The organism is Pseudomonas sp. 28 E 9, assembly GCF_900004785.1.
Classification (GTDB): Bacteria; Pseudomonadota; Gammaproteobacteria; order Pseudomonadales; family Pseudomonadaceae; genus Aquipseudomonas; species Aquipseudomonas orientalis_A.
In genome coordinates, this window is record NZ_CVTK01000050.1 from 1 (window position 1) to 55,974 (window position 55,974).

General features: G+C 62.4%; 52 protein-coding genes and 1 pseudogene (1 of these 53 only partly in view). 29 read left to right on the top strand and 24 right to left on the bottom strand.

The window, feature by feature from the left end; translation table 11 throughout:
* The 13 genes from tagH to BFQ00_RS16265 all read left to right on the top strand — a co-directional run.
* A partial coding sequence (tagH, locus tag BFQ00_RS16205; RefSeq protein ID WP_139114998.1) for a type VI secretion system-associated FHA domain protein TagH occupies positions 1-608 on the top strand: 608 nt, incomplete at its 5' end.
* Between the two features lie 56 nt (positions 609-664).
* Positions 665-1,174, top strand: coding sequence for a type VI secretion system lipoprotein TssJ (gene tssJ, locus BFQ00_RS16210; protein WP_065934110.1), 510 nt, complete (start codon positions 665-667; stop codon positions 1,172-1,174).
* An 18-nt stretch (positions 1,175-1,192) separates the two neighbouring features.
* Positions 1,193-2,527, top strand: a complete 1,335-nt coding sequence (gene tssK / locus BFQ00_RS16215) for a type VI secretion system baseplate subunit TssK (protein ID WP_065934111.1) — start codon at positions 1,193-1,195, stop codon at positions 2,525-2,527.
* 6 nt (positions 2,528-2,533) lie between these two features.
* Positions 2,534-3,823 (top strand): DotU family type VI secretion system protein, encoded by a 1,290-nt coding sequence (locus BFQ00_RS16220; protein WP_065886925.1) that lies wholly within the window; start codon positions 2,534-2,536, stop codon positions 3,821-3,823.
* Positions 3,820-7,320: a type VI secretion system membrane subunit TssM gene (gene tssM, locus BFQ00_RS16225; RefSeq protein ID WP_065934112.1), complete on the top strand. Its 3,501-nt coding sequence runs from the start codon at positions 3,820-3,822 to the stop codon at positions 7,318-7,320. Before BFQ00_RS16220 ends, tssM begins: the two co-directional genes overlap by 4 nt.
* Entirely contained in the window at positions 7,317-7,970 is a 654-nt protein-coding gene (gene tagF / locus BFQ00_RS16230; RefSeq protein ID WP_065934113.1) for a type VI secretion system-associated protein TagF, read from the top strand. The genes tssM and tagF overlap by 4 nt, the downstream gene beginning before the upstream one ends.
* A complete protein-coding gene (locus tag BFQ00_RS16235) occupies positions 7,971-8,690 on the top strand; it encodes a PP2C family protein-serine/threonine phosphatase (protein WP_065893985.1) in 720 nt (239 codons plus the stop codon). It abuts the gene before it with no gap.
* Positions 8,687-11,677 carry a serine/threonine-protein kinase gene (locus BFQ00_RS16240; protein ID WP_065934114.1) on the top strand — a complete coding sequence of 997 codons (2,991 nt, stop codon included), beginning with the start codon at positions 8,687-8,689 and terminating at the stop codon, positions 11,675-11,677. Before BFQ00_RS16235 ends, BFQ00_RS16240 begins: the two co-directional genes overlap by 4 nt.
* Entirely contained in the window at positions 11,677-12,381 is a 705-nt protein-coding gene (locus tag BFQ00_RS16245) for an ABC transporter ATP-binding protein (protein WP_065934115.1), read from the top strand. Before BFQ00_RS16240 ends, BFQ00_RS16245 begins: the two co-directional genes overlap by 1 nt.
* Complete coding sequence (locus BFQ00_RS16250) at positions 12,381-13,565, top strand: ABC transporter permease (protein WP_065934116.1); 1,185 nt, start codon at positions 12,381-12,383, stop codon at positions 13,563-13,565. Before BFQ00_RS16245 ends, BFQ00_RS16250 begins: the two co-directional genes overlap by 1 nt.
* Positions 13,558-15,270: a formylglycine-generating enzyme family protein gene (locus BFQ00_RS16255; RefSeq protein WP_065934117.1), complete on the top strand. Its 1,713-nt coding sequence runs from the start codon at positions 13,558-13,560 to the stop codon at positions 15,268-15,270. Before BFQ00_RS16250 ends, BFQ00_RS16255 begins: the two co-directional genes overlap by 8 nt.
* Before the next feature lie 84 nt (positions 15,271-15,354).
* Complete coding sequence (tagQ, locus tag BFQ00_RS16260) at positions 15,355-16,278, top strand: type VI secretion system-associated lipoprotein TagQ (protein ID WP_065934118.1); 924 nt, start codon at positions 15,355-15,357, stop codon at positions 16,276-16,278.
* Between the two features lie 124 nt (positions 16,279-16,402).
* Entirely contained in the window at positions 16,403-16,777 is a 375-nt protein-coding gene (locus BFQ00_RS16265; RefSeq protein ID WP_065934327.1) for a helicase, read from the top strand.
* 156 nt (positions 16,778-16,933) lie between these two features.
* Here the strand turns inward: BFQ00_RS16265 and BFQ00_RS16270 are convergent, their stop codons facing one another.
* From BFQ00_RS16270 to exbB, 7 genes are all read right to left on the bottom strand, one after another.
* The gene (locus BFQ00_RS16270) at positions 16,934-17,176 is read right to left on the bottom strand and encodes a DUF6124 family protein (RefSeq protein ID WP_065934119.1); all 243 of its coding nucleotides are present in this window, start codon (positions 17,174-17,176) and stop codon (positions 16,934-16,936) included.
* 490 nt (positions 17,177-17,666) lie between these two features.
* Positions 17,667-19,067 carry an aminoacyl-tRNA deacylase and HDOD domain-containing protein gene (locus tag BFQ00_RS16275; protein ID WP_065934120.1) on the bottom strand — a complete coding sequence of 467 codons (1,401 nt, stop codon included), beginning with the start codon at positions 19,065-19,067 and terminating at the stop codon, positions 17,667-17,669.
* Positions 19,068-19,273: 206 nt separating this feature from the next.
* A complete protein-coding gene (recG, locus tag BFQ00_RS16280; RefSeq protein ID WP_065934121.1) occupies positions 19,274-21,349 on the bottom strand; it encodes an ATP-dependent DNA helicase RecG in 2,076 nt (691 codons plus the stop codon).
* Between the two features lie 8 nt (positions 21,350-21,357).
* On the bottom strand, positions 21,358-22,278 hold the full coding sequence (locus BFQ00_RS16285; RefSeq protein ID WP_057723306.1) for a hydrogen peroxide-inducible genes activator: 921 nt from the start codon (positions 22,276-22,278) through the stop codon (positions 21,358-21,360).
* A 157-nt stretch (positions 22,279-22,435) separates the two neighbouring features.
* Entirely contained in the window at positions 22,436-23,182 is a 747-nt protein-coding gene (locus BFQ00_RS16290) for an energy transducer TonB family protein (RefSeq protein WP_065886937.1), read from the bottom strand.
* A complete protein-coding gene (gene exbD, locus BFQ00_RS16295) occupies positions 23,179-23,604 on the bottom strand; it encodes a TonB system transport protein ExbD (protein WP_003195519.1) in 426 nt (141 codons plus the stop codon). The genes BFQ00_RS16290 and exbD overlap by 4 nt, the downstream gene beginning before the upstream one ends.
* 6 nt (positions 23,605-23,610) lie before the next feature.
* A complete protein-coding gene (gene exbB, locus BFQ00_RS16300) occupies positions 23,611-24,582 on the bottom strand; it encodes a tonB-system energizer ExbB (RefSeq protein WP_065893977.1) in 972 nt (323 codons plus the stop codon).
* A gap of 190 nt (positions 24,583-24,772) precedes the next feature.
* Between exbB and BFQ00_RS16305 the strand changes: the two genes are divergently transcribed.
* On the top strand, positions 24,773-25,624 hold the full coding sequence (locus BFQ00_RS16305; protein WP_065934122.1) for an SDR family oxidoreductase: 852 nt from the start codon (positions 24,773-24,775) through the stop codon (positions 25,622-25,624).
* Between the two features lie 201 nt (positions 25,625-25,825).
* Here the strand turns inward: BFQ00_RS16305 and BFQ00_RS16310 are convergent, their stop codons facing one another.
* The 6 genes from BFQ00_RS16310 to BFQ00_RS16335 all read right to left on the bottom strand — a co-directional run bounded on the left by BFQ00_RS16310 (position 25,826) and on the right by BFQ00_RS16335 (position 31,134).
* Positions 25,826-26,566, bottom strand: coding sequence for a hypothetical protein (locus BFQ00_RS16310; protein WP_065886940.1), 741 nt, complete (start codon positions 26,564-26,566; stop codon positions 25,826-25,828).
* 56 nt (positions 26,567-26,622) lie between these two features.
* Entirely contained in the window at positions 26,623-27,003 is a 381-nt protein-coding gene (locus BFQ00_RS16315; protein ID WP_003176922.1) for a RidA family protein, read from the bottom strand.
* Between the two features lie 39 nt (positions 27,004-27,042).
* Positions 27,043-29,148: a bifunctional GTP diphosphokinase/guanosine-3',5'-bis pyrophosphate 3'-pyrophosphohydrolase gene (gene spoT / locus BFQ00_RS16320; RefSeq protein WP_058424246.1), complete on the bottom strand. Its 2,106-nt coding sequence runs from the start codon at positions 29,146-29,148 to the stop codon at positions 27,043-27,045.
* A gap of 60 nt (positions 29,149-29,208) precedes the next feature.
* Positions 29,209-29,472, bottom strand: a complete 264-nt coding sequence (gene rpoZ, locus BFQ00_RS16325) for a DNA-directed RNA polymerase subunit omega (RefSeq protein WP_003176920.1) — start codon at positions 29,470-29,472, stop codon at positions 29,209-29,211.
* A gap of 167 nt (positions 29,473-29,639) precedes the next feature.
* Entirely contained in the window at positions 29,640-30,260 is a 621-nt protein-coding gene (gmk, locus tag BFQ00_RS16330) for a guanylate kinase (RefSeq protein ID WP_065886941.1), read from the bottom strand.
* Positions 30,261-30,270: 10 nt separating this feature from the next.
* Positions 30,271-31,134 carry a YicC/YloC family endoribonuclease gene (locus tag BFQ00_RS16335; RefSeq protein WP_065886942.1) on the bottom strand — a complete coding sequence of 288 codons (864 nt, stop codon included), beginning with the start codon at positions 31,132-31,134 and terminating at the stop codon, positions 30,271-30,273.
* A 286-nt stretch (positions 31,135-31,420) separates the two neighbouring features.
* On the opposite strand from BFQ00_RS16335, the gene rph reads away from it, so the two are divergent.
* Both rph and BFQ00_RS16345 read left to right on the top strand, forming a co-directional pair.
* On the top strand, positions 31,421-32,143 hold the full coding sequence (gene rph / locus BFQ00_RS16340) for a ribonuclease PH (RefSeq protein ID WP_016975928.1): 723 nt from the start codon (positions 31,421-31,423) through the stop codon (positions 32,141-32,143).
* A 22-nt stretch (positions 32,144-32,165) separates the two neighbouring features.
* On the top strand, positions 32,166-32,534 hold the full coding sequence (locus tag BFQ00_RS16345; RefSeq protein ID WP_057723312.1) for a DUF4870 domain-containing protein: 369 nt from the start codon (positions 32,166-32,168) through the stop codon (positions 32,532-32,534).
* Between the two features lie 60 nt (positions 32,535-32,594).
* Here BFQ00_RS16345 and BFQ00_RS16350 read toward each other — a convergent pair whose 3' ends face one another.
* A complete protein-coding gene (locus BFQ00_RS16350; protein ID WP_003195493.1) occupies positions 32,595-33,374 on the bottom strand; it encodes an exodeoxyribonuclease III in 780 nt (259 codons plus the stop codon).
* An 82-nt stretch (positions 33,375-33,456) separates the two neighbouring features.
* Here BFQ00_RS16350 and pyrE point away from each other — a divergent pair, with 82 nt between their 5' ends.
* Positions 33,457-34,101 (top strand): orotate phosphoribosyltransferase, encoded by a 645-nt coding sequence (gene pyrE, locus BFQ00_RS16355; RefSeq protein WP_065934123.1) that lies wholly within the window; start codon positions 33,457-33,459, stop codon positions 34,099-34,101.
* A 196-nt stretch (positions 34,102-34,297) separates the two neighbouring features.
* Here pyrE and argB read toward each other — a convergent pair whose 3' ends face one another.
* The 4 genes and pseudogenes from argB to coaBC form a co-directional block, all read right to left on the bottom strand.
* Positions 34,298-35,203, bottom strand: a complete 906-nt coding sequence (argB, locus tag BFQ00_RS16360) for an acetylglutamate kinase (RefSeq protein WP_015886532.1) — start codon at positions 35,201-35,203, stop codon at positions 34,298-34,300.
* Between the two features lie 20 nt (positions 35,204-35,223).
* Positions 35,224-36,639: pseudogene (locus BFQ00_RS16365) on the bottom strand (phosphomannomutase/phosphoglucomutase); the annotation flags it as partial.
* A gap of 246 nt (positions 36,640-36,885) precedes the next feature.
* Positions 36,886-37,341 (bottom strand): dUTP diphosphatase, encoded by a 456-nt coding sequence (dut, locus tag BFQ00_RS16370; protein WP_065887079.1) that lies wholly within the window; start codon positions 37,339-37,341, stop codon positions 36,886-36,888.
* A 5-nt stretch (positions 37,342-37,346) separates the two neighbouring features.
* Complete coding sequence (gene coaBC / locus BFQ00_RS16375) at positions 37,347-38,555, bottom strand: bifunctional phosphopantothenoylcysteine decarboxylase/phosphopantothenate--cysteine ligase CoaBC (RefSeq protein ID WP_010207499.1); 1,209 nt, start codon at positions 38,553-38,555, stop codon at positions 37,347-37,349.
* Positions 38,556-38,709: 154 nt separating this feature from the next.
* Between coaBC and radC the strand changes: the two genes are divergently transcribed.
* Entirely contained in the window at positions 38,710-39,384 is a 675-nt protein-coding gene (gene radC / locus BFQ00_RS16380) for a RadC family protein (RefSeq protein ID WP_065934125.1), read from the top strand.
* Positions 39,385-39,431: 47 nt separating this feature from the next.
* Here the strand turns inward: radC and BFQ00_RS16385 are convergent, their stop codons facing one another.
* Positions 39,432-41,024: an ABC transporter substrate-binding protein gene (locus BFQ00_RS16385; protein WP_065934126.1), complete on the bottom strand. Its 1,593-nt coding sequence runs from the start codon at positions 41,022-41,024 to the stop codon at positions 39,432-39,434.
* A 458-nt stretch (positions 41,025-41,482) separates the two neighbouring features.
* Here BFQ00_RS16385 and rpmB point away from each other — a divergent pair, with 458 nt between their 5' ends.
* Together rpmB and rpmG are read left to right on the top strand one after the other, a co-directional pair.
* Complete coding sequence (gene rpmB, locus BFQ00_RS16390; RefSeq protein ID WP_003176907.1) at positions 41,483-41,716, top strand: 50S ribosomal protein L28; 234 nt, start codon at positions 41,483-41,485, stop codon at positions 41,714-41,716.
* Between the two features lie 11 nt (positions 41,717-41,727).
* Positions 41,728-41,883 (top strand): 50S ribosomal protein L33, encoded by a 156-nt coding sequence (rpmG, locus tag BFQ00_RS16395; protein ID WP_003176906.1) that lies wholly within the window; start codon positions 41,728-41,730, stop codon positions 41,881-41,883.
* Positions 41,884-41,954: 71 nt separating this feature from the next.
* Here rpmG and BFQ00_RS16400 read toward each other — a convergent pair whose 3' ends face one another.
* Positions 41,955-42,317: a cupin domain-containing protein gene (locus tag BFQ00_RS16400; protein WP_065886947.1), complete on the bottom strand. Its 363-nt coding sequence runs from the start codon at positions 42,315-42,317 to the stop codon at positions 41,955-41,957.
* A 230-nt stretch (positions 42,318-42,547) separates the two neighbouring features.
* Here BFQ00_RS16400 and BFQ00_RS16405 point away from each other — a divergent pair, with 230 nt between their 5' ends.
* Positions 42,548-44,041 carry an aldehyde dehydrogenase gene (locus tag BFQ00_RS16405; RefSeq protein WP_065934127.1) on the top strand — a complete coding sequence of 498 codons (1,494 nt, stop codon included), beginning with the start codon at positions 42,548-42,550 and terminating at the stop codon, positions 44,039-44,041.
* 379 nt (positions 44,042-44,420) lie between these two features.
* On the opposite strand, the gene BFQ00_RS16410 is transcribed toward BFQ00_RS16405, so the two are convergent.
* Both BFQ00_RS16410 and BFQ00_RS16415 read right to left on the bottom strand, forming a co-directional pair.
* A complete protein-coding gene (locus BFQ00_RS16410; protein ID WP_065893969.1) occupies positions 44,421-45,989 on the bottom strand; it encodes a phospholipase D family protein in 1,569 nt (522 codons plus the stop codon).
* Positions 45,990-46,050: 61 nt separating this feature from the next.
* Entirely contained in the window at positions 46,051-47,475 is a 1,425-nt protein-coding gene (locus tag BFQ00_RS16415) for an aminotransferase-like domain-containing protein (protein WP_065934328.1), read from the bottom strand.
* Between the two features lie 166 nt (positions 47,476-47,641).
* Between BFQ00_RS16415 and BFQ00_RS16420 the strand changes: the two genes are divergently transcribed.
* A complete protein-coding gene (locus BFQ00_RS16420; RefSeq protein ID WP_065934128.1) occupies positions 47,642-47,866 on the top strand; it encodes a DUF1127 domain-containing protein in 225 nt (74 codons plus the stop codon).
* On the opposite strand, the gene BFQ00_RS16425 is transcribed toward BFQ00_RS16420, so the two are convergent.
* On the bottom strand, positions 47,867-49,159 hold the full coding sequence (locus BFQ00_RS16425) for an NAD(P)/FAD-dependent oxidoreductase (protein ID WP_065886952.1): 1,293 nt from the start codon (positions 49,157-49,159) through the stop codon (positions 47,867-47,869).
* Positions 49,160-49,273: 114 nt separating this feature from the next.
* On the opposite strand from BFQ00_RS16425, the gene BFQ00_RS16430 reads away from it, so the two are divergent.
* Positions 49,274-49,627, top strand: coding sequence for a YkgJ family cysteine cluster protein (locus BFQ00_RS16430; protein ID WP_065886953.1), 354 nt, complete (start codon positions 49,274-49,276; stop codon positions 49,625-49,627).
* A 217-nt stretch (positions 49,628-49,844) separates the two neighbouring features.
* Here the strand turns inward: BFQ00_RS16430 and BFQ00_RS16435 are convergent, their stop codons facing one another.
* Complete coding sequence (locus BFQ00_RS16435; RefSeq protein WP_003176896.1) at positions 49,845-50,333, bottom strand: Lrp/AsnC ligand binding domain-containing protein; 489 nt, start codon at positions 50,331-50,333, stop codon at positions 49,845-49,847.
* Between the two features lie 154 nt (positions 50,334-50,487).
* On the opposite strand from BFQ00_RS16435, the gene dadA reads away from it, so the two are divergent.
* From dadA to BFQ00_RS16465, 6 genes are all read left to right on the top strand, one after another.
* Positions 50,488-51,789 (top strand): D-amino acid dehydrogenase, encoded by a 1,302-nt coding sequence (gene dadA, locus BFQ00_RS16440; RefSeq protein WP_065934129.1) that lies wholly within the window; start codon positions 50,488-50,490, stop codon positions 51,787-51,789.
* Complete coding sequence (locus BFQ00_RS16445) at positions 51,761-52,114, top strand: RidA family protein (RefSeq protein WP_065886956.1); 354 nt, start codon at positions 51,761-51,763, stop codon at positions 52,112-52,114. Before dadA ends, BFQ00_RS16445 begins: the two co-directional genes overlap by 29 nt.
* Positions 52,115-52,191: 77 nt before the next feature.
* Entirely contained in the window at positions 52,192-53,265 is a 1,074-nt protein-coding gene (gene alr / locus BFQ00_RS16450) for an alanine racemase (protein ID WP_065934130.1), read from the top strand.
* A gap of 116 nt (positions 53,266-53,381) precedes the next feature.
* The gene (locus BFQ00_RS16455; protein WP_065886958.1) at positions 53,382-53,930 is read left to right on the top strand and encodes a cupin domain-containing protein; all 549 of its coding nucleotides are present in this window, start codon (positions 53,382-53,384) and stop codon (positions 53,928-53,930) included.
* A gap of 181 nt (positions 53,931-54,111) precedes the next feature.
* Positions 54,112-54,528: a c-type cytochrome gene (locus tag BFQ00_RS16460; RefSeq protein ID WP_065886959.1), complete on the top strand. Its 417-nt coding sequence runs from the start codon at positions 54,112-54,114 to the stop codon at positions 54,526-54,528.
* Between the two features lie 314 nt (positions 54,529-54,842).
* A protein-coding gene (locus BFQ00_RS16465) for an acetyl-CoA hydrolase/transferase C-terminal domain-containing protein (RefSeq protein WP_065934131.1) crosses the window boundary here: on the top strand, positions 54,843-55,974 show its 5' portion. It continues 791 nt past the right edge of the window; the window shows 1,132 of its 1,923 coding nt (coding positions 1-1,132); the start codon lies at positions 54,843-54,845; its stop codon lies off the right edge, out of view.

Here is a 55,974-nt window from a genome sequence, read left to right on the forward strand (position 1 = left end):
CCGCCGGTGACGCCCAGCCACACGCCGACCTCTTGCAAGCCTTCCTGCGCGGTGCCGGCCTCGATCAGTTGCGTCTGGATCGGGCCGATGCCTGCGCCCAGATGGAAAGTATCGGCCGCAGCTACCGACTGATGGTCGAAGGCCTGATCGACGTGTTGCGTGCCCGCACCAGCCTCAAGGGCGAATTTCGCATGCAGCAAACCATGATCCGCCCCGCCGAAAACAACCCGTTGAAATTCGCTCCGAATGCCGACGAAGCGTTACTGCTGCTGCTTCGTCACGGCAACCCGGCCTTCATGGCCCCGGACGCTGCCGTGCGTGACAGTTTCGACGATCTGCGCGCGCACCAACTGGCCGTGATGGCGGGTGTGGAAGCGGCGCTCAAGCACTTGCTGCTGCGCTTTGAACCGGCGCAATTGGAGGAACGCATGGGCAAGCCCGGTGGCCTCTCGAGTATTTTCAACGGCTCGCGCCAGGCCCAGTACTGGCAGCAATTCACCGAGCTCTACAGCAATATTTCCCGCGAGGCCCAGGAGGATTTCCAGGACCTGTTCGGCCGCGAATTCAGCCGGGCCTACGAAGCGCACAGTGCACGACAGCGACGCTGAACCGCGTCGCAGTAATGGATAAAACGGATAGCTAAACACGTCATTGAGGACGCAGGATGATTCCCAGGTTTTTACTTGCAGCCGCCACCGCGCTGCTGCTGACGGCGTGTGCCAAAGACGCGACCAAACCCGAAACCGCCGCCGAAGCTGAAGCGGACACGGCCGCCGTCGAGCTGCACTTTCACGCGATCGCCGGGCTCAACCCCGGTGCCAGCGGGCAGCCCGCGCCGGTGCGGGTGCGTATTTTCGAGCTGAAAAACGCCGCGACGTTCGCGCGCTCCGACTACTTCGCCCTGGCTGACCGTGCGCAATCCACCCTTGGCCTGGACCTGCTGGACCAGGACGAAGTGGTGATCCAGCCCGGCCAGCAACTGAGCATTCAGCGCGATCTTGACCCGGCCACCCGGCAGATCGGCCTGCTGGTGGGCTACCGCGAGCTGGACCGTGCGCAATGGCGCGCCGTTATCAACGTGCCGCCACGCCAATACAGCGAATATCAGATCAGCCTCGATGTGCGTGCCGTGCGCGCCGACGTCGTGGCTACCCCCTCCAGCCCAGCCCAATAACAAGCAATCGGAGCCCCCATGTCCTGGAACAATCGCGTGGTCTGGTCGGAAGGCATGTTCATCGGAACGCAGCACTTCCAGCAGCATGACCGTTACCTGGAAAACCTGATCGACGCCCGCAGCCGCCCTTTGTCCGCGGGTGCCTGGGGTTTTTCCGAGTTGCTGATCGACCAGGGCCTGCTCGCCCAGGGCAAGCTGGCAATCGTGTCGGCCCGTGGCCTGCTGCCTGACGGTACGCCGTTCAATATCCCCCAGGACGATCTGGCGCCGAGTCCGCTGAATATCGACGACAATTTGCGCGACGGCCTGGTGTACCTGGCCCTGCCGCTCAAGCGGGCCGGTGCGCGTGACACGGTGGAGGAAGGCGAGGCGTTGGAAGCCGCGCGTTATGTGAGCCAGGTGCGCGAAGTGCGCGACGACAACGCGCCCTTCGAAAACCGCGCGCCGGTGGCCGTGGGTTCCCGCGCCCTGCGCCTGCTGACCGCCCAGGACGGCATCAGCGACTACGCCGCCATCGGGCTGGTGCGCATCAAGGAAAAGCGCGCCGACCGCGCACTGGTGCTCGACGACACGTACATTCCGCCCGTGCTGGATGTAGCTGCGAGCAAACCGCTGACGGCCTTTCGCAGCGAACTGCTTGGCCTGCTGCACCAGCGTGGCGAAGCCCTGGCCGGCCGCGTGGTCGCGTCGGGTGCCGGTGGCGCATCGGAAATCGCCGACTTCATGCTGCTGCAACTGGTCAACCGCGCCCAGCCGCTGATCCAGCATGTGAGCCAGTTGAGTCCGTTGCACCCGGAGCGTTTCTTCAGTGAGCTGGTGAGCCTGGCCGGTGAGTTTTCGACATTCTCCACCTCTGGCCGCCGCCCCCAGGAATATCCGCAGTACCAGCACGACGACCTGGCCCTGAGCTTCACGCCGGTCATGGCCGCCCTGCGTGAGGCGCTGTCGATGCTGATCGACAGCAAGGCCACGCCGATTCCGATTGTGGAGAAAGCCTACGGTATCCATGTGGCGATGCTGGCGGACAAGACTCTGCTCGACAGCGCCAGTTTCGTCCTGGTGGTACGTGCCGACGTGCCCGGCGAAACCCTGCGCGCGCGCTTCGGCCAGCAGAGCAAAGTCGGCGCGGTGGAGCACATCCGCGACATGGTCAACCTGCAATTGCCGGGCATCGGCCTGCTGCCATTGCCGGTGGCGCCACGCCAATTGCCCTACCACGCGGGCAGCACCTATTACGAGCTGGACCGCGGCAGCGAGCACTGGCAGCAGTTGAGCAATTCCGGTGGTTTCGCCTTCCACATCGCCGGGCAGTTCCCGGGTTTGAACCTGGCCTTCTGGGCGATCCGAGGATAATCCGCGATGCATCCCAATGATGATGACCGCACTCAGTTCATGCCGCGCCCGGGCGGCCGAGCCCCCGAACCTGCGCGCGCGGAACCTGCACCCTTATCGATGCCGGCCGCGCCGATGCTCACCGGCAAAAGCCAGGGCCTCAACCCGCTGGAAAGTGCCGCCGGCCCCTTGCTGGCCTTGCTGACGCGGTTGCGCAACACCATCGCGCACCCGGCGCCGGCCAGTTTGCGCGCGCAATTGCTGGCCTATCTGCGCCAGTTCGAAGAGCGCGCCGAAGCCGCCGGCGTGGCACGCAACGAGGTGCTGCTGGCGCGTTACGCGCTGTGCACCGCCCTCGACGAAGCCGTGCTGAGTACGCCCTGGGGCAGTACCAGCGATTGGGGTAAACAGAGCTTGCTGATCACCGTGCACAACGAAGCCTGGGGCGGTGAAAAGGTCTTCCAACTGCTCGACCATTGCCTGCAAAGCCCACGGGAGCGCCTGTACCTGCTGGAGCTGCTGTACCTGTGCATGTGCCTGGGTTTTGAGGGCCGCTACCGCGTGATGAACGACGGGCGCAGTCAATTGGAAGCCTTGCGCGAGCGCACTGCCGCCGCGATTCGCAGTGCCCGTGGCGAACACGAGCGTGAGCTGTCGCCGCACTGGCGCGGCGTGACCGTGGCGCGGGATCGCCTGGCGCAATTCATGCCGCCGTGGATCGCCGTGGCGATCGGCCTGGCGCTGCTGCTGGCGTTGCTGTTTGGCCTGCGCATGAAACTGGCCTCGGATGCGGAGCCGGTGTTCAAGAATATCCATGCCCTGGGCGAGATTCCGGTGCAGGCCATCGACCGTCCGGTGGCGCAACCGAAAGTGATCGAGCGGCCGCGCCTGGCCGGTTTTCTGGCTGAAGACATCAAGGCCGGCCGCGTTGCAGTCGAGGACAAAGTCGATCGTTCCGTGGTGACGATTCGCGGTGATGAACTGTTTGCCTCGGCCAGTTCCAGCATTGTCGACGACTACCAGCCGCTGATGCTGCGTATCGCTGACGCCATCCGCAAGGTCAAGGGCCAGGTGCGCGTCACCGGTCACAGCGACAACCGTCCGATTGCGACGTTGCGCTTTCCGTCGAACTGGGCGCTGTCCGAAGCGCGGGCCAAGTCGGTGCTGGAGATTCTGGCGGCCAAGACCGGCCAAGGTGACCGCTTCAGCGCCGAAGGCCGCAGCGACACCGAGCCGTTGGCGACCAACAGTACTGCCGAAGGCCGTGCCCGCAATCGCCGGGTTGAAATCACCGTATTGGCGGAGGGCGTCGAGTGAAGGCGTTTTTCAGTTTCATGATTCGCTGGGTGATCCCCGTACTGGGGTTGATCGCCCTGGGCCTGATCATCTGGTTTGTCGGGCCGTTGCTCGACGTATTGGTGCCCGAGGGACGCCGCTGGGCGCTGATCATCCTGGTGTTCGCGCTGTGGATTGCCTACCGCGTGTTGCGCATCATCCAGGCCCGCCGCCAGGCCGCCGAAGTGATGCGCAGCCTGGCCGCCGAAACCCCGGCCGACCCCAACAGCGTGGCCACCGCCGAAGAGCTCTCGACCCTGCGCCAGCGCATGGACGAAGCCCTGACGCTGCTCAAGAAAGCCAAGCTCGGCGGCGACGAACGCCGCAATCTGTATGAGCTGCCGTGGTACGTGATCATCGGCCCGCCGGGTTCGGGCAAGACCACCGCACTGGTCAATTCCGGGCTGCACTTCCCGCTGGCGGCGCAACTGGGCGCCGGTGCGGTGCGCGGCGTCGGCGGCACGCGCAACTGCGACTGGTGGTTTACCGACCAGGCCGTGCTGCTCGACACCGCCGGGCGCTACACCACCCAGGACAGCAACTCCACAGTGGATAAAGCCGCGTGGCTGGGCTTTCTCGACCTGCTGAAAAAACAGCGCTCGCGTCGACCCATCGACGGCGCCTTCATCGCCATCAGCCTGTCGGACTTGCTGCTGGGTACAGACGCCGAGCGCGCCGCCCATGCCGCTGCGATTCGCCTGCGCATCCAGGAGCTGTATACCCAACTGGGCGTGCGTTTCCCGATCTACCTGATGCTGACCAAGCTCGACCTGGTGCCGGGTTTCATGGAGTTCTTCGACAACCTGAGCAAGGAAGAGCGCGCCCAGGTGTGGGGCATGACCTTTGCCCTGGACGACGGCAAGCACAGCGACAGCCCGTTGGTGCACCTGCAAAGCGAATTCGCCGGTCTGGAACATCGCCTCAACGAACGACTGGTCGAACGCCTGCAACAGGAGCGCGACCCGGCGCGGCGCGACCTGATCTACGGTTTTCCGCAGCAATTCGGCGCACTGAAGGACTGCCTGCAGAGTTTCCTCGAGGGCGTATTCAAACCCAATGCCTTTGAAGAGCGCGTGCTGCTGCGCGGCGTGTACTTCACCAGCGGCACCCAGGAAGGCAGCCCGATTGACCGGCTGATCGGCACCATGGCCCAGAGCATGAACCTGGACCGCCAGCACCTGGCGCGCCAGAGCGGCACCGGGCGCAGTTACTTCATCGAAAAACTCTTCACCGCCGTGGCGTTTGCCGAACGAGGCCTGGTCGGGGTGAACCCGAAAGTCGAGCGTCGCCGCAAGTGGCTCGCCCGGGGTGTCCTCGCGGCGACGGTGGCCTTGGTGGTGGTGGTCAGCAGCCTGTGGTGGGTGAGTTATCGCGCCAACCAGGCGTATATCGCCCAGGTCGATCAGAAGGTCGCACCCCTGGGCCAGACCGTGCAGAACCTGAGCCCGGCGCAACGTGACGTAGTGGCCGTGCTGCCCTTGCTCAACGCGGTCAAGCACCTGGCCGGGGATTCGCCCAGCTGGTCCGAAGGGCTGGGGCTGTACCAGGGCAACATGCTCGAAGCCGAATCTGCAAGCGTCTATCGCAAGTTGCTGATCGCGGTCTTCGCGCCGCGCCTGGTCACGCGCATCGAAGAGCAACTGCACGGCGGCGGCAACTCGGACTTCCTCTACGAAGGCCTCAAGGCCTACCTGATGCTGGCCGACAATGAGCATTACGACCCGGACTTCATCAAGGCCTGGATCGCCCTCGACTGGGACCGCAACCTGCCACGCGACCTGCCGGCCGATCAGCGCCAGGCCTTGACCGAGCACTTGCAGGCACTGTTTGACCGTCATCCACCGAATGCGCGTCTTGACCCACGCCTGATCGACGACCTGCGCCGCCAACTGCAACAACTGCCGGTGGCCCAGCGTGTCTACGACCGGGTCAAGCGCCAGAAACTGCCTGAAGGGGTACCGGACTTTCGCCTCAACGAAGCGGCCGGCCGTGATGCCGCGCTGGTGTTCAGCCGCAAGAGCGGCAAGCCGTTGGGCGAGCCGTTGAGCGGGTTTTTCACCGCCAAGGGCTATCGCCAGGCGTTCTTGCTGAGCAGCCTGAACCAGACCGGCACCCTGGCTGAAGAGCAGTGGGTACTGGGCCAGGCACAGGCCGACCAGCAGAACGTGGTGAGCCTGGCCGCCGATGTGCGCCGCCTGTATTTCCAGGACTATCAGCGCCAGTGGGACGCGTTGCTCGCCGACATCGACTTTGTGCCGATCACCAGCGTGGCCCAGGCGGCCGATGTGCTGCGGGTGATTTCCGGCCCCACTTCGCCATTGAAGAAACTGTTGGTGGCAGTGGCCAGGGAAACCGACCTGCAGGCCGAAGAACGCCAGTTGGCCGCCAAGGGCGTGCCGGTGGAGGGCGGCGTCGACAAGCTCAAGGAGCGTCTGGGCAGCCTGCTGGGCCAGGAGCAACCGAGCGCCAACGCGCCCGCAGCGGCGGATGATCCGGTCACCGCGCACTTTGCCGAACTCAACAGTATCGTCAGTAAAAACGAGGGCGAGCCGGCGGCTATCGACGGACTGCTGGCGGATATGAATGCGCTGTATGTGCAGGTCAGTGCAATGGTCGGTGCCAGCGGCGATGCGTTGCTTGGCGAAGCGAAGAACCAGGCGGCGGCTGCGGCCACGCGGGTCAGCCTGAATGCCGAGCGCCAACCGCCGCTGGTGCAGGGCATGGTCAAGTCGGTGGTCAATTCCACCACCAACAGCATGATGGGCGGGGTGCGTAACCAGCTGAACGCGGCCTGGGCCAGCGAAGTGGTCAACGTGTATCGCCAGTCCCTGGCCGGGCGCTACCCGATGTCGCCCGGCAGTGCGCGGGACGCGACCCTGGATGACTTCGGCCAGTTCTTCGGCGTCGGCGGGGTGATGGATAACTACTTCCGCAAGTACCTGCAGCCCTATGTGGACACCTCGGCGCAGACCTGGCGCTGGCAGCCGGGCGCGGCGCAGAAGCTCGGTATCGCGCCGGGCGTGCTGCAAACCTTCCAGCGCGCGGCGGCTATTCGTGATGCGTTCTTCAGGTCCGGGGGCACGCAACCTGTGGTGCGCTTCGAACTCAAGCCGGTGTCGATGGACCCGACCATCACCCAATTCCTGCTGGACCTCGACGGCCAGCAACTGAGCTACGACCACGGCCCGAGCCGCGCGGTGGCGATGCAATGGCCGAACCCCGGCAGCATTGGCGTGGTGCGTATTTCCATCATGCCGCCGTCGGCCAGCGGGCGTTCCGGTGTGACGCTGGACGGCCCGTGGGCCTGGTTCCGCCTGCTGGAGCAATCGGACCTCACCCCCGGCAACTCGCCGGACCGTTTCAACCTGCGCCTGCGCGTCGACGGCGCGAGCATCGCTTACGAGTTGCGCGCCAACAGCGCCTTCAACCCGTTCAAGAGCCGCGTGCTCAGCGGCTTCAGCCTGCCGGAGCGGCTATGACGACGCTGGGTTTCTACGGCAAGTTGGCCAGTCGCGGTGACTTTGTCAGCCGCGCCTTGCCCCAGAGTTTTATCGGCCCCTGGGACAGCTGGCTGGCGGCGGGGCTGCTCGCCAGCCAGAACAGCCTGGGCGGTGACTGGCTCAACGCTTACCTGGTCAGCCCGCTGTGGCGCTTTGTATTGGCGCCCGGGGTGTGCGGACCGGATGCGGCGGCAGGTGTGGTGATGCCGAGTATCGACCGGGTCGGGCGGTATTTCCCGCTGGCCGTGGTGGTGTTGCTCGACCACGACACCAACCCCGCGTCTCTGGTCGGCGGGCCGGATGCCTGGTTTGAGCAGGCCGAAGAGCTGTTGCTCAGCACCCTGGACAGTGGCGCTACCTTCGAAAACTTCAACGCCGGCCTCGACGCCCTGGGCGTTCCGGCGAGTGAGCCGCGTGCGGTCGACAGCCGTTTCGCCGGCCTGCAGCGCGTGGTCGCCACCGTGCCCCACGGGCGCATGACCGCGCTGGCCGAACAAGCCTGCGAAGGTGCCAGCCTGTGGTGGGGACGCGGTTCGCAGCGTATTTCTCCCGGTTTATTACGGTGTCAGGGCTTGCCTGCCGCCAGCGATTTTGCGCAGTTTCTGCTCGGACAAGAAGGTGTGGTGTAGATGGGGGCGACTTACAAATCCGCGAGCAAAAGCCATGTGGGCATGGTCCGCCAGGTCAACGAAGATGCGTGCCTGGAGCTGCCGGAGAACCGCCTGTGGGTGGTGGCCGATGGCATGGGCGGGCACGCAGCGGGGGATTACGTCAGCAGCCTGATCGTCGACAGCCTGCGCGCTGTCCCGGTGGGGCGCTCCCTTGACGAATACGCGGCCGCCTTGCGCAACGACCTGATCCGCATCAATGCGGCGGTACGTGAAGAAACCGCCAACCGTGGCGTGACCATGATGGGCAGCACCGTAGTGGTGCTGGCCGCGCGCGGCTTGCGCGGAGTGTGCCTGTGGGCCGGCGACAGTCGCCTGTATCGCCTGCGCGACGGTGAGCTGGAAAGCCTCTCGCGCGACCACAGCTACGTGCAGGACCTGCAAGACAGCGGCCTGCTCAGCGAAGCGGATGCCCGCGTGCACCCACGGGCCAATATCGTCACCCGCGCGGTGGGCGTGGAAGCGCAACTGGACGTGGCGTCGGTGGAGCTGTTGATCGCCCCCGGCGACAGCTACCTGCTGTGCAGCGACGGCCTGACCAAGACCGTCGAGGATCATGAGATTGGCGAAGTGCTCGGCCACGACGCACCGGATGAAATCGTGCGCAGCCTGGTGCACCTGGGGCTCAATCGCGGCGCGCCGGACAACATCACCACGATCGTTGTGAAGGTCTCCTCATGAAGATCGAGATCCCGGGCTATGTCATCGAAGGCGAGATCGGCGAAGGCGCCATGGCCAACGTCTACCTGGCGACCCAGCGCTCGCTGGAACGCAAGGTGGCGTTGAAGGTGATGGCGGCGGCCCTGGCGGCCGACCCGACGTTCTGCGAACGCTTCCTGCGCGAGGGCAAGACCCTGGCGCGCCTGTCGCACCCGCACACGGTGACCATCCATGACATCGGCAATGTCGGCGAGCTGTATTACATGGCCATGGAGTACCTGCCCAACGGTACGCTCAAAGAGCGCATTGCCGCCGGGCTGACCCCGGAGCAGGGCGTGACGCTGATCCGCCAGATTGCCTCGGCGCTCGGTTATGCCCATGACCAGGGGCTGGTGCACCGCGATGTGAAACCGGCGAACATCCTGTTCCGCGCCGATGGCACGGCGGTGTTGTCGGACTTCGGTATCGCCAAGTCCCTGGACGACCGCACCCAGTTCACCCAGGCCGGCTTCGCCGTGGGCACGCCGAGCTACATGAGCCCGGAACAGGCACGCGGCCAGGAGATCGATGGTCGCGCCGACCTGTATGCGCTGGGCGTGGTGCTGTACGAGATTCTGGTCGGCGAGCTGCCTTACCGTGGAACCGATGCGCTTTCGACGGCGCTCGCGCACCTGACTGAGCCGTTGCCGGAATTGCCGGTGCACCACGGCCGTTACCAGGAGGTGCTGCGCAAGTTGTTGGCCAAGGACCCGGCGGAGCGTTATCCGGATGCCGACGCATTACTGCGGGCCCTGGACAACCTGCCGGCGGACTCGTCGGAGGCCACCTTGGTACGGCCGCTGCCGATCCCGCTGAGTTTTGACTTGGCGGGCATCACGCCTGTCACCGTCGACATACCCACTGACAAACCGCAGCCGCAGCCGATAGTGCGCCAACCGGTCGTGACGCCAACGCAGCACAACGCCCCGTCCGAACAGCGCCGTGGGCCAGTGTTGGCATTGGCCGCCGTGGCGGTTGCGGTGGCAATGGCCATCGGTGGTGCCAGCTATTGGTGGTTGAGCGGCGCCGACGAACCGGTCAAGCCGCCCGCTGCCGTGGTGCCTGACAAGGTGCCTGAAGCGGTGCCGGCAGCGGCCGTCGCGGTGGCCGATGGCGGCCAGCGTCCGCTGCTGATGGCGGGCAAGAAAACCCTGTTCCAGCGCGTGCTCAGCAAGCCCGGCGCCAAGCTTTCCAACGAGGCGGGCAGCGCGCCGGGCAAAGCCTTGCCAGCGTTTTCGGTGCTTTATGTGTACCAGCGCAAGGATATCGACGGCAGCCCTTGGGTACGTATCGGCGCCGCCACCGACGGGCGCAGCGACGGTTGGCTGCCGGCCGCCCAGGTCAGCGACTGGAAACAAAGCCTGGTATTGAAATTCACCGAACGCTCGGGGCGCGCGCCAGTGATGTTCCTGCGCCAGTCCGGCGAGGTGGAAAAACTGCTGGCCGATCCGGCTGCGGCGAAAAGCGCGTTGGCCAGGGCGCAGAACAACCGCGAGGACAACCAGCAAGTCCTGGCCCTGGAACCCACCGCCAGCGCGGTGCCGCAAAACCAGTTCTACCTGTTGCCGATTTTTGATTCCAGAGAGAGCTTCGACGAAAACGGCCAGCCGGTGCAGCTGCTCAACGTGGCGTCCATCGACCCTGGCAGCAGCGCAGTCGCCAAGCCTTCGACGCCCGCAATCAGTGCCCATGCCGACGCCTTCCGTACCGCCGTGGTGCTGGTGGTCGACACCACCGTGTCGATGCAGCCGTATATCGACCAGGTGCGCGATGTGGTCCACGAACTGCAAACGCGCATCGCCGAGCGCGGCGAGTTGGACAGCGTCAGCTTCGGCCTGGTCGGCTTTCGCAACAGCATCAAGAAAACCCCCGGCCTGGAATACGTGGCCAAAAGCCTGATCACGCTTGATCAGGGCCGTGATCCGCAGCGTTTCCTCGACCTGGCGCGGCAGGTCAAGGCCTCGACAGTGTCCAGCCACTCGTTCAACGAAGACGCGTTTGCCGGGGTGATGCAGGCGGTGGACGGCATGGACTGGTCCGGCTACGGCGGGCGCATCATCCTGCTGGTCTCCGATGCCGGCGCGCTGCGCAAGAACGACCCGTTCGCGGCCACCCAGATGAACGAAGCCGAAGTGCGCCAGGCGGCGCTGGGCAAGCAGATCAAGATCTACGCGCTGCATCTGCGCACCGATGCGGGCAAGAAAACCCATGCCGGCGCCGAAAGCCAGTATCGCGTGCTGACCGCCGACGCCAACCCGCAGATCGGCGACCTGTACACCCCCGTGCCGGGCGGTGATGTGCGCAAGCTGGGCGAGCGCGTCGATGAGATCGGCACGGTGTTCGCCAACCTTGTGCATCAGGTGCGCAGCAACACGCCGCAGCCGGTGCCGTTACTCAGTGCCGCGCCGAGCCTGGCGGACAAATCCGCAGCCGTCGGTTATGCCATGCACATGGACTTCCTCGGCCGCAAGACCGCCAGCCAGGCGCCGCAACTGGTCAGCGCCTGGACCGCCGACCGCGACCTGACCAACCCGGCGCTGCCGGCGTTCCAGGTGTGCGTGATGCTGACCAAGCTGCAACTCAACGACCTGCAACAGTCGCTGAAGTTGATCGTCGATGCGGCGCGCAAGACCCAAAGCTCGCCCAAGGACTTCTTCCAGGAAATCGCCAGCGCCTCGGCCTACATGAGCCGTGACCCGCAAGCCCTGCGCAAGGGCGGCAACCTGGCCGACGGCGGCCTGTTGGGCGAGTACCTGGAGGGGCTGCCGTACCGCAGCAAATCGCTGAACATGACCCAGGACCTGTGGTTGTCGTTGAGCGTGGCCGAGCAGGAGGATTTTATCGACGAGCTGGATTCGAAAATCCGTCTCTACGAGACCTTCCACAACGACCTGGCCAACTGGGTGCGGTTCGGCGATGCCGAGCCGGGCGATGCGTTGTACCGCGTGCCGTTGTCGACGCTGCCGTGATGCTGAGCCTGAACGCGGTGCACAAGAGCCGGGGCGTCGGCAGCCAGCGCTACAGCCTGATAATTCCGGCGCTGCACCTGCGCGCGGGTGAGCAACTGGCGATTGTCGGGCCCAGCGGCTGCGGCAAGAGCACCTTGCTGGACATGCTGGCGCTGGTGCTGGCGCCGGACCGGATCGGGCAGTTCGAATTCAACCAAGTCGACATTGATGGGTTGTGGCGCGCCGACCGGCAAACCGACCTGGCCCAGTTGCGCAGCCGGCATCTGGGCTATGTGCTGCAAACCGGCGGGCTGCTGGCGTTTCTCGATGTGCGCGGCAATATTGGCTTGCCCCGGCAGTTGCTGGGTTTGAAGGACGACGGCAGCGTGGCGCGCCTGGCCGAGCAATTGCAAATCAGCGATCAACTGCACAAGCGTCCGGCGGCGCTGTCGGTGGGCCAGCGCCAACGCGTGAGCTGCGCCCGCGCCCTGGCCCATGCACCGCAACTGGTGTTGGCCGACGAGCCGACGGCGTCCCTGGACCCGCTCAATGCCGAGCGCGTGATGCAAGCCCTGCTGGCCCAGGCCCGTGAACACCGCGCCGCCTGTGTGATCGCCACCCATGATGAACCCCTGGCCCGCGCCAGCGGCTTGCAGGTGCGCCGCATCGGTTGCCGTCGCGATGCCGATGGCGGTGTCACCGCGACGCTCGGGGAGGCCTGCTGATGCGCATCGGCCTGGTGGCGTCCCTTGCCTGGCAGGACTACCGCAACGATGCGTGGCTGTCGGCCTGTTCGGTGCTGGCGCTGGTGGCGGTCATCGCGCCGTTGCTGGTGTTATTTGGCCTGAAATTTGGACTGGTTGGCAGTTTGACCCAACGCCTGGAGACCGACCCCGCGACCCGTGAAATTATTCCGTTGGGCGGCGGTCGATTCAGCAGCGCTTTCGTCGAGCAGCTAAGCCAGCGCAACGATGTAGCGTTTGCCATAGCGCGTACGCGGCAGATTGCGGCGACCGCGCAAGTGGGTGCCCTGGTTTTGGAAATGCTGCCGACCGCGCCGGGTGACCCGCTGCTGGCCGGCTTGCCGATCCCTGAGGGCCTGGACCAGATCGTGCTCAGTCATACCGCCGCCGAGAAGCTCGCGGCGCGGCCCGGCGACTGGCTGGAGACGCGCTTTGCGCGGCAACTGGCGGGGCGCGTCGAGACCCAGCGGACGCGGGTGCAGGTGCGCGCGGTATTGCCGTTGGAGGCCTTTGCCCGTGACGGGCTGTTTGCGGACCTGGCGTTGCTGGAGGCTGTGGAAGATTATCGCGATGGTCGCGCCGTGCAGGCGTTGGGGTGGGAGGGTGACGCCGTGGTGGTGGGTGAGCAGCGGGTGTACCCGGCGTTTCGCTTGTATGCGCGCGGACTCACTGACGTGGAGCCGCTGCGCCTGTATTTCGCCGGGCAGCATCTGCTGGTGTCGACCCAGGCGCAGACCATCGCCCAGGTGCAGTCGTTGAGTCGCAACCTGTCGGTGGTCTTCTGGATCATCTGCGGGTTGGCTTTGGCCGGTGCGTTTGCGGCGACCTTCGCCGGCGCGTTGGCGGCGGTGGCGCGCAAGCGTCGGGAGTTGTCAGTGTTGCGCCTGTTGGGGTTTTCCACGGCCGCGCTGTTGCTGTTCGTGGTGCTGCAGGCGCTCTACAGCGCCAGTGTTGCCGCGCTGCTCAGTGCCGGGCTGTATGGCCTGGCCGAGGCGGGTTTGAACCGATTATTCGTGCAGGTGCCGGGCGAATACGCCAGTCATCTGTTGGCGCGTCACTACGGCCTGGCCCTGGCTGCCGCGCTCGGCGTCAGCGCCGTGGCGGCGGCCTGTGGGGGTTGGCGAGTGGCGCGTATCCAGGCTTCTGAAGGAATCAGAGATGTTTAAGTTACTGGGCGCCTGTGTGGCGCTGAGCCTGGCCTCGCTGGCCTGGGCCGATGAGGCAAGCGACAAGCTCGACAACCCCAAGCCGTTGCCGGACGACGTGAGCCTGCCGCTGCCGTGCGAAGGCCAGATGGTGTTTCGCTACGCCTATGTGTTGGCCCAGGGCACCCTGGACGACCGCGAGGTCAGCCTCGGCTATCCCTTTGCCGAAGGCGAGGCGGGCTACCAGCAGTCGTTTATTTCCGGTTACCGGCGCGACTTCATCAACGGCCAGTTCACCCTCAAGGATCTGCCCAAGGACTGGAACAAGGTCATCGCGCCGCTGATGCCGAAAACCGACGCCAAGACTCCCCTCAAGCCGATGCTGTATTTCATCGGCAAGTACGAAGTGACGGCCCGCCAGTACGCCCAGGTGATGTCCCAGGCTCAGTCCCTGGCCAGCGGCGAGCCGGCCCCGGCCTGCGATGCGCCTGAGGGCATGGCCGGGCGTTTGCCCAAAGTGAAATTGTCGCGTTTCGAGGCCGAGCGTTTCTCGGCGGTGTACAGCGCCTGGCTGATGAAATACCACCGCGAGTTGCTGCCGGTGAGCGGTCGCGGTGACTCGGCCGACGACGGCGGCCTGGGCTTTGTGCGCCTGCCCACCGAAGTGGAATGGGAGTTCGCCGCGCGCGGTGGCCAGGCGGTGAGTCGCCAGGACTTGGAAGGGCGCCTGTTTCCACGCCGCGTCGAGGGCAGCGAAAGCGACGGGCCACTGGGCGATTACGCCGTGTTCAACCAGGTCGCCGGTGGCACCGGGCAGGCCGCACGGCTGATGCCCATCGGCACCAAATTGCCCAACCCGATCGGTATGTTCGACGTGATCGGCAACGCTGCGGAAATGGTCCAGGAATCCTTCCAGCTGGTGCACGCCGGGCGCCGCCAGGGCACCTATGGCGGCTTCGTGGTCAAGGGCGGCAATTACCTGGAGGGTGAAGGCACGTTGTTCACCGGCATGCGTCGCGAGTACCCGCTGTTTGCCGCCGACGGCACCGAGCAAAGCAACGAGACCACCGGGTTTCGCGTGGCGATTGGCGCGCTGTCGGCGCCGCGCTCGCGCTACAAGGAACTGTTCGCCCAGTGGCAGAAAGAAGGTCGCCTCGCCTCGCTGACCGACGCCATCGACGACGCCCAGGACCCGACCAAGCGCCTGGACAGCATCATCGCCGCCAGCGTCGATCCCAAGCTGCAAGCCGAACTGGGACTGGTCAACGAAGAACTCAAGCGCAACGTTTCGCTGATCGCCCAGCAGCGCGAAGAGGCGGCGGGCAACCTGATCCAGTCCGCTGCCTTGGTGGCCGAGACCATCAGCAACTACAACATCCGCCTGGCCAACCTGCAGAAAAGTCGCCAGCAGGCTGTGGATAACAAGGACACGGCCAGCGCGCAGTTATTCGACATGGCCATTGCCAATGGGCGCAGCGCGCTGGATGGCGCAGTGGCGATTTATATCGACAACCTGGCCACCGGCACGCGCTACACCGATGCGGTGATCCAGGCCCAGTTTCAACGGATCAAGGAAGAGTTGGATCGCAAGCCGGTGCTCGGCAAGAGCCTGGTGACGCGCGCAACACTGTTCGTTCGCCATGTCGGCAACTACCGCAAGCAACAGCGGGCCGACCCGGCAACGATCTTGAAGGAATTGCTCGCAGCAAGCGGTCAGCGGTCTTGATCGTTGGCTGTCCGGCGAGCTTGGAAGGGACTCAGACGGCGGTGGGCCGTGCTGGGCAAGTCAAACTTAATAGAGATCACACCTATGCTTTTTTCCCGTAAGTCGGTTTCCAAGCGTCACCTGCTGCTGATCGCGGCCGGTTTCAGCACCGTGCTGACCGGTTGCGCTACGTCGCCTGCGTCCAAGGTCGCGTCGAGCACCAAGGTCGAGTACTACCCGAACTGCTACGAGCCGGTGCAGCACCTGCGCGCCACCGACTCGAACATGACCAAGTCGGTCGTGACCGGTGCCGCGATCGGCGCGGCCGGTGGTGCATTGCTCGGCGCCCTGACCGGCGACAAGGAAAAGCGCGGCCGTAACGCGGCTATCGGCGCAGCGGGCGGTGCCCTGGCGGGCGGCGCGGCGGGCTACTACACCGAGCGTCAGAAGCAGATCGCCGATGACAACCAGCGCATCGCTTCCTACTCCACCGACTTCAACAAAAGCGCCTCCGACATCGACCGCAGCACCGCCTATGCCAAGGCTTCGCAGCAGTGCTACCAGAGCGCATTCACCAAGCTGGTGGCAGACCGCAAGGCCAAGACCGTCAACGACACCGAAGGCCGCAAGCGCCTGGCGGAAATCGTGGCAGGCCTGAAGGAATCCAACGACCTGATCGTTGCGGTCAACGGCAAAGCCAGCGAAGACCTGAACAACTACACCCAGGCCTACGAGAAAGACCTGCAGCAAGTGGGTGTGCAGCGTAACGACGTGGTCACCGTCGCCACTGCCGACACCACACAGGTCGCGCCGCCGGCCAAAGGCAAGAAAGTCGTCAAGCCGCCGAAAAAGAAAGTGCTGCCAGTGGTGCCAAAAGAAGCGGTGACCACCGAGAAGAGCATCCAGACCGTGCAGGCCAAGCAAGCTGAAAGCAAGCAGGTCGCCAGCGCCGGCAAGGCTCAGCTCGAAGGCAGCTGCCGCGATCCAAACCTGGCCGACTGGGCGCCGGTGCCTTGCCCTAACGTTTAAGCAACATGTTGCTATAAGCGTTAAACGCCAACCGATCTCCCGCTAAAGCGCGAGATCGGTGGCGTTCTCTTTGCAAATCGTTACACTGCTGCGGCCACTCAATAATTACACCGAGGCCGTGTGCATGAAATTTCGTCTTCTCCTGTGGGTGCTGGGCCTGATGATGGGCAAAGCCAGTCGCACCAATCCCGCCTTTCAGCAGCAGCTGGGTGACAAAGACCTGGCCTTCCAGTTGCAGACCCTCGACGGCAAGGTTGCCCGTCACTTCATCGTCAAAGACCAGCGCATCACCAGCCACTCGGGCGTACACCTGACGCCGGCGTTCGCGATTGCATTCAAGGATGCCGCCTACGGCTTTGCCACGATGCAGGCGAAGAACAAACAACTGGCGTTCATGACGGGGATTCAGGACAAGTCGATCCAGATCAAGGGCAACCCGGCGCTGGTGATCTGGTTCCAGGGGTTGACCAAGTATTTGAAGCCGAAGAAAAAGAAGTAGGCTTTCAGGGAGACCGAGCTGGATTCATCGGGGGCAAGCCCCCTCCCACATTCGCCCGCATTCCACAGTTGGAACCCGGTCAAATGTGGGAGGGGGCTTGCCCCCGATAGCGTCCTCACAGGCTACCCAGACACAACAGGTTCTGTGCCCGTCATCTCACGGGTTTACTTGAGCCGAGACAGTGACTACTCGATCAGCCAGCAACTGTGCCAGTTCGATTAACTGCGTAACGCCCAGCAGTTCCTCTCGTTTCGGTCCTTCAAGGTCAAAGGCCAGGTCGCAACTCAGCGCATTGGCCGAGGCGAGTGTTTCGCTGAGGTTGACCAACAGATTTTCAGTGCTGATTCCATCGGCCACGGTAAATAGCCGCATGGGGGGATTTGGGGTGGGTTTGATCATTGTGAAGTTCCTTAATCCAGGTGGAGCTGCCACTGATCGCCGCGATGCGATGGAGGGTGGCAGCTGTGCGCAGGTTCGCGGACCGGAGATTAAGGAAGCCGGCATACCAGAAGGTATCCCGCGCACAGCCACCATAGCGCCGCACAGTAGACGATAAAAAAGCGTCAACTGAAAGGAGGCAATGCTTAATCAATCCGGGCCGCGACGCCCGACCGTTGCGTGTGCAGCGGTGTACGGAGACTAAAGATTGAGTGTCCTAGGGGCAACCTCAACGCCTTGTAAGACGCTTCTGTTTTCCCAGTACCTGGCCGAACGGACAGCTGTTTGGCTTTGCGCCAGCCAAGCCGCAGAAAAAGAAGTAGGCTTTCAGGGAGACCAAGTTGGATTTATCGGGGGCAAGCCCCCTCCCACAAACGGCCATATTCCAAGGCCGGAACGCGATCAAATGTGGGAGGGGGCTTGCCCCCGATAGGTTTTACAGGCTACCGATTCAGCCCTGACTGAACTGGGAGGCCAGTTCGCGCAGCAGCACTTCCGCGTCCAGCACCTTGCCCACCACTTCCTCAGCCTTCTCACGGCTCAAGCCCAGGCGCTCAAGCAGCGCATCCGGAATCGCCTCATCCGGCCCGGACCCAATCCCCCGGCTACGCAACAGGCGCACGGCCAGGCATACCAGGTTCGGGTATTCAGCGTACTGCCCGTCATAGGTGGGGTCGTGCTGGAAGCGCAGGGCGGTGGACAGCTCGTCCGGCATGTCCCAGTAGCGCATCAACCACGCACCGATCTGTTCGCGGCTGATACCGAGCAGGTGTTGCTCGACATAGCTGTGGCACACATGCGGGTTGACCTCCAGGTGGCGGCAGATCAGTGAGAAGTGTGGCGGGAATACGTGGGCCAGCAGCAGGTAGCCGAAGTTATGCAGCAGGCCGGCGAGGTAGGTCAGGCCGGCTTCGGGGCGCTGGGCGCGGGGCATGGCGCGGGTCAGGCCTTCAATCACGGCGGCGGTGTAGATCGACTGGTGCCAGTACGGCGTGGACTGGTGCGGGCGGTCCTTGGGCAGGCTCAGGGTTTTACCCAGGGCCAGGCCCAGCGCCAGGTTGATCACCAGATCGAAGCCCAGCACCCGCACGATGGCGTCTTCCACCGAGCGGATCTTGCCCGGCGAAGCGTAGTAGGGTGACGCTGCCCAGCTCACCACTTGGGCGGCCAGGGCCGGGTCGGTTTCCACTACGCCGGTGATGTCATCGATGGTGGCGTTGGGGTCGACGCGCAGTTTGATGATCTTCTGCGCGGTATCGGCCAGCGGCGGGATCTCGATGGTCGCTTCCAGGCGTTGCTGAATACGGCGGGCGGTGAAGGCCTGCATCGCCTGGGTGATTTCCTCGCGGTCATCATTGGGGCGGTCGAGGTTGGGGCGAATCTTGCTCAGTGGCTCGCCGAACTGCGCGGCGCTGGCCTTGGTCAGCATGGTCTTGAAGTGCTCGCTGGCGATTTCCAGCAGCAGCCCGGCTTCGCCCGAATGCACCAACAGGCTCGACTCGTTGAGCAGGCTGCCTTCATACAGGCAAGGCGAACTGGTGAGTGGCGGCAGGCCCGGCAGCAGGCTCAGTTCATGTTTGCCCAATATGCGCTCAACGCGCTCCGGTGCCACGGCGGTAAGCCGGCGCCCGGTGAGTTCGGTAAGGCGGTTGAGGTCGAGCAACTGGCTCTGGGGGAACAGCACCATGAGTTCGCCCACAGCATCTTCGAGCAGTACCGCCTGGACCTTTCGCGCAGGGTTCAGGCCAGGCTGTTCGATGACTTCCGTGTAGGGAATGGCGAGCTTTGCGAGCAGCGCCCGAATGACCGGCGGGGCGGTCAGTGGGGCTGTAGCGAGGGCGACTTCTGACATGGCCTGATCCAATTTCGTACAGTCACCGAAGTATAACCAGCTTGTTACACCTGTTGGTTGACTAACTTTGGTTTGTGATCGGGTGCGCGGCCCTTGTAGGAGCGAGCTTGCTCGCGAAAACCGCCCTGACGACGCGGTCATCCAGAATGCCAGCGTTATCGTTAACGATTTTCGCGAGCAAGCTCGCTCCTACAAGGGGAGGCGCGTCAGACCTGGCCGTATTGCTGCCCGTGCCGCAGCCAGCGGTTGAGCAGCGGGCTGACATGTTCCGGCCAGCGCTCCAGCAGGGCTTGCGCCGCATCGCGCACGGCGGGCAGCAGGTCGGCGTCGCGCATCAGGTCGGCGACCTTGAATTGCAGCAGGCCGGTCTGGCGGGTGCCGAGCATTTCACCAGGACCGCGCAACTCGAGGTCTTTTTCGGCAATGACAAAACCGTCGTTGGTTTCGCGCATGATGCCCAGCCGTTGGCGGCCGATCTGCGACAGCGGCGGGTGATACAGCAGCACGCAATGGCTGGCGGCGCTGCCCCGACCGACGCGGCCGCGCAGTTGGTGCAGTTGCGCCAGACCCAGGCGCTCGGGGTTTTCGATGATCATCAGGCTGGCGTTGGGCACGTCCACACCCACTTCGATCACAGTGGTGGCCACCAGCAATTGCAGGTTGCCGGCCTTGAACTCGGCCATCACCGCAGCTTTTTCGGCCGGTTTCATCCGGCCATGGATCAACCCCACCTTGAGTTCGCCCAGGGCGCTGGTGAGGTCTTCATAAGTGGTTTCGGCGGCCTGGCAGGTCAGCTCTTCGGACTCTTCGATCAACGTACACACCCAGTACGCCTGGCGGCCTTCGGCGCAGGCGCCGCGCACCCGCTCGATCACTTCGACGCGGCGCGTGTCGGTGACCAGCACGGTGTTGACCGGCGTGCGGCCGGGCGGCAGTTCGTCGAGGATCGAGGTGTCGAGGTCGGCGTAGGCGCTCATGGCCAGCGTGCGTGGGATCGGCGTGGCGGTCATGATCAACTGGTGCGGGTTCATGCGCCCGCCGACGCCTTTCTGGCGCAGGGCCAGGCGCTGTTGCACGCCGAAGCGGTGCTGTTCGTCGATGATCACCAGCGCCAGGTTCTTGAACTGCACTTCGTCCTGGAACAGTGCATGGGTGCCCACCACCATGGGCGCGCCGGCGGCGATTTGCTCGAGGGAGGCCGCGCGGTTCTTGCCCTTGAGCTTGCCGGCCAGCCACGCGACTTCCAACCCCAGCGGCTCGAGCCAGCGTTTGAAGGTGATGAAGTGTTGTTCAGCGAGAATTTCCGTGGGTGCCATCAGCGCGACCTGGTAACCGGCTTCCAGGGCCTGCAAGGCGGCGAGGGCAGCGACCACGGTCTTGCCCGCGCCCACATCGCCCTGGATCAGGCGCAGCATCGGTTCATGCTGGCTGAGGTCGTAGGCAATTTCGTTGCCGACGCGTTGCTGGGCGCCGGTGGGGGCAAAGCCCAGGTTGGCCAGGTATTGCGCGGGCAGGCGCGTGGCCTTGGGCATCGCCGGAGCGCGCAGCGAGCGCATGCTTTCGCGCAGGCGCTGCTGGGACAGTTGATGGGTCAGCAATTCTTCGAAGGCCAGGCGATGTTGCGCCCAGTGATGGCCGAGGGCGAGCTCGTCGACATCGGCGTCGGCCGGCGGGTGGTGCAGGTAGCGAATCGCATCGGCCAGCGGTGCCAGTTGATAGTCGCGCGCCAGTTCCAGCGGCAGCCAGTCGGGCAGGCTTTGCGGGCCGAGCATCGTCAGGGTCTGCATGCACAACTGGCGCAGGCGTTGCTGGGTGAGGCCTTCGGTCAGCGGGTAGATAGGCGTGAGGGTGGTGTCCACCGGCGGCGGTTCGTCGCCGGTTATGGCGCGGTACTCCGGGTGGTAGATCTCCAGGCCGGAGGCCCCCGGACGCGCTTCGCCGTAGCAGCGCACGCGGGTGCCGCGCTTGAGGCCTTCTTTCTGCGCATTGCTGAAATGATAGAAGCGCAGGCTCAGGCCGCCGGTACCGTCCTGCAGGCGCACCACCAGGCTGCGGCGCTTGCCCATGACCACGTCGGCGCCGCTGACAGTGCCTTCGATCACTGCGTCCTGGCCGGGACGCAAATGGCCGATGGGCACGACCCGGGTGCGATCCTGGTAGCGCAGCGGCAGGTGAAACAGCACGTCCTGAAGGTTTTCCAGGCCGACCTTGGCCAGTTTCTCGGCCATGGCTTCACCGACACCCTTGAGTGCCGTCACCGGCACCTGCGACAGCTCTGTCATACCGTTACTTAGCTCGCAGCAGGCGGTTTGGCCACCGAGCACAGGCGGATCGAGTCGGCGAGGATCTCAATCGCCTTGGGGCGCGGGAAGCTGGCGCGCCAAGCGATGGCCACGGTGCGGAAGGGCACCGGTGGCGTGAGTGGGCGCACTTCGATCACGCCGGGGGCGTAGTGATGGCTGTCTACCGCCGACAACGGCAGGATCGAAATGCCCAGGCCGGAAGCGACCATATGGCGAATGGTTTCCAGGGAGCTGGATTCCACCGTGGTGTGCTTGGCGCCGTCGTTGCCCTTGGTCAGGGTCGGGCAGGCTTCCAGGACCTGGTCGCGGAAGCAGTGGCCTTCACCGAGCAGCAGCAGGCTCTTGTCGTTGAGCAGGCCGGCGTCGATGCTGTCCTTTTTGGTCCACGGGTGGGAGGCCGGCATCAGCACATAGAACGGCTCATCGTAGAGCGGCAGCGTCAGTACATCCGCCTCATTGAACGGCAGGGCGATGATGATCGCGTCCAGCTCGCCGTTGCGCAGTTTGTCGCGCAGGACGTGGGTGAAGTTTTCTTCGATATACAGCGGCATCTGCGGCGCGACGCGGTGCAGTTGCGGGATCAGGTGCGGGAACAGGTAGGGGCCGACGGTGTAGATGGCGCCGACCTTGAGCGGTGCGGTCAGCTGGTTCTTGCCGGCCTGGGCCAGTTCGCGAATGCTTTGCGCCTGTTCCAGCACCTTCTGGGCCTGGGCAACGATGCCTTCGCCCACGGGGGTGAGGCGCACGGCGCTCTTGCTGCGCTCGAAAATCAGTACACCGAGTTCGTCTTCAAGCTTTTTCACGCCCACCGACAGCGTCGGCTGGCTGACGTGGCAGCGCTCGGCCGCGTGGCCGAAATGCTGTTCCTGGGCGAGGGTCACGATGTAGCGTAATTCTGTAAGAGTCATAGCGGGCGTCCATGAAGTTGCGGGCCAAGCATACCGGCTGCAATCGATAGACGCACGTTATCAGAACTTTGCTGGGGATTGAGCGTGGAGTGGCGGGAATTTTGCTGAAGCGAGCAAGCGAATGTGGGAGGGAACCGGCCCCTCCCACATTGCCCGGCTAGCGGCGCCGCTTGTCGATGTTGTAAACGAACGGTGCGACGAGTTCCACACTGCCGTTTTTCAACAGGTCGGCTGGCGGTTTGGGCAGGGGTTGAGCCTTGCGGATCATGTCCAGCGTCGCGCGGTCCAGGTCGGCGTTGCCGGAGCGGCCTTCCAACTCATAGGACAGCACATTGCCTTCGCCATCAACCACGAAGCGCAGGCGGTTCATGCCTTCCTTGCCACGCTGTTGCGCGCCCGGCGGGTACTTCTTGTACTTCTGCAGGTGTGCCAGCAGGGTACTTTGCCAGGATGCCTGGGCGGCCATCTGTTGTGCCGATGGGCCGGGAGCGGGCTGCGCTGATTTTTGCGCAGGTGCGTTGCTCGGCGGGGTCTCGCTCGGTGGTTCCTCGGAAGGTTTTTCCTTGGGCGGCTCGGGCTTCTTCTCCACCGGCTTGGGCGGTTGAGGCTTGGGCTTGGGCTTGACCGGCTTGGGCACCTGGATCGTTGGCTTGGGCGCCTCGGCCAGTTTCGGCAGAGGCAGCTCCTCGACCGGTGGTGGCGGTGGTGCAACGACCTTGGGCGGTGCCGGAGGCGGCGGTGGCGCCGGCAAGGGTGCCAGGTCGATGACCATCGCGGCCGGCGGCAACTGGATCGCCTGGGGCGCGGACCATTGGAGCGCGATGATGATCGCGACGGCATGCACGCCCAGCACGACTGCGAGGCTGGTGCCATAACGCGTCAGTTTGTGGCGCGTCGTGATCATTTCTTGGCTGCCGTCTCAAGTCCGACCAGGCCTACCTTGAGGTAGCCGGCTGCCCGCAGGGCATCCATCACGCTCATCAGGTCGCCGTAGTCCACGCCCTTGTCGGCCTGGAAGAAGATCGTCGTGTCTTTCTTGCCCTGGGTCTTGGCGTCGAGCACCGGCCCCAGGGTTTCAGCCTTGACTTCTTCTTCACCCAGGAACAGACGTTGGTCCGCTTTCACGCTGAGGAAAATCGGCTTCTCCGGCCGTGGCGCCGGCTTGGCGCTGGAGGCGGGAAGGTCAACCTTGATATCCACGGTGGCCAACGGTGCGGCCACCATGAAGATGATCAGCAGCACCAGCATCACATCGATAAACGGTGTGACGTTGATTTCGTGGTTCTCGACGAGCTCGTCGTCGCCTTGATTCAAATGCAGGCCCATGGCCGATTACCCCACTTTCACCATGTGCGGTTGCGAGCTGCGCTCGGTAGGCAGGTGATCGAGGTCGCGGCTGACCAGCAGCAGGACTTCTGCCGAGGCATCCGACACCTGGGCCTTGTAGCCGGCAATCGAACGGGCGAAGACGTTGTAGATCACCACCGCAGGAATCGCGGCAACCAGGCCCAGGGCGGTCGCCAGCAGGGCTTCGGCGATGCCGGGGGCGACCACGGCGAGGTTGGTGGTCTGGGTCTTGGCGATGCCGATAAAGCTGTTCATGATGCCCCACACGGTACCGAACAGGCCGACGAAGGGCGCGGTGGAACCGATGGTGGCCAGCACGCCGGTGCCACTGCTCATGTTACGGCCGCAGGCGGCAACCAGGCGCTCAAGGCGGAAGCTGACACGCTCCTTGATGCCTTCTTTTTCGCGGGTGTTGGCCGACAGGCGCATTTCTTCCAGCGCGTCGTGCACCAGGGTATTGGCCAGGGTGCCCTTCTTGGTCGCGGTTTCACTCGCTTCCTTGAGGGTGGTGGCTTTTTTCAGGTGGACGATTTCAGTGCGCAGACGACGCTTGGCGCCCAGCAGCTCGAAGCCTTTGGCGATCCAGATGGTCCAGGTAATGATGGAGGCGATGGCCAGGCCGATCATCACGGCTTTCACCACCCGGTCGGCGTTCTGGTACATGCCCCACGGGGACAGGTCGTGTGCCATGCCCAGGGTGTTGTCTTCTTCCAGCACTACGCCGGTTTCGTCGGCAGGTGCTGCAGCCGGGGCCTGGTCGGCGGTTGGCGCGGCGGCTGGAGCAGCCGGAGTGGCGGCGTTCTGCTCGGCAGCGGCTGGAGCGGCAGGTGCGGTGGCATCAGCGAAAGCGGCGGTCGGCGCCAGCAGTATGCTGAACAGCATCGCAGCAATCGCACGCCAGGCGCGGGATGGGCTGTGAGGCTTGGTTGGCGAAGCGGGGTTTGTATTACGTGTCATGCTGGCCGGACCTGAGTGAAAATAAAGGGTTGATCGTCCTGCCAGACCCCTGTGGGCCGAGGACAAATGGGTGGTTATTATTGCAAGTAATTCTTGTTAACTAAAGTGGCACTGTTACTTTATTTCGCTTTTTACTGGCCGTTGATCCTCTCGCGCGGCTAATCTGAGCCTTTGAGAATGGAGTTTTATGATGTCTGCGCCTTCTGTTGTGATTGCCGGTTGCGGTGATGTGGGTAGTCGGCTGGCTAGCCAATTGCTGGCCGGAGGATGGGAGGTTCATGGCCTGCGCCGCGATATTTCACGCCTTCCCGAGGGCGTTATCGGCATTGCCGGCGACCTGTTCAATAAAGACTGCCCTGAGACCTGGCCGATCGACGGGGTGGATTACCTGGTGTACTGCGCCGCAGCCACTGACCACGACGAGGCCGGCTATCGCGCAGCGTATGTGCAGGGTTTGAAGCATGTGCTGGAGTGGTTGCAGGATTACGGCCAGGCGCCCAGGCATCTGCTGTTCGTGTCCAGCAGCAGCGTGTACGGGCAGCAGAATGGCGAGTGGGTCGACGAAACCTCTGAAACCCGGGCCAAAGGTTATTCCGGCCAGGTCATGCTCGAAGCCGAGCAGGTGGCGCTCAACAGCGGCATCCCGGCAAGCGTGGTGCGATTGACCGGCATTTACGGTCCGGGCCGTGAGTGGCTATTGACCCAGGTTCGCCAGGGCTACCGCGTGGCGATCGACCCGCCTTTATATGGCAACCGGATTCACGCGGATGACGCGGCGGGTTTGCTGGCGTTTTTGCTGCGTCATGTGGAGCAGGGCGGTTCGCTGGACAAGGTCTATATCGGCGTCGACGACGCGCCCGCACCCTTGGCCGAAGTGGTGGGCTGGTTGCGTGAGTATCTGGGCGTGACAGAGTGGTCCGAGGACGCCAGTGTGCGGCGCGCGGGCAGCAAGCAATGCAGTAATGCGCGGGCCAAGGCGCTGGGTTGGGCACCGACCTATCCGACTTACCGGGAAGGGTATGCCGCTATTTTAAAAGGCTGAATACGATTAAAGAGTTAAGCGTACACCGCCATCTGTAGGAGCGAGCTTGCTCGCGAAAAACTCACAGGCACCGCGTTCATTCAGAAAGCACGCGTTATCGTTGACGTTTTTCGCGAGCAAGAGCTAGGCGCCCCCCTCGCTCCTACAGACCGGCATTAGGGCAAGCCCCCTCCCACATTTAGCTGCGTATCTGGTCGGTTATTACTTTTCAAGCAACCATTGGCGAGGGCCAGGCGTGAACTGCGGCACTTCATCCGCTTGCGCCGTGTTGATCGCCTGGAAAATCTCCAGTTGCTTGCCCTTGCGCGCAAAGATCCACGGATTGCCCACGCCGTTCAGTTGCAGCCAGATGCTGTCATAACCGCCGCTCATCGAGGCGCAATCGCCTGCCAGGCACAGGGAATAGCGGTCCACTCCAGGCAGGCCGACAATCTTGCCATCAGCCTGGAACTGTACGGTGGCGCCATTGCCGACACCGTCGGTGATCTTCCAGTCCCCGCCCATGTAGGCCGCATACAGCGCCCGCTCGAAGTTGGCACCCAGTGGCGCGCCGTCCGGAGCCGGATCCTTGGGGCGCATGAACAGTTGCTCGGGCTCATTGTCGTTGGCCACTTGCAGCAGCTTTTTGCCTCTGCGCTTGAGCTCGGTGGCCGAGCTGCCGTAGAAGTCCACGCTCCAGGCGCCGGGCTTGTCAGTCAGCAACTTGCCTTCCGCTACTTCAAAACCGTTGTAGTAGCGTGCCTGCAAGGCCTTGGTGTTGACCTCCCATTCCAGGTTCGGGCCAAAGGTCTGCAAGGCTTCGCGCAAAGGGCCGCCCTTGGCTGCCGCATCGATGGCGGCCTGGTTGACCCAGGTCCCGCTGACATCCAGATTGGCAGGGTTGCTGGCACAGCCGCCGAGCAGCAGGGCGAGCAACGAAGAGGCTACAAGCGCTTTGCGCATGACTAAATCCTTCTGAAACAAAGTCGGCGCAGCTATTGAAGCTGCGCCGGGTGTTTTTACTCGATGACCAGAATCGCGTCCATTTCAACCTGCGCGCCCTTTGGCAAGGCAGCAACACCGATGGCGGCGCGGGCCGGGTACGGCTGTTCGAAGTACTTGCCCATGATCTCGTTGACCTTGGCGAAGTGGCTCAGGTCGGTCAGGAAGATGTTCAGCTTGACGATGTCCTTGAACGAGCCGCCGGCCGCTTCAGCTACGGACTTGAGGTTTTCGAAGACCTGTACGGTCTGTGCTTCGAAGCCTTCCACCAGTTCCATGGTCTTTGGGTCCAGCGGGATCTGGCCGGACATGTAGACGGTGTTGCCCGCCTTGATCGCCTGGGAATAAGTACCGATGGCGGCCGGGGCTTTGTCGCTGGTGATTACTGTCTTGGTCATGAATGACTCCTTGTAATGGGCGATGGCTTGTTGGCAGGGTTATGCACGCATGCGGGTGATGCGAATCACCCCGGTCAGCGCGCGCAGCTTCTTGATCACGCGGGCCAGGTGCACGCGGTCGTGCACGCTGACCACCAGCTGGACCACGCTGATGCGCCCATCGCGTTCGTCCATGCTGATTTTCTCGATATTGCCGTCGGCCGCGTTGACGCTGCTGGCCAGCAGGGCGATCAAGCCGCGCTGGTGCTCCAGCTCCACGCGCAGCTCGACATTGAATTCGCCGGTGACATCCTTGGCCCACGAAAGCTGGATGCATTTTTCCGGGTTGTGGCGGATTTCGGTGATGTTGCGGCAGTTGTCCAGGTGCACCACCATGCCTTTGCCCGCCGACAAGTGGCCGACAATCGGATCGCCCGGGATCGGTGTGCAGCATTTGGCGTAGCTGAGCACCAGGCCCTCGGTGCCGCGAATTGCCAGCGGGCCTTCCGGGCTTGGCAACTGTTCGCCTTCGCCGAGCAGGCGGCGCGCAACCACGTAGGCCATGCGGTTGCCCAGGCCGATATCTTCCAGCAGGTCTTCGATGGTTTCCTGGCGGTACTCGTGGAGCATCGCTTGCACGCGCTCCTGCGGAATCTTGTCCAGGGCGCTGTCGAAACCGTTGAGCACCTTGTTCAGCAGGCGTTCGCCCAGGCTGATGGACTCGGAACGGCGCTGCAGTTTCAAGGCGTGGCGAATGTGCGTGCGCGCCTTGCCGGTGACCACGAAGTTGAGCCAGGCCGGGTTCGGGCGCGCGCCGGGTGCACTGACGATCTCGACCGTCGAACCGCTCTGCAGCGGTTCGGACAGCGGCGCGAGGCGACGATTGATCCGGCAGGCAATGCAGCTGTTGCCCACGTCGGTGTGCACGGCATAGGCAAAGTCGACCGCTGTGGAGCCTTTGGGCAGCTCCATGATGCGGCCTTTGGGCGTGAACACGTAGACCTCGTCCGGGAACAGGTCGATCTTCACGCTTTCGATGAATTCCAGGGAGTTGCCGGCACGTTGCTGCATTTCCAGCACGCCCTTGACCCACTGGCGGGCGCGGGCGTGGGTGCCCTTTGGCTGCTCATCGCCGCTGGACTTGTACAGCCAATGGGCGGCGATGCCGTTGTTGGCCATCTCTTCCATTTCGCGGGTACGGATCTGGATCTCGATCGGTACGCCGTGCATGCCGAACAGCGTGGTGTGCAGCGACTGGTAGCCGTTGGCCTTGGGGATCGCAATGTAATCCTTGAAGCGGCCGGGCAGGGGTTTGTACAAATTATGTACAGCGCCCAGCACGCGGTAGCAGGTATCGACCTTGTCGACGATGATCCGGAACGCATACACGTCCATGATCTCGTTGAAGGCCCGGCGCTTGCCGCGCATCTTCTTGTAGATGCCGTAGATGTGTTTCTGCCGTCCGCTGACTTCGCCTTCGATCTCGTCGATCGCCAGGCAATGGCTCAGGGACTCTTCGATCTTGTTGACGATTTCCTTGCGGTTGCCCCGGGCGCGCTTGACCGCCTGGTAGATGCGCGCCGAGCGCATGGGGTGCATGGCCTTGAAGCCGAGGTCTTCGAACTCGATACGAATGGCATGCATGCCCAGCCGGTTGGCGATGGGTGCGTAGATTTCCAGGGTTTCCTTGGCGATGCGCCGGCGTTTTTCGCCGGAGAGCACTTCCAGCGTGCGCATGTTGTGCAGCCGGTCGGCCAGCTTGACCAGGATTACGCGGATATCGCGGGCCATGGCCATGGCCATCTTCTGAAAGTTTTCCGCCTGGGCTTCGGCCTTGGTCTCGAAATTCATCTGGGTCAGTTTGCTGACCCCGTCGACCAGTTCGGCCACGGTTTCGCCAAATTGCGCGCTGAGCGCTTCCTTGGCGATGCCGGTGTCTTCGATCACGTCATGCAGCATCGCGGCCATCAGGCTCTGATGGTCCATGTGCATGTCGGCAAGAATGTTTGCCACCGCAAGAGGATGGGTGACATACGCCTCGCCGCTACGACGGCGTTGGCCGTCGTGGGCTTGTTCGGCGTAGAAATACGCTCGGCGGACCAGGTTGACCTGGTCGGGGCCGAGGTAGGCCGATAAGCGATCGGCGAGGGCGTCTATGCTCGGCAAAGTGTGAACTCCTGCCGAAGGCTGTGACCCCGCGCCGTGCTACGTCGACCAGGCATAGGCTTAGACGGCCTCGTTGGACTCGTCCTCGAACGCTGCAAACAGCGGTTCGTCTTCAACGATTTCAGCGTTGGCGATGAACTCGTAGCTCATCAGGCCTTCAGCGATTTCGCGCAGGGCCACAACGGTAGGCTTGTCGTTTTCCCACTGGACCAGGGGCTCTTTGCCGCCAGTGGCCAGTTGACGGGCACGCTTGGTAGAGAGCATGACCAGCTCAAAGCGGTTATCCACGTGTTCTAGGCAGTCTTCAACGGTTACGCGGGCCATGGTATTCCTCGGAGCGAATGCAAGATGCGCGCTGCCCGGTTGGGCGAGCGGACTGAGCAGTTTAAAAAATCACCAGCGTTTAGGGAAGCGCTGATTTTTCTCAGGCCCTCGCAAAACCGCTACAAGTGCCAATGTAAAGCCCTTGCAGCCGTTTTGGGAAGGGCTAATCAGCCGAGCAGTTCGGCGAGTAATTTGCCGAAACGCTGCTGTTGGCGCTTTTGCTGCAGCTGATTGGCGCGGAAAATCGCCTTCAAATCGTCCAGCGCGTGGGCAAAATCGTCATTGATGATCAGGTAGTCGTAGTCGACGTAGTGGCTCATTTCGCTGACGGCTTCACGCATGCGACCTTCGATGATCTCGTCACTGTCCTGGCCGCGGTTGGTCAGGCGCTGGTGCAAGGCTTCAAGCGAGGGCGGCAGGATGAAGATCGAGCGCGCCCTGGGCATCAGCTGGCGTACCTGTTCGGCGCCCTGCCAGTCGATTTCCAGAATCAGGTCATGGCCTTCATCCAGCGTCTGCTGCAGGTGGCTTTGCGAGGTGCCGTAGAGGTTGCCGAACACTTCGGCGCGCTCCAGGAAGTCACCGTGTTCGATCATCTTGACGAACTCGGTACGCTCGACGAAGTGATAGTGCACGCCGTTCACTTCACCCGGGCGCATGGCGCGGGTGGTGTGGGAAACCGAGATGCGGATCTGCTCGTCAGCGTCGGTCAGGGCCTTGACCAGGCTGCTCTTGCCCGCGCCCGAGGGGGCGGAAATGATGTAAAGGGTGCCGGTGCTGTGGGTCATGGAGGTTGCCTTACTCAATATTCTGTACTTGTTCGCGCATCTGCTCGATCAACACCTTGAGGTTGACCGCCGCCGTGGTGCTGCGCGGATCGAACGCCTTGGAGCCGAGTGTATTGGCTTCGCGGTTGAGTTCCTGCATCAGGAAGTCCAGGCGCCGACCGGCGGCACCGCCGGACTTGAGCACGCGGCGCACTTCGAGGATGTGGGTGCTCAGGCGATCGAGCTCTTCGGCGACGTCGCTCTTCTGGGCCAGCAGCACCATCTCCTGCTCCAGGCGCACGGGGTCGAGGTCGGCCTGCATGTCGGCGAAGCGGTCCAGGACCTTCTGGCGCTGGGTGGCGAGCATCTGCGGTACGAGTTCGCGCAGGGTGACGACGTCCGCTTCGATCGACGTCAGGCGCTCGTTGATCAGGCGGGCCAGTTCGGCGCCTTCGCGTTCACGGCCGGCCTTGAGTTCGTCCAGGCCCTGGGTGAAGAGTGCCAGCGCTTGGGCGTTCAAGGCTTGCGGGTCGGCGGCGTCGGCCACCAGCACGCCGGGCCAGGCCAGGACTTCCAGGGGGTTCAGCGCGGCGGGCTGCTTGATCAGGCCGGCAATGGTTTCGGCGGCGGCGACCAGTTGCGCGGCGCGGTCGCGGTCGACCTGCAGCGGTTTGCCGGTGGTTTCTTCAGTAAAGCGCAGGGTGCATTCCAGCTTGCCGCGGGAAATGCCCTGGCGCAACGCTTCACGTACGGCGCCTTCGAGGTCGCGGAAAGACTCGGGCAGGCGTAGATGCGGCTCCAGGTAACGACTGTTGACCGAGCGCAATTCCCAGCTCAGGGTGCCTTGGGCGCCGGCTTTTTCGACACGGGCAAAGGCGGTCATGCTGTGCACCATGGAGGTACCTCGCGTTGGAGAAATAGAGATTGGCCAGGCCGACCTGTAGGAGCGAGCTTGCTCGCGAAGAACGCAAGGGCGCCGCGCTGAATCAGGGAGCCCCCATTATCGTTAGTGTTTTTCGCGAGCAAGCTCGCTCCTACAGTCGAGAGGCGCAGGATTGTAGCGCAGTGCGCAGGAGGCGCCCAAACATGCGTATTCGTAACCGGATTTTTAGAAGTGCCCCGAATCGGCTGGCGGCTCTATAATGCTCGGCAGTTTTTCGTCCTCAGTACAGGAATTCCCTATGAAACGTCCAAGTGGTCGCGCTGCCGATCAGCTCCGCTCGATCCGCATCACCCGCAACTACACCAAACACGCCGAGGGGTCCGTACTGGTCGAGTTTGGTGATACCAAGGTGATCTGCACCGTCAGCGTCGAGAACGGCGTGCCGCGTTTCCTCAAGGGCCAGGGTCAGGGTTGGTTGACCGCCGAGTACGGCATGCTGCCGCGCGCCACGGGCGAGCGTAATCAGCGTGAAGCCAGCCGTGGCAAGCAGGGCGGGCGTACCCTGGAAATCCAGCGCCTGATCGGCCGTTCACTGCGCGCGGCCCTGGACATGTCCAAGCTGGGCGACGTGACCCTGTACGTCGACTGTGACGTGATCCAGGCTGATGGCGGCACCCGTACCGCGTCGATTACCGGCGCCATGGTGGCTCTGGTCGACGCGCTGAAAGTGATCAAGAAGCGCGGTGGCCTCAAGGGCGGTGACCCGCTCAAGCAAATGATCGCCGCCGTCTCGGTCGGCATGTACCAGGGCGAGCCTGTGCTGGACCTGGACTACCTGGAAGACTCGGCCGCCGAGACCGACCTGAACGTGGTCATGACCAGCACCGGTGGTTTCATCGAAGTGCAGGGCACCGCCGAAGGCGCGCCATTCCAGCCGGCCGAGCTGAACGCCATGCTGGCCCTGGCCCAGAAAGGCATGACCGAAATTTTCGAACTGCAGAACGCCGCACTGGCTGACTAAGCCGGTCCTCAGGAGAAGCGCGATGAATGACAGCCAGTTACCGGTTCCGGCACCGTCCAGGGAAGTACGCCAGTTGGCGATGTTGTGTCATTTCGCCGCGTTTGCAGGGTTGGTATTCCCCTTCGGCAGTTTGTTGGGGCCGTTGATCCTGTGGCAGTTCAAGAAGGACGTGGATCCGCTGATCGATGATCAGGGCAAGGAAGCCCTGAACTTCCAGATCACGGTGGCGATCGCCTGGCTGGTGTGCCTGCTGCTGGGTTTCGTGGTCATCGGCTTTTTGTTGATGACCGTGCTGGTGATTGGCGCATTGATACTGACGATCATTGCCGGTATCAAGGCGAATAAGGGCATCGCCTACCGTTATCCGTGGACTTGGCGCCTGATCAAGTAAGCGGATTGCCCACAAAAAAACCGACATCACTGTCGGTTTTTTTGTACCTGGAGAAAGACCTCAGATGGTCAAGGTCCAGTCGTAGTCCACGATCAGCGGCGCGTGCTGAGAGAAACGCGGCTGGCGCGGCAGGCGTGCACTGCGCACGAACCGGCGCAGGCCCGGGGTCAGCAACTGGTAGTCGAAACGCCAGCCCAGGTTGAGCATTTCGGCCTGTTCGTTATCCGGCCACCAGCTGTACTGGTCGCCTTCACGGCTGACTTCGCGCAGGGCGTCGACATAGCCCATGTTGCCGACAATCTCGTCCATCCAGGCCCGTTCCGGCGCCAGGAAGCCCGGGGATTGCTGGCTGTCGCGCCAGTTCTTGATATCCAGCTTCTGTTGCGCCACGTACAGCGAGCCACAATAAATGTACTCGCGACGTTTGCGTCGCTGTTTATCCAGATAACGGGCGAAATCGTCCATTAGCTTGAATTTCTGGTTCAAGTCTTCATCGCCGTTCTGCCCCGAAGGAAGCAGCAAGGTCGCGATGCTGACCTTGTCGAAATCGGCTTGCAGGTAACGCCCATAGCGGTCGGCTGTCTCGAAGCCGAGGCCGCTGATGACCGCCTTGGGTTGCAACCGCGAGTACAAAGCCACGCCACCTTGGGTGGGCACTTCGGCATCGCAGGCATAAAGGAAGTAGCCATCCAGTTGGAAGGCTGGGTCGTCCAGTTCAAAGGCGGAGGCGCGTGTGTCCTGCAGGCAGATGACGTCGGCATTCTGTGCTTGCAGCCAACTGAGCAAACCACGCTCGACTGCAGCCTGAATACCATTAACGTTCACACTGATGATCCGCATAAATGGCCCCAAAAATCGCGTGCGTGTATGATACACGCCGTCCACCTAATTAGCTAAATCCGTGGTATCTGAGGCTTTTTTCATGCAGGCGTATCAACGCGATTTCATTCGTTTTGCCATCGATCGCGGGGTTTTGCGCTTCGGTGAGTTCACCCTCAAGTCCGGGCGCACCAGCCCGTATTTCTTCAACGCAGGCTTGTTCAACTCCGGCTCGGCCCTGGCTCAGTTGGGGCGTTTCTACGCGGCCGCCATTGTTGAAAGCGGTATTTCCTTCGACGTGCTGTTTGGTCCGGCCTACAAGGGCATTCCCCTGGCTGCGGCGACGGCGGTGGCCCTGGCGGAACATCATGGCCAGGACCTGCCGTGGTGCTTCAACCGCAAGGAAGCCAAGGCCCATGGTGAAGGTGGCAGCCTGGTCGGAGCCCCGTTGACCGGCGATGTGCTGATCATCGATGACGTGATCACCGCCGGCACCGCGATCCGTGAAGTGATGCAGATCATCGCCTCCCAGGACGGCGCCAGGGCCGCCGGCGTGCTGATTGCGCTGAACCGCCAGGAGCGTGGCAACGGCGCATTGTCGGCGATCCAGGCAGTGGAGCGTGACTTCGGCATTCCGGTGGTGAGCATTGTGTCGTTGAACCAGGTGTTGCAGTTCCTGGAGGATGATCCGCAGCTCAAGCAGCACCTGCCGGCGGTGCGTGCGTATCGCGAGCAGTTTGGCGTCTGACACCAGTCTTCCTGTGGGAATGGGTTTGTGTGGGAGGGGGCTTGCCCCCGATGGCGGTGTATCAGTTGGCATCTCCAGCACTGTCCTACCGCTATCGGGGGCAAGCCCCCTCCCACATTTGATCTCCAGTGTTCTCAAGCTTTATAAAAAAGGCCCCGCTCAATCGGATTGAGCGGGGCCTTTTTGAGTTTGACGTTTAAGGACGCTTGCGATTGCTGATCAGCGTACCTACACCCGTATCGGTGAAGATTTCCAGCAGGATCGCGTTCGGTACACGGCCATCCAAAATCAGCGAGCTGCCGACGCCGCCTTGCACGGCTTCCAGCGCGCAGCGGATTTTCGGCAGCATGCCGCCGTAGATGGTGCCATCGGCGATCAGTTCGTCGACTTGTTGCGTCGTCAGGCCGGTCAGCACTTTGCCTTCCTTGTCCATCAGGCCGGCGATGTTGGTCAGCAGCATCAGCTTTTCAGCCTTCAGTGCCTCGGCCACCTTGCCCGCCACCAGGTCGGCGTTGATGTTGTACGACTCACCGTTGGCGCCCACGCCGATAGGCGCGATCACCGGGATGAAGTCACCCTTGACCAGCAGGTTGAGCAGATCGGTGTTGATGCCGATCACTTCGCCCACCTGGCCAATGTCGATGATTTCCGGCTGGGTCATTTCCGGCGTCTGGCGCGTCACGGTCAGTTTTTTTGCGCGGATCAGTTCCGCGTCCTTGCCGGTCAGGCCAATGGCGCTGCCGCCGTGGCGGTTGATCAGGTTGACGATGTCCTTGTTGACCTGGCCACCGAGTACCATCTCCACCACGTCCATGGTCTGCGCGTCAGTGACGCGCATGCCATCGATGAAATGACTCTCGATCGACAAACGCTTGAGCAGGTCACCGATTTGCGGCCCACCGCCGTGGACGACAACCGGGTTGATCCCCACGGCTTTCATCAGCACGATGTCGCGGGCAAAGCCGGTTTTCAGCTCGTCGCTTTCCATGGCATTGCCGCCGTACTTGATCACCAGCGTCTTGCCGACATAGCGTCGAATGTAAGGCAACGCTTCGGACAGGACCTTGGCGGTGTTGGCAGCGGCTTCGCGTTCGAGGGTCATTCAGGGCTCCGGTAGAAAAATCAGAACGGTAATTGGAGATCAGGGGCAACACGTTTCAACTGGACGTGAAAGACGTCCTTGATGCGCTGCAACTCGGCCTCGGTATCCGCCTCGAAACGCAGCACCAGCACCGGTGTGGTGTTGGACGCACGAACCAGGCCCCAGCCTTTGGCGTAATCGACTCGCACACCATCAATGGTGGTCAGGTTGGCGGCTTCGCCCCATTGCGCGTCGTGCAATGCGTCAATGATGCTGAATTTGCTCTCCTCGGTCACATGGATATTGATCTCTGGCGTAGAAATATCATTCGGGAAGGTCTGAAACAGCGCTTGCGCGGTGGATTTTTCCTTGCTGAGGATCTCCAGCAGGCGCGCAGCGCTGTAAATGCCATCGTCGAAACCGAACCAGCGTTCCTTGAAGAATACGTGACCGCTCATTTCACCGGCCAGCAAGGCACCGGTTTCCTTCATTTTCTTTTTGATCAACGAGTGACCGGTCTTCCACATCAGCGGGCGACCGCCGTATTCCTTGATCAGCGGCGTGAGGCGACGAGTGCACTTCACGTCGAAGATGATTTCGGCGTTGGCGTTGCGCGCCACCACGTCACGGGCGAACAGCATCAGCAGGCGGTCCGGGTACACGATCTCGCCGGTTTCGGTCACCACGCCTACGCGGTCGCCGTCGCCGTCGAAGGCCAGGCCGACGTCGGCGCCCACTTCCTTGACCTTGGCGATCAGGTCCACCAGGTTTTCCGGCTTGCCGGGGTCCGGGTGGTGGTTGGGGAAGTTACCGTCGACGTCGCAGAACAGGGGAATCACTTCACAATCGAGGGCTTCGAGCAATTGCGGAGCGATCACGCCGGCCGCGCCGTTGCCGCAATCCACCACCACTTTGAGGCGGCGGGCGAGTTTGACGTCGCGGGTGATTTCGTCGGAGTAGCGCTGCAGGATGTCGACCTTGGTGATGCTGCCGGTGCCGCTGCTCAGGTCGTTGGTTTTCAGGCGAGTGTGCAGGGCCTGGATCTGTTCGTTGGCGAGGGTGTCGCCGGCGATAACGATTTTGAAGCCGTTGTAGTCCGACGGGTTGTGGCTGCCGGTCAGCATGACGCCTGACTTGCCGGCCAGGACATTGGCGGCGTAATACAGCGCAGGCGTGGGCACCAGGCCGACGTCGCTGACATGGCACCCGCTGTCCGCCAGGCCCTGGATCAGTTGCTCCACAAGCTCCGGGCCGGACAGGCGACCGTCACGACCGACCGACACGTTCGGCTCGCCCTGGGCCAGGCTCTGTGAGCCGATGGCGCGGCCGATCCAGTAGGCGGTTTCGGCGGTCAGGGTCTTGGGCACCACGCCACGAATGTCATAGGCACGGAAGATGCTGTCGGGAAAGCTCGGGGCTACGCGGGCTGCGGTACTCATCGCGGGGGGGAACTCCATCTGAAAGGGGGCAAGGCTGGCCTGATGTGGCTGGCCGGCAGGCTCAAACTGAAGGGTATGACGACGTTTTCGGCAGAGAGTTCGTGGTGTAAAAATGCCATCGGCGCGTCGGTCCTGCGCTCATATCTGCGTAACCTATTGATTTTATTTAATAAAATCCGCTGATAATTTTTGCGCATTCTTCATCCTGAAAAACCTGGCGGTGGCGTCTGGCCGGGCAATTGCGCCCGGCCCTGTTCAGCTTAGTCAGTGACTGCCGGAATGCCCAAAACCACCTGCGCCGCGCTGGGTTTCGTCGAATTCCTGCACCAGTTCGAACTGCGCCTGGACCACCGGCACCAGCACCAGTTGGGCGATACGCTCGCCGACCGCAATGTTGAACGCGGTCTGGCCGCGGTTCCAGCACGACACCATCAATTCGCCCTGGTAGTCGGAGTCGATCAGGCCCACCAGATTGCCCAGCACGATGCCGTGTTTGTGGCCCAGGCCGGAGCGCGGCAGGATCAGGGCCGCCAGGCCCGGGTCGCCGACGTAGATCGACAGGCCGGTGGGGATCAGGATCGTCTGGCCCGGCTCCAGGACCGTGTCCTGCTGGAGCATGGCGCGCAGGTCCAGGCCGGCGGAGCCTGGGGTGGCGTAGGCCGGAAGGGGGAATTGGCTACCGATGCGTGGGTCGAGGATCTTGGCTTGCAAAGCGTGCATGGACATTAAACCTGGTTCAGCCGTTGGGCGATAAAAGAGATCAGTTGGCGGGCAATCTTGCCCTTGCTGGTCTGGGCGAAAACGGTGGCGTGCAACTCGCGGTCGATCACGCTGATGGCATTTTCCTCACTGTTGAAGCCGATGCTCGGGTTGGCGACATCATTGGCAACGATCAGGTCGAGGTTTTTGTCTTTCAATTTGCGCGCGGCGTAGTCCAGCAAATGTTCGGTCTCGGCGGCGAAGCCGACGCTGAACGGACGGTCCGCACGTGTGGCGATGGTGGCCAGAATGTCTGGGTTGCGCACCATTTGCAGGAGCAGACCATCGCCGCTTGTAGGGTCTTTCTTGAGCTTTTGCGGTGCAACGACTTCCGGCCGGTAGTCTGCAACCGCTGCCGAGGCGATGAACAGGTCGCACGGAATGGCCGCTTCACAGGCCGCCAGCATGTCGCGGGCGCTGACTACGTCGATTCGGGTCACACGATCGGGCGTCGGTAAATGCACCGGGCCGGTGATCAGGGTCACACGTGCGCCTGCCTCAACCGCAGCTTCAGCCAGGGCAAAGCCCATTTTTCCTGAGCTATGGTTGGTGATGTAGCGCACCGGGTCGATGTTTTCCTGGGTCGGGCCCGCGGTGATCAGTACGTGTTTGCCGGTCAGGGCCAGGTGCTGGAAACATTCGGCGGCACACAGCGCCAGGTCGGTGGCTTCGAGCATGCGGCCCATGCCGACGTCGCCGCAGGCCTGGCTGCCGGACGCCGGGCCGAAGACCTTGAGGCCACGGCTTTGCAGGAGTTGGGTGTTGGCCTGGGTGGCCGGGTCGCGCCACATGGCCTGGTTCATCGCCGGGGCAATGGCGACGGTGGCGTCGGTGGCCAGTACCAGGGTGGTCAGCAAGTCATCGGCGATGCCCTGGGCCAGGCGTGCGATCAGGTCGGCGGTCGCCGGCGCGATGAGCACCAGGTCGGCCCATTTGGCCAGTTCGATATGGCCCATGGCGGCTTCGGCCGCCGGGTCCAGCAGGTCCAGGTGAACCGGGTGGCCGGACAAGGCCTGCATGGTCAGCGGGGTGATGAACTCACTGCCACCACGGGTCATGACCACGCGCACTTCGGCGCCCTGGTCCAGGAGCCTGCGAACCAGTTCCGCGCTCTTGTAGGCGGCAATGCCGCCGCCGACGCCGAGAACGATGCGTTTCCGATACAGACGCTGCATTGGTTTGCCTTTCCAGTTCAGTGAAGCCAGTTCAGTGACGCCTGCGATGACCCCTCCCCAGGTGAAATCGCATGCAAAAAAGAGGGCCTACGATAACACAGCGTCCGCCCGGCAACAGCGGCGCATACGGCGTACATCATGGAAAGGAGGTGGGATGAGTATTCGCAATTGGCCTGCTGCCGAGCGGCCGCGAGAGAAGCTGTTGGAGTGGGGCGCGGCCAGTCTGTCCGATGCCGAATTGCTGGCGATTTTCCTGCGCACTGGCGTATCCGGCAGGAGCGCCGTGGACCTGGCGCGTCATCTGCTGGCGCAATTCGGTGGGTTGCGCCCGCTGCTGGAGGCCAGCCAGGCGCTGTTCAATCAGCAGCCGGGCCTGGGGCCGGCGAAGTTTGCCCAATTGCAGGCGGTGCTGGAAATGTCCCGGCGCCACATGGCCGAGCGCCTGCGCAACGATTCGGTGCTGGAAAGCCCGCTGGCCGTACGCGAATACCTCAAGGCGCTGCTGCGTCATGAGTCTCACGAAGTGTTTGGCTGCCTGTTTCTCGACTCCAAGCATCGGGTGCTGGGTTTCGAGGCGCTCTGCGAAGGCACCATCGATACCGCCCTGGTCTATCCCCGGCAAGTGGTCAAGCGTGCGCTGGCGTACAACGCCGCAGCGTTGATCCTGTGCCACAACCATCCTTCGGGAAGCGTGGACCCCAGCCCGGCTGATCGAAAATTGACCAAGGTTCTACAAAAAGCCCTGGAAATGGTGGACGTGCGGGTGCTGGACCACATCATCGTGGGCGATGGTGATCCGTTGTCGATGGCGGAATACGGATGGATGTAGAGGACAGTTGCAAGCTGCAAGCCACAAGTCGGCTTGCAGCTTGCAGCTCAAGGCTTGACGCTGACCTTGGAATAATCCTGCCGGCCAAACGGGCTCACCTGATAGCCCTCGATAGTCTTGCGTGTCAGGGCAAACGCCGTGGGGTGCGCCAGGGGCAGCCACAGCGCCTGCTGCTGGATCTGCGCCTGGGCCTGCTGGTAGAGCTTGGTGCGCACGCCCTGTTCGCTGGTGGTCTTGCCGGCGCTGATCAGCTTGTCCAGCGCAGGGTCGCAGTAGCGGGCGAAGTTGGTACCGGATTTGACGGCTGCGCAGGAAAATTGCGGGGTCAGGAAGTTGTCCGGGTCGCCATTGTCACCGGCCCAGCCCATGAAGAGCAGGTCGTGTTCGCCGGCTTTGGCGCGGCGAATCAACTCGCCCCACTCGATCACGCGGATGTCGGCCTGGATGCCGACCTTGGCCAGATCGGCTTGCAGCAACTGAGCGCCAAGATTCGGGTTGGGGTTCAGCAGGCTGCCGGTAGGGCGGGTCCAGATCGTGGTTTTGAAGCCGTCCTTGAGGCCGGCGCGGTTCAACAGCGCCTTGGCTTTGGCAAGGTCTTGTGGATAACCCGGCAAGTCCTTGGCGTAGCTCCAGGTATTGGGCGGGTAGACACCATTGGCCGCTTCGGCGGTGCCTTCGAATACCGCCTTCAGGTAGCTGCCTTTGTCAAAGGCCAGGTTGATCGCCTGGCGTACCTCGGGCTTGTCCAGTGGCGGGTGCTGGCTGTTGATGGCGACGAAGGCGGTCATGAAGGCGGCGGTTTTTTCCACCTTCAGTGCCGGGTCTTTTTCGGCTTCGCCCACATCCAGGGGCTTGGGCGACAGGGCGATCTGGCACTCGTCGCGATGCAGTTTCTGCAGGCGCACATTGGCATCCGGCGTGATGGCGAAGATCAGGTTATCCACAGTCGGTTTGCCGGCGAAGTAGTCCGGATTGGCCTTGTAGCGCACCACCGCATCCTTCTGGAAACGCACGAAAACGAACGGGCCGGTGCCGACGGGCTGGCTGTTGAGCTTCTCCGGGGTGCCGGCCTTGAGCAGTTTGTCGGCATATTCGGCCGGGTAGACCGAGGCAAAGCCCATGCTCAACGCGGCAAGAAACGTGGAGTCGGCGTGATCAAGGGTGAAGCGCACGGTCAGCGGGTCGAGGGCATCGATCTTCTTGATCAGCGCCGGCAATTGCAGGGATTGCGCGTGGGGGAAGCCGCTCTGGGCGATCTTGTGCCACGGGTTGGCCGGGTCGAGCATGCGTTCGAAGCTGAAGCGCACGTCTTCGGCCGTCAGGGTGCGGCTGGGGGTGAAATACTCGGTGCGATGGAATTTCACGTTCGGGTGCAATTTGAACGTGTAGGTCAGGCCATCCGGGGAGACGTCCCAGCTGTCTGCCAGGCTCGGCACCAGCTTGCCGGCGGTAGCGTCGTAGTCCACCAGACGGTTCATCAGCACATCCGCCGAGGCGTTGGTGGTGGTCAACGAGTTGTACTGCACCACGTCGAACCCTTCGGGGCTGGCCTCGGTGCAAACGCTTAAATTGGTGGCGGCAACGGCCATCGGAGCGATGAAAAGGGGGGCTAGCAATAGCGGTAGGGCAGCGAGGCGCATATTCGGTTTCCTGTGCAGATCGAAGGCCCATCTGCGAGTGCAGTCTGGAAAAGCCCTACCGTAGTGGCCTGTTGATTAAATGACTAGCCCATTTTTGCCTGTGCTTTTGGCCAAAATGCTGTTTTGATGGCGCCTCAGCGCGTTTCAACGTGCAGGTCAGAGTGCTTGCAGGCGCTGAAAATCATTCTGTGCGACGAGCGGTCGGCTGTTACAGCGGCCCCTCCTGGCAACGGTTCAGGCGCCAACAGCCGAGATTTGCTCAGGTAAAAACACACTCGCTGTTGTTGCACCTGGGTCTTTCTGGTATAAAGCAGCGCTCTTTTCTAGGGGCCCGGTTCCTTCGCTTGTAGGTGTAGCCGGTAAGACCCTAAAGAAACGCGGCGCCTGGCGCCAAATGACTGAGAGATTAAGCGGCCAACCCATGCCGGGTTGGGCATGTGGTTTTAGAGGGCTGAGGCATGTCGAGAGTCTGTCAAGTTACCGGTAAGGGTCCGGTGACTGGGAATAACATTTCCCACGCAAATAACAAAACCCGTCGTCGTTTCCTGCCGAACCTGCAGCATCACCGCTTCTGGGTTGAAGAAGAGAAACGTTTTGTTCGCCTGCGTGTATCTGCCAAAGGCATGCGTATCATCGACAAGCGTGGCATCACTGTCGTGCTGGCCGAAATCCGCGCCGCCGGCAAGATCTAAGGAGCTCTATCATGCGTGAATTGATTCGAATGATCTCTAGCGCCGGTACTGGTCACTTCTACACTACCGACAAGAACAAGCGTACTACCCCGGACAAGCTCGAAAAGAAAATGTTCGACCCGCGCGTTCGCAAGCACGTGATCTACAAAGAAGGCAAAATCAAGTAATTGATTTCCTTCCTTGTGAAAAAAAGCCCGTATCTCACGATACGGGCTTTTTTTTGCCTGGGATTCGCTGATCAGGCTTTCTGTTCGAACACCACGTAGATCTTGCGGCACGCTTCCAGCACTTCCCAGGTGCCGCTGAAGCCGGCCGGGATGACGAAGCGGTCGCCGGCGCGCAAGGTTTTGGCATTGCCTTGGGCATCGCGCAGTACGGAAACTCCCTGCACGATCTCGCAGTATTCATGCTCGGTGTAATTGACCGTCCACTGCCCGACTTCGCCTTCCCAGACGCCCGCGTTCATTTGCCCGCAGGGGCTGTTGTAGTGGTTGTAGATCGTCTGTTCAGGGTCGCCCTTGAGGATTTTCTCGGCGGCAGGGCGATAGCGATCGGGGGCGGTATTGGCTTGGCTGAAATCGACGATGTCCTGGATGCTCATGTGCTTATCCCGTCTGGCCTGCGTTTGGAGAGGCCAAAGTCTATGTTTATTAAAATGAACATCGCAAGGGCGTTTGCCGGCGTTATGTCAAATATATTGAAACATCCCCAGCCGCTGGTTTAGGGTGGCAAGTGCCTTGAGCCGAACAGCAGGCTGGCCAGGCAAGCATTCGTGGGGGCGCCGGGATCAATCTTCCAGGCCCTTGTATCCAATAAGAGGAGCAGACTTGCATGACCACCCTGACCCGTGCCGACTGGGAACAACGCGCCAAGGGCCTGAAAATCGAAGGCCGCGCGTACATCAATGGCGAGTACACCGCCGCCGTTTCCGGTGACACGTTCGAATGCATCAGTCCGGTCGATGGTCGTCTGCTCGCCACCGTGGCCAGCTGTGACGCCGCCGACGCCCAGCGTGCCGTGGAAAACGCCCGTGCCACTTTCAATTCCGGGGTCTGGTCGCGCCTGGCACCGGCCAAGCGCAAGTTCGTCATGATCCGTTTCGCCGCACTGCTCAAGGCCAATGCCGAAGAGCTGGCGCTGCTGGAAACCCTGGACATGGGCAAGCCGATCAGCGACGCCCTGAACATCGACGTCCCCGGCGCCGCCAATGCCCTGAGCTGGAGCGGCGAGGCAATCGACAAGATCTACGATGAAGTGGCGGCCACGCCCCATGACCAACTGGGGCTGGTGACCCGTGAGCCCGTCGGCGTAGTCGGTGCGATCGTTCCGTGGAACTTCCCGCTGATGATGGCCTGCTGGAAACTCGGCCCGGCGCTGTCGACCGGTAACTCGGTAATTCTCAAGCCGTCGGAAAAGTCCCCGCTGACCGCCATCCGTATCGCCGCCCTGGCCGTTGAAGCCGGCATTCCAAAAGGCGTGCTCAACGTGCTGCCGGGCTATGGCCACACCGTGGGTAACGCGCTGGCGGTGCACATGGACGTGGACACCCTGGTGTTTACCGGCTCCACCAAAATTGCCAAGCAGCTGTTGATCCGCTCCGGCGAATCGAACATGAAGCGCGTGTGGCTGGAAGCTGGCGGCAAGAGCCCGAACATTGTGTTTGCCGATGCGCCGGACCTGCAAGCCGCCGCCAACTCCGCCGCCAGCGCCATCGCCTTCAACCAGGGCGAAGTCTGCACCGCCGGTTCGCGCCTGCTGGTGGAGCGTTCGATCAAGGACACCTTCCTGCCGCTGGTCATCGAGGCCCTCAAGGGCTGGAAGCCCGGTAACCCGCTGGACCCTGCCACCAACGTGGGTGCGCTGGTGGACACTCAGCAGATGAACAACGTGCTCTCGTACATCGAAGCGGGCCATGCCGATGGCGCCAAGCTGGTCGCCGGTGGCAAGCGCACGCTGGAAGAAACCGGTGGCACCTACGTCGAGCCGACCATTTTCGACGGTGTGACCAACGCCATGAAAATTGCCCAGGAGGAAATCTTCGGTCCGGTACTGTCGGTAATCACCTTCGACAGCGCCGAAGAAGCCATCGCCATCGCCAACGACACCCAATATGGCCTGGCGGCAGCGGTGTGGACGGCGGATATTTCCAAGGCGCACCTGACTGCCAAGGCCCTGCGTGCCGGTAGCGTGTGGGTCAACCAGTACGACGGCGGCGACATGACCGCTCCGTTCGGGGGCTTCAAGCAGTCGGGTAACGGTCGCGATAAATCGCTGCATGCGTTCGACAAATACACCGAACTGAAGGCGACCTGGATCAAGCTGTAACCCTGCTGGAAACAGCGCAGGGCAACTGTGGGAGGGGGCTTGCCCCCGATGGCGGCCTCTGGGCCGACCAGGATGTTGGATCAGATCGAGTACATATCCGTTTCTGCGGTCACGGCTGCTAATGGTTCCGCTTTTACAGCGGCTCACTTTTGAAAAGCGCAAAAGTAAGCAAAACGCTCTTGCCCCACCACTCGGCACCTCGCCTGCGTTCGGCCAGCGTGGTTTAACGGGGCGCCTAGGATCACAAGCAGATCAAGATCAAAAGCCAGATCAAGAGCGACTCGCTTCGCATCGTGGTTACGGTTGGGTGCTACGGTGGTGTGTAGATCCGTATGGCAATCGGGGGCAAGCCCCCTCCCACATGGGGTATACCTGATTTCTAGAGCATACGCTCCAGGCCGACACTGGTGGCGAACCAGGCATTGAACCGGCGCCACCAACTGCCGGGCTCCCGGGTCAGGGTGTGCAACTGGCCGTTATCTTCCGTCACCCACACGATCTGCCCATCCTGCAGTTTCGCCTCGTAGCTCAGCGCTGGCGCCATCCCTTGCAGCGCCAGGTTGCGTACGTGTTCCGCCAGTTCCGGGCTGTCCACCAGTACGCCGACTTCGGTGTTCCACAGCACCGAGCGCGGGTCGAAATTGAACGAGCCGATAAACGATTTTTCCCGATCGAAAATCATCGCTTTGCTGTGCAGGCTGGAGTCGGAGCCGTGCAGGCTGCCGCGACGAAACAGGTGCGGCCCGCTGCTTGCGCTGGGGTCGCCGGGTTGTCGACGCAGCTCATAGAGTTTCACGCCATGCTCCAGCAGCGCCTTGCGATAGGGCGCGTAGCCGCCGTGCACGGCGGGTACATCGGTGGCTTCGAGGGAGTTGGTCAAAAGGTTCACCGACACGCCCGCATCGGCGCGGCCCGTCAGGTACACCAGCCCGGGCGGCCCGGGAACGAAGTACGCCGAAATCATGATCAGCTCACGGCTGACACCTTCCAGCTCCGGCGCCAGTTGCGTGGTGAGGAGCAATTGCGGGTCCGGGTCGGCCCTGGCCAGCACCTTGCTCGGGGCATCCCACAGCGCCTGGTTCCAGGCCCAGATCAACTCGCGACGCCAGATATCCATGCGCGGCTGGGTCTGGTAGGTGCGCAGGCGGTTATACAGGGCGTGGTTCTGCTGGCGCGATTGGGTCAGCGAGGCCTCCAGGCGCCCACGCGCGACAGCGAGGTCGATCCTGGAAGGCATCGTTGAGACAAACTCATCGATAGGCTTGCTCAGCGCGCTGTTCCAGTACTGATCGAAACTGTGACCCAATTGCTCGGCCACCGGCCCGACACTGAGCATGTCGATATCGGTGAAATTCAGGTTGGGTTCGGCATCGAAATACTCATCCCCCAGGTTGCGCCCGCCCACGATCGCCACGCTGTTGTCGGCCAGCCACAGTTTGTTATGCATGCGCCGGTGTTGCAGCGACAGGTTGAACAGGCGCCCCATGGCGCGAGTCACCCCGGTGCTACGCCCCAGGTGCAGCGGGTTGAACAGGCGAATGTCGATGTTGGGGTGGGCGGCAAGCGTTGCGATGATCTGATCGAGCCCGTCGCTGGTGGTGTCGTCCAGCAGGATGCGCACGCGCACGCCGCGGTCGGCGGCCTTGAGCAGTTCATCCACCAGCATGCGCGTGCTGATACCGTCATGCACGATGTAGTACTGCAGGTCGAGGCTGGTCTGGGCGTTGCGGATCAGTTCGGCGCGGGCCATGAACGCTTCGCTGCTGTTGGGCAGCAGGCGAAAGCCGGAACGGCCCTGGTAAGGCGCCGCCTGGGCCTGGATCGAACGGCCGAAGGAGGACTGTGCCGCCGGTAGCGCATCACTGGGCACGCGCGGTGTGTAGGCCGTCGCGCAGCCACCCAGTGCCAGTGCTCCCAACAGGAAAAGCGGTAAAAGCCGTTTAATCATCAAGGAGGCGGCATCCAGGTCAGGCGTTTGTCGGCATATGACGGCAATTGCTCGGAAAAGGTCAGTCTGCCGCTTCGGCCAGCAGGGCGTGCGCAGCGGTACCGACCTTGCGCACCGCCTCTTCAATCTGCGGCGTCGGTTTGGCAGCGTAGTTCATACGCAGGCAGTTACGGTATTTGCCGGATGCGGAAAAGATGCTGCCTACGGCCACCTGGACGCCTTGGTCCATCAGCGTACGGTTGAGCTTGAGGGTATCGAAGCCCTCCGGCAATTCTATCCACAGCATAAAACTGCCCTGGGGCCGGCTGGCGCGCGTACCGGCGGGGAAGTAGCGGCTGACCCAGTCGAGCATCAGGTCGCGATTACGCTGGTATTGCGTGCGCATCCGGCGCAAATGCGGTTCGAAATAGCCGCCTTTGAGAAATTCCGCAATCGCGATCTGCGGCTGGGTGGCGGTCGAGCCCGTGCTGATGTATTTCATGTGCAGCACCCGTTCCAGGTAGCGCCCCGGCGCGACCCAGCCAATGCGCAGGCCGGGCGCCAGGGTCTTGGAGAACGAACTGCACAGGAGGACGCGGCCGTCTTCGTCGAAGGATTTGATCGTGCGCGGGCGCGGGTAGCTGTAGGCCAGTTCGCCATACACATCGTCCTCGATTATCGCCACGTCGAAGCGCTGGGCCAGGGTCAGCAGTGCGCGTTTGCGCGCCTCCGGCATGATGTAGCCCAATGGGTTGTTGCAATTGGGAGTGAGCTGGATGACTTTGATCGGCCACTGTTCCAGCGCCAGTTCCAGGGCTTCAAGGCTGATGCCGGTGATCGGGTCGGTGGGAATCTCCAGGGCTTTCATGCCCAGGCCCTTGAGGGTCTGCATGGCGCCGTGGAAACTTGGCGAATCCACCGCAACGATATCGCCGGGCTCGCAAATCGCGTGGATGCTGGCGGACAACGCCTCGTGGCAGCCGGTGGTGATGACGATGTCCTCGGCCGTCAGCTGGCAACTGGAATCCAACGACAGTCGCGCGATTTGTTCGCGCAATGCCATACAGCCCATGATGTTGTCGTAGTAAAGCCCCGGCAGATCCTGGCGGCGGCTGACGCGGGCCAGGCTGCGAAGCAGTGGCTTGAGGGTGGGCGACAACACATCCGGCATGCCCCGGCCCAACTGTATGGTGTCCTTGCGCGGCACGGCACGAATCAGTTCCAGTACCTGGTCCCACTGGGAAATCTCTACCGGCCGCTGGGCCGGGCGACCCACCTCGGGCAGCGCCGGCAGTTCACGGCCCGCCGGCACAAAATAGCCGGACTTGGGCTTGGGCATCGCCAGGCCATTGTCTTCCAGCAGTCGATAGGCTTGCTGCACGGTGCTCAGGCTGACCCCGTGTTCCACACTCAATGCGCGTACGGAAGGCAGACGGTCGCCGGGGCGATAGAAGCCTTGTTCGATGCGGGTGCCCAGCAATTCGGCGAGGTTGACGTAGAGGGTCACGGCGGTCACTCCCAGCAGACCAGTACAGATAGGCGCAAAATACAGGATTCAGCGGTACATAGGCAGTGTCTGTATGGATTTAATAAAGGGAGGTTGAATCTGTATTGGTTTTGCTCGCGCGCTCATTCTAGCCACTCAAGGCGGCAAGCCAACGAGGGGCGGCAAAATGAATGGCATGAGCGATGTGCGGCTGGCGTTACATAGCCAGGAACTGGAAGCCGAGCAGAAGCGGGTGCCAACTCTGCCTGGCGACAACCGCTGGAGCCTGTTCTGGCGCCGCCGTCATACACGCAAGGCCTTGCTCACGCTGACGCCAGAGCAATTGCGCGATGTGGGGCTGACTGCGGAACAGGCACGCCATGAAGGCTTGAAGGCTTTCTGGCGCGATTGATCAGACCAGTTCCTTGAGGCGGTGCCAGAGCATCCCCAGGGCCAGCAGCGGCGAGCGCAAGTGTTTACCACCCGGGAAGGTCATGTGCGGCACCTGGGCGAACAGGTCGAAGCGCCCCTGCTGCTGGCCGCTGATGGCTTCGGCCAGCAACCGGCCTGCCAGGTGCGTGGCGTTGAGACCATGGCCTGCGTAGGCCTGGGCGTAATACACATTGGGTTGATCCGCCAGGCGCCCGATCTGCGGCAACCGATTGGCGCCGATGCCGATCATGCCGCCCCACTGGAAGTCGATCTTCACGTTGGCCAATTGCGGGAACACTTGCAGCATCTTTGGCCGCATATAGGCGCCAATGTCGCTCGGGTCGCGCCCGGAATAGTGGCAGGCGCCGCCGAACAACAGGCGGCGATCGGCGGACAGACGGAAATAGTCCACCGTTACCCGCTGATCGCACACCGCCATGTTCTGCGGCAACAGGCTGGCGGCTAGCGCTTCGCTCAAGGGTTCGGTGGCGATGATGTAGCTGCCGGCGGGCAATATCTTGCCACTCAAGTGCGGGTTGAGGTCATTGAGGTAGGCGTTGCAGGCCAGCACCAGGGTCGTGGCATGTACCTGGCCCTGGGCGGTGTGCACTTTGACCTGCGCGCCGTAGTCGATGCGCGTCACCTCGGACTGCTCGAACAATTGCACGCCCAGTTGCCGGGCAGCGCCGGCTTCGCCCAGGGCGAGGTTGAGCGGGTGCAGGTGCCCGGACCCCATGTCGATCATTCCGCCTACATAGCGGTCGGAGCCGATCACGCTGGCCATCTCGCCGGCTTCCAGCAGGCGTACTGGATGGCGATAACCCAGGCTGCGCAGCTCTTCGGCGTCTTCGGCGAGCCCTTGCAGGTCGCGGGGCTTGTTGGCGAGGTCGCAGTAGCCCCAGGTCAGGTCGCAGGGGATCTGGAAGCGCTCGACGCGCTCGCGTACGATTTCCACCGCTTCCAGGCCCATCAGTTTCATCTGGCGCACGCCGTCGGTGCCGATCACCTTGGCGAACTGGTCAAGGCCATGGCCGACGCCGCGAATCAGCTGCCCGCCGTTACGCCCACTGGCGCCCCAACCGATCTTGCGCGCTTCCAGCAGCACGACACTGAAGCCGCGCTCGGCCAGTTCCAGGGCGGTGTTGAGCCCGGAATATCCCCCGCCAATCACGCAGACATCGGCGCGCACCTCACCCGTCAACGCCGGGTAATCGGGGTGCGGCACGCTGCTGGCGGCGTAGTAGGACGCGGTGTGCCGGGCGCTGGCGATCATGGGGGCCTCCCTGTTTGGAAAATTTGACGCAGGATACAACGGTCGGACGAAGCTGTCTGCGCGGGGCATTTTGAGTCAGAATCCACGCCTATTCGCCGTTCGGTGTGTGTTTCGATGAGTTGCAACAGTCAGAAAATCAGCGCGCTGCGTCGACAGATTCCTTCGTTCGAGTGTGTCCCCGGTTGCCACGACTGCTGTGGGCCGGTCACCACTTCGCCCGAAGAAATGTCGCGCCTGCCGCGCAAGACAGCTGCCCAGCAGGCAGCGGCCATGGATGAGCTCAATTGCGTGCACCTGGGGCCCGACGGCTGCACCGTGTATGACGAGCGCCCGCTGATCTGTCGCCTGTTCGGCACCACCAAGACCTTGCCGTGCCCCAATGGCCGGCGGCCGGTGGAACTGATTCATCCACGGGTTGAAAAGCAGATCCACGCGTACATGGCGAGTACCCGACAGGTACTGGTGTAGCGGATGTACTCGGTCAGTGTGGGAGGGGGCAAGCCCTAATGCCGTCTGTAGGAGCGAGCTTGCTCGCGAAAAACTCACAGGCACCGCGTTCATTCAGAAAGCACGCGTTATCGTTGACCTTTTTCGCGAGCAAGCTCGCTCCTACAGAGTGCGGTGTAGGCTTAACTGAATGGCATTAGGGCAAGCCTGCTCCTACATTTGATTGAGTTGTGTCAGGTTAATCGGGGATCGGCAGGTTCAGGCTTTCCTTCACCTCTTCCATCACGATGTAGCTCTTGGATTCGCGCACGTGGGGCAGTTTGAGCAGAATATCGCCGAGTAATTTGCGGTACGAGGCCATCTCGGAAATCCGCGCTTTCACCAGGTAGTCGAAGTCTCCGGACACCAGATGACACTCCAGCACATGCGGCAGTTTGAGCACCGCGCGGCGGAACTCTTCAAACGTGTCGCCGGACTTGTAATCCAGGCTGATCTCGACAAATACCAGCAAACTCCCTTTCAAATGCTGCGGATTGAGCCGTGCGTTGTAGCCCATGATGATCCCTTCGCGTTCCAGGCGCCGGACTCGCTCGGTACAGGGCGTCGTCGACAGCCCGACCTTCTCGCCCAGCTCCGTGAACGAAATGCGCCCATCGGTTTGCAGGATGCGCAGGATGTTGCGGTCGATCTTGTCCAGCTCCCGCTTGGTCTGAGTGTTGGTACGCATAGGGGATACGCCTCTGTGAAAAGCATTTTTACCGAGAATTGTCGCCAAATATAGGCATTTATATAGTGAAATGCACTGGTGATTGTTTTTTACACTGCGCCCATCATTGCTCGAATAACACGTCAGCGGCTCAGCCCGTGATGAGGATATAAAAATGCGCGTTCTGGTCTTGGGTAGCGGCGTCATTGGCGTGACCAGTGCCTACTATTTGGCTCGGGCCGGCTTTGAGGTCGTCGTGGTCGACCGTCAACCCGCCGCCGCCATGGAGACCAGTTTCGCCAACGCCGGCCAGGTGTCTCCAGGCTATGCGTCGCCATGGGCCGCGCCGGGCGTGCCGCTCAAGGCGATCAAGTGGCTGCTGCAACGCCATGCGCCGCTGGCGATCAAGGCCACCGCCGATATCGATCAATACCTGTGGATGGCGCAGATGCTGCGCAATTGCACCGCCAACCGATATGCGGTGAACAAGGAGCGCATGGTTCGCCTCTCCGAGTACAGCCGCGACTGCCTTGACGAACTGCGCGCTGAAACCGGGATTGCCTACGAAGGGCGCAGCCTGGGGACCACTCAACTCTTCCGCACCCAGGCCCAGCTCGATGGCGCGGCCAAGGACATTGCCGTGCTGCAGGAGTCCGGCGTGCCCTTCGAATTGCTCGACCGTGCCGGCATCGCTCGGGTCGAGCCGGCCTTGGCCAACGTCACCGACATTCTCGCCGGTGCGCTGCGCCTGCCCAACGACCAGACGGGCGATTGCCAGATGTTCACCACGCGCCTGGCCGACATGTGCAAGCAGTTGGGCGTTGAGTTCCGCTTCGAACAAGACATCCAGCGCCTCGATTTCGCCGGCGACCGCGTCAATGGCGTGTGGATCGATGGCAAGTTGGAAACCGCCGACCGCTACGTGCTGGCGCTGGGCAGTTATTCGCCCAAGCTGCTCAAGCCGCTGGGGATCAAGGCGCCCGTGTACCCGCTCAAGGGCTACTCGCTGACCGTGCCGATCACCAACCCGGCGATGGCGCCGACCTCGACCATCCTCGACGAAACCTACAAAGTCGCGATCACCCGTTTCGACAACCGCATTCGCGTCGGCGGCATGGCTGAAATAGCCGGTTTTGACCTGTCGCTCAACCCGCGTCGGCGTGAAACCCTGGAGATGATCGTCAACGACCTTTATCCTCAGGGCGGCGATCTGGCCCAGGCCAGTTTCTGGACCGGCCTGCGCCCGACCACGCCCGATGGCACACCGATTGTCGGTGGCACCCCGTTCAGGAACCTGTTCCTGAATACCGGCCACGGCACCCTCGGCTGGACGATGGCATGCGGCTCCGGACGTTTGCTGGCCGACCTGATGGCGAAGAAAACCCCGCAGATCAGCGCCGAAGGCCTCGATATCTCCCGTTACGGCAATCACCAGGAGTCCGCAAAACATGTCCATCCAGCGCCAGCTCACCAATGAACGCATGAGCCAGATCGTGGTTCACAACGGTACCCTGTACCTGGCGGGCCAAGTGGGCGATGACATGAATGCCGGCATTGAGCAGCAGACCCGTGAAACCCTGGTCAACATCGAGCGTTTGCTGGACCTGGCCGGCACCGACAAGACCCGCTTGCTGTCGGTGACGATCTATTTGAAAGACATCGACGCCGATTTCGCCGGTATGAACGCGGTGTGGGACAAGTGGTTGCCAAAAGGTGTCGCCCCGGCCCGCGCCACGGTTGAAGCCAAACTGTGTGAGCCGAATATCCTTGTAGAGCTGTCCGTCGTGGCTGCGCTGCCTTAATACACATCCCTCTTGCGGTGCCGATGTTGCCGGTCGGCACCGGTTTTCTTCACTCTGCCGCCTAGAAGCCAACCGCCATGCGTCCTGCCCGTGCCCTGATCGACCTCCAAGCCCTGCGTCACAACTACCAATTGGCCCGCGAAGTCAGCGGGGCCAAGGCCCTCGCCGTGATCAAGGCGGACGCCTACGGCCACGGCGCGGTGCGCGTAGCCCAGGCGCTGGAAGCCGAGGCCGATGGGTTTGCGGTGGCGTGCATCGAGGAGGCCCTGGAGCTGCGCGCCGCCGGGATACGTGCACCGGTACTGTTGCTGGAAGGTTTTTTCGAAGCCGACGAGCTGGCGCTGATCATCGAGCAGGACCTGTGGTGCGTGGTGCATTCATTGTGGCAACTGGAGGCGATCGAGCAGGCCACGCTGGGCAAGCCGCTGAACATCTGGCTCAAGCTCGACTCGGGCATGCACCGAGTCGGCCTGCACCCCAAGGATTTCCAGGAGGCGTACAAGCGTCTGCTGGCCAGTGGCAAGGTCGCGAAGATCGTATTGATGAGCCATTTCGCCCGTGCCGATGAGCTCGATTGCGCAAGCAGCAGCGAACAAGTGGCGGTATTCGAAGCGGCGCGCCAGGGCCTGGCGGCTGAAGTCAGCCTGCGCAATTCCCCGGCCGTACTGGGTTGGCCGAATGTGTCCAGCGACTGGGTGCGCCCGGGCATCATGCTCTACGGCGCCACGCCTTTTGGCGATGACCAGGCTATCGCCGCGCGTTTGCAGCCGGTGATGACCCTGGAGTCGAAAATCATTTGCGTACGTGAACTGCCGGCGGGAGAGCCGGTGGGTTACGGGGCCAGGTTCATCACGCCCAAAGCGATGCGTATCGGCGTGGTGGCCATGGGGTACGCCGACGGCTACCCGCGCCACGCGCCCACGGGCACACCGGTGCTGGTCGCCGGTCAGCGCAGCCAGTTGCTGGGCCGGGTGTCCATGGACATGCTGTGCGTCGACCTGACGGATGTGCCGCAGGCGGGGCTGGGTTCCACGGTGGAGTTGTGGGGCAAGAATATCCTCGCCAGCGACGTCGCGACCGCGGCTGAAACCATCCCCTATCAGCTTTTCTGCAACCTGCGCCGGGTGCCAAGGCTCTATTTGGGCGCTTGATCGCCAGGTACGAACGCCGCTGCCCAGGATTTAGGCCCAAGTGTTGTAAATACTGAACGCTGTCGCCATGATAACGCTCAATTACAACAAAGCCTGAATCCCAGGAGGCACCTGCATTGGACGTCGGCGAACGACTGCAATCCATCCGTAAACTCAAAGGTCTTTCCCAGCGCGAGCTTGCCAAGCGCGCGGGCGTCACCAACAGCACCATTTCGATGATCGAGAAAAACAGCGTCAGCCCCTCGATCAGTTCCCTGCGCAAGGTACTGGGCGGCATTCCCATGTCCATGGTGGAATTCTTTTCCGAAGAGATCCTCCAGGAAATACCCACGCAGGTCGTCTATAAAGCCAATGAGTTGATCGACATCTCCGACGGTGCCGTGACCATGAAGCTGGTAGGCCGAGCGCACCCGAGCCGGGCAATCGCGTTCCTCAATGAAATCTACCCGCCAGGCGCCGACACGGGCGAAGAAATGCTCACCCATGAAGGCGAAGAAACCGGAATCCTGGTGGAAGGGCGCCTGGAGCTGGTGGTCGGTCTTGAAACTTTTGTGCTCGAAGCGGGCGATAGCTACTACTTTGAAAGTACCAAGCCCCATCGTTTTCGCAATCCGTTCGACGTGCCGGCGCGACTAATCAGCGCAGCCACACCCGCGAACTTTTAAAACAGAAGGCGCCCTGCCAGCTTTGCAGGGTTCGCGCAGCTGTAAACCGTGAGGCTGAATCTCCCTTTATTTAATAGGGTTGTTTCGGCCGGACGGGCTAACCGCTATACTTTCGCCGCCTGCGAAACCGTGGCCGCAGGCGTGAATAGCCACCATTGAGGGTGAACGCGTGAACCTAATTATGAAAATGCTGGCTGCACCAGCAACCGTACTGGCCCTGTGGGCTGTCAGCGCCCAGGCTGCGACCAACGATGACATCGCCAAGCGCCTGGAGCCTGTGGGCCAGGTCTGTGTCCAGGGTCAGGAATGCAAGGGGATGGAGGTTGCTGTGGCGGCGGGTGGCGGCGGCGGTGCCAAGACGCCGGATGAAGTGATCGCCAAACATTGCAACGCATGCCATGGCACTGGCCTGCTGAGTGCGCCGAAAATCGGCGATGCGGCAGACTGGGGTAAACGCGCCAAAGAGCAGGGCGGCCTCGACGGGCTGCTTGCCAAGGCCATCACCGGCATCAATGCCATGCCGCCCAAAGGCACCTGCGCCGATTGCTCGGATGATGAGCTAAAGGGTGCGATCGAGAAGATGTCCGGCTTGAAATAAACCGATCTTCGTCAAAACAGCCGCTTACGGGCTAATGCTGTTCAGTTAAGCGTACATCGCCCTCTGTAGGAGCGAGCTTGCTCGCGAAAAACGTCAACGATAACGCGTGTTTCCTGGTTGAACGCGGCGCCTGTGGTTTTTCGCGAGCAAGAGCTAGGCGCCCCCCTCGCTCCTACAAAGAGCCTTAACTGAACGGCATTACGCTTACAGGCGGCTTTTTTTGTCCCCAGATTTTTGTTTCAACACTGTTCTTTGCAGCAAAGACCCGCCACGCTCTGTCCAACCCCTAATCATGGAATGTTCAGGAGGGTCGGATGGTGCAGTTGTGTTCAATCGAGCAAGCAGTTGACGACGTACTGGCGCGGTTGCCGGCGCATATCCACATGGGCATGCCGCTGGGGTTGGGCAAGCCCAACCTGTTCGTCAATGCGCTGTACCGGCGCATCGCCAAGTTGCCCGAGCGGGCGCTGACCATCTACACCGCGCTGAGCCTGGGTCGCCCGTCCCTGGGGGACGGGTTGCAAAAGCGCTTTCTCGAACCTTTTATCGAGCGCGTGTTTGGCGATTATCCCGAACTGGATTTTCTCGCTGATCTGCACAAGGGCAGCCTGCCGAAGAATATCCGCGTGCAACAGTTCTTCATGCAGCCCGGCAGCCTGCTCCATAGCGACTCGGCGCAGCAGGATTATGTCAGCAGCAACTACAGCCATGCCGCCCGTGATATCAATGCCGCCGGCCTGAACCTGGTGGCGCAACTGGTCGCCAGCAGCGCCGAGCATCCCGACCGCCTGAGCCTGAGCTGCAACCCGGATATCACCCTCGACCTGCTCCCCATGATCGCCAAGCGCCGCGAAGCCGGGGAAACCATCCTGGTGGTTGGCCAGGTTCACACTGAATTGCCCTACATGCCCGGCGATGCGGAATTGGGCATGGACGCATTCGACTACCTGCTCGACGAAAAAGACAGCACCACGCTGTTTTCCACGCCCAACATGCCGGTGGGGTTCCAGGACCATTTTATCGGCCTGCATGCCAGCACCCTGGTTCGCGATGGCGGCACCTTGCAGATCGGCATCGGCTCCATGGGCGATGCGCTGACCGCCGCCTTGCTGGCGCGCCAGGCCGACAACGAAGCCTATCGATTGCTGCTGACCGACCTGGATGTGTACCAGTGGGCGCCCTTGATCAGTCGTGAGGGTGGCGTCGATCCGTTCGCCCGGGGCCTTTATGGTTGCAGCGAAATGTTCGTCAACGGCATGCTGGTGCTGGCGGATGCCGGCATCATCCGGCGCAAGGTGTACCCGGATGTGGCGACCCAGGAGCAAGCCAATGCCGGGCTGCTCGACGATGCGGCGCAGCCCGATGGCATCTCCATCCATGGCGGTTTCTTCCTTGGCCCGCGCAGTTTCTACCAGCGTTTGCAGGAGATGAGCCACGCCAAGCGGC

What these genes read in the sequence shown, in the direction of transcription:
- tssJ (WP_065934110.1), top strand. Translation starts at nt 665, where the DNA reads ATGATTCCCAGGTTTTTACTTGCAGCCGCCACCGCGCTGCTGCTGACG.
- tssK (WP_065934111.1), top strand. Translation starts at nt 1,193, where the DNA reads ATGTCCTGGAACAATCGCGTGGTCTGGTCGGAAGGCATGTTCATCGGA.
- BFQ00_RS16220 (WP_065886925.1), top strand. Translation starts at nt 2,534, where the DNA reads ATGCATCCCAATGATGATGACCGCACTCAGTTCATGCCGCGCCCGGGC.
- tagF (WP_065934113.1), top strand. Translation starts at nt 7,317, where the DNA reads ATGACGACGCTGGGTTTCTACGGCAAGTTGGCCAGTCGCGGTGACTTT.
- BFQ00_RS16235 (WP_065893985.1), top strand. Translation starts at nt 7,971, where the DNA reads ATGGGGGCGACTTACAAATCCGCGAGCAAAAGCCATGTGGGCATGGTC.
- BFQ00_RS16240 (WP_065934114.1), top strand. Translation starts at nt 8,687, where the DNA reads ATGAAGATCGAGATCCCGGGCTATGTCATCGAAGGCGAGATCGGCGAA.
- BFQ00_RS16245 (WP_065934115.1), top strand. Translation starts at nt 11,677, where the DNA reads ATGCTGAGCCTGAACGCGGTGCACAAGAGCCGGGGCGTCGGCAGCCAG.
- BFQ00_RS16250 (WP_065934116.1), top strand. Translation starts at nt 12,381, where the DNA reads ATGCGCATCGGCCTGGTGGCGTCCCTTGCCTGGCAGGACTACCGCAAC.
- BFQ00_RS16255 (WP_065934117.1), top strand. Translation starts at nt 13,558, where the DNA reads ATGTTTAAGTTACTGGGCGCCTGTGTGGCGCTGAGCCTGGCCTCGCTG.
- tagQ (WP_065934118.1), top strand. Translation starts at nt 15,355, where the DNA reads ATGCTTTTTTCCCGTAAGTCGGTTTCCAAGCGTCACCTGCTGCTGATC.
- BFQ00_RS16265 (WP_065934327.1), top strand. Translation starts at nt 16,403, where the DNA reads ATGAAATTTCGTCTTCTCCTGTGGGTGCTGGGCCTGATGATGGGCAAA.
- BFQ00_RS16270 (WP_065934119.1), bottom strand. Translation starts at nt 17,176, where the DNA reads ATGATCAAACCCACCCCAAATCCCCCCATGCGGCTATTTACCGTGGCC.
- BFQ00_RS16275 (WP_065934120.1), bottom strand. Translation starts at nt 19,067, where the DNA reads ATGTCAGAAGTCGCCCTCGCTACAGCCCCACTGACCGCCCCGCCGGTC.
- recG (WP_065934121.1), bottom strand. Translation starts at nt 21,349, where the DNA reads ATGACAGAGCTGTCGCAGGTGCCGGTGACGGCACTCAAGGGTGTCGGT.
- BFQ00_RS16285 (WP_057723306.1), bottom strand. Translation starts at nt 22,278, where the DNA reads ATGACTCTTACAGAATTACGCTACATCGTGACCCTCGCCCAGGAACAG.
- BFQ00_RS16290 (WP_065886937.1), bottom strand. Translation starts at nt 23,182, where the DNA reads ATGATCACGACGCGCCACAAACTGACGCGTTATGGCACCAGCCTCGCA.
- exbD (WP_003195519.1), bottom strand. Translation starts at nt 23,604, where the DNA reads ATGGGCCTGCATTTGAATCAAGGCGACGACGAGCTCGTCGAGAACCAC.
- exbB (WP_065893977.1), bottom strand. Translation starts at nt 24,582, where the DNA reads ATGACACGTAATACAAACCCCGCTTCGCCAACCAAGCCTCACAGCCCA.
- BFQ00_RS16305 (WP_065934122.1), top strand. Translation starts at nt 24,773, where the DNA reads ATGTCTGCGCCTTCTGTTGTGATTGCCGGTTGCGGTGATGTGGGTAGT.
- BFQ00_RS16310 (WP_065886940.1), bottom strand. Translation starts at nt 26,566, where the DNA reads ATGCGCAAAGCGCTTGTAGCCTCTTCGTTGCTCGCCCTGCTGCTCGGC.
- BFQ00_RS16315 (WP_003176922.1), bottom strand. Translation starts at nt 27,003, where the DNA reads ATGACCAAGACAGTAATCACCAGCGACAAAGCCCCGGCCGCCATCGGT.
- rpoZ (WP_003176920.1), bottom strand. Translation starts at nt 29,472, where the DNA reads ATGGCCCGCGTAACCGTTGAAGACTGCCTAGAACACGTGGATAACCGC.
- gmk (WP_065886941.1), bottom strand. Translation starts at nt 30,260, where the DNA reads ATGACCCACAGCACCGGCACCCTTTACATCATTTCCGCCCCCTCGGGC.
- BFQ00_RS16335 (WP_065886942.1), bottom strand. Translation starts at nt 31,134, where the DNA reads ATGGTGCACAGCATGACCGCCTTTGCCCGTGTCGAAAAAGCCGGCGCC.
- rph (WP_016975928.1), top strand. Translation starts at nt 31,421, where the DNA reads ATGAAACGTCCAAGTGGTCGCGCTGCCGATCAGCTCCGCTCGATCCGC.
- BFQ00_RS16345 (WP_057723312.1), top strand. Translation starts at nt 32,166, where the DNA reads ATGAATGACAGCCAGTTACCGGTTCCGGCACCGTCCAGGGAAGTACGC.
- BFQ00_RS16350 (WP_003195493.1), bottom strand. Translation starts at nt 33,374, where the DNA reads ATGCGGATCATCAGTGTGAACGTTAATGGTATTCAGGCTGCAGTCGAG.
- pyrE (WP_065934123.1), top strand. Translation starts at nt 33,457, where the DNA reads ATGCAGGCGTATCAACGCGATTTCATTCGTTTTGCCATCGATCGCGGG.
- argB (WP_015886532.1), bottom strand. Translation starts at nt 35,203, where the DNA reads ATGACCCTCGAACGCGAAGCCGCTGCCAACACCGCCAAGGTCCTGTCC.
- dut (WP_065887079.1), bottom strand. Translation starts at nt 37,341, where the DNA reads ATGCACGCTTTGCAAGCCAAGATCCTCGACCCACGCATCGGTAGCCAA.
- coaBC (WP_010207499.1), bottom strand. Translation starts at nt 38,555, where the DNA reads ATGCAGCGTCTGTATCGGAAACGCATCGTTCTCGGCGTCGGCGGCGGC.
- radC (WP_065934125.1), top strand. Translation starts at nt 38,710, where the DNA reads ATGAGTATTCGCAATTGGCCTGCTGCCGAGCGGCCGCGAGAGAAGCTG.
- BFQ00_RS16385 (WP_065934126.1), bottom strand. Translation starts at nt 41,024, where the DNA reads ATGCGCCTCGCTGCCCTACCGCTATTGCTAGCCCCCCTTTTCATCGCT.
- rpmB (WP_003176907.1), top strand. Translation starts at nt 41,483, where the DNA reads ATGTCGAGAGTCTGTCAAGTTACCGGTAAGGGTCCGGTGACTGGGAAT.
- rpmG (WP_003176906.1), top strand. Translation starts at nt 41,728, where the DNA reads ATGCGTGAATTGATTCGAATGATCTCTAGCGCCGGTACTGGTCACTTC.
- BFQ00_RS16400 (WP_065886947.1), bottom strand. Translation starts at nt 42,317, where the DNA reads ATGAGCATCCAGGACATCGTCGATTTCAGCCAAGCCAATACCGCCCCC.
- BFQ00_RS16405 (WP_065934127.1), top strand. Translation starts at nt 42,548, where the DNA reads ATGACCACCCTGACCCGTGCCGACTGGGAACAACGCGCCAAGGGCCTG.
- BFQ00_RS16410 (WP_065893969.1), bottom strand. Translation starts at nt 45,989, where the DNA reads ATGATTAAACGGCTTTTACCGCTTTTCCTGTTGGGAGCACTGGCACTG.
- BFQ00_RS16420 (WP_065934128.1), top strand. Translation starts at nt 47,642, where the DNA reads ATGAATGGCATGAGCGATGTGCGGCTGGCGTTACATAGCCAGGAACTG.
- BFQ00_RS16425 (WP_065886952.1), bottom strand. Translation starts at nt 49,159, where the DNA reads ATGATCGCCAGCGCCCGGCACACCGCGTCCTACTACGCCGCCAGCAGC.
- BFQ00_RS16430 (WP_065886953.1), top strand. Translation starts at nt 49,274, where the DNA reads ATGAGTTGCAACAGTCAGAAAATCAGCGCGCTGCGTCGACAGATTCCT.
- BFQ00_RS16435 (WP_003176896.1), bottom strand. Translation starts at nt 50,333, where the DNA reads ATGCGTACCAACACTCAGACCAAGCGGGAGCTGGACAAGATCGACCGC.
- dadA (WP_065934129.1), top strand. Translation starts at nt 50,488, where the DNA reads ATGCGCGTTCTGGTCTTGGGTAGCGGCGTCATTGGCGTGACCAGTGCC.
- BFQ00_RS16445 (WP_065886956.1), top strand. Translation starts at nt 51,761, where the DNA reads ATGTCCATCCAGCGCCAGCTCACCAATGAACGCATGAGCCAGATCGTG.
- alr (WP_065934130.1), top strand. Translation starts at nt 52,192, where the DNA reads ATGCGTCCTGCCCGTGCCCTGATCGACCTCCAAGCCCTGCGTCACAAC.
- BFQ00_RS16460 (WP_065886959.1), top strand. Translation starts at nt 54,112, where the DNA reads ATGAAAATGCTGGCTGCACCAGCAACCGTACTGGCCCTGTGGGCTGTC.